Here is a 53,546-nt window from a genome sequence, read left to right on the forward strand (position 1 = left end):
CCCGACGCCCGGCCCTGCGCCGGGACCTGCCTCCGTGCCTGGGCCAGGCGTCGGGCCACGCCGTGCATCCCATGGACGCAGCGGACCTTCGGAGGGCGACGGTCCGGCCCCCTGCGCACCGGGCCCGCGCGAGCGGGCGAGGTAGTCCCCCAGCCCCACGCCCCGGGCCTCGCCGGCCTCAAAGCTGCCGAAGTCCTCCAGATAGGCCTCCACGCCGGCCCGGAAGTGCGCGGTGGCCTGTTGGGCGGCCTGCGAGCTGAACTTGCGCTGCAGCTCCAGGTAGGCCACGCCCCCCACCGTCACCACCACGGCCAGCCCGGTCAGCATCAGGGCGAGGGTGAGCTGGAGACGCAGGGACAAGGGGCGCAGCATGGCTTGGCAGATCTCGGAGGTGGCGGGCGCGGCGACTTGACTGGATGGGCAGGATCCGGCCGTCGGTCGGGCATTGTCACCGCCGCGGCGTGCGAATGGCAGGGCGCCCGGGCCGGCGCGGAGCCGGCCGGCTGATAGGCTTGCGCCCCATGAGCACACTGAGCCTGCACCGTCCGCAGCGCGCGGATCTCGAGGAACTGCTGGACTTCGAGCAAAGGGAGCGCGCCCATTTCGAGACCTGGGTCCACGCCCGCCCGGACGCTTTCTACAGCCGCGAAGGCGTCGAGGCGCACCTGGAGGAGGCTCAGGCCGCCGCGGATGCGGACCGGGCCCATGCCTTCCTGATCCGTCAGCAGGGCCGGCTGGTGGGGCGCATCAACCTGCATCGCGTGCAGCGCGAGCATCACGGCCGCGCCGAACTCGGCTACCGCCTGGGGGCGGGCGCCCAGGGGAAGGGCTGGGCCAGCGAGGCCGTGGGTCTGCTGCTGCCCATCGCCTTCGAGACCCTGGGCCTGTGGCGCCTGGAGGCGGTAGTTCGGCCGGGCAATCCGGCCTCGACCCGGGTCCTGGAGAAGAACGGCTTCCGGTGCTGGGGGCGCAGCAGCCTCAGCGTGAGCCTGCACGGCCGGTGGCAGGACCTGCTGCACTTCGAGCGCCTGAGCCCGGCGGCCCAGGCCCACGTCCGCAGCGAGATCGCCTGACTCCCTGCCGAGGCGCGGCGCGCCTCAAGCCTGGGGCAGCAGGGAAGGCTCCGCCGTGGTGCTCTGCGTTACGACGGCACCAGGCGTTCGCCTCGCCCCGCCGGGCGCTCCATGAATGCGTTCTGGCCGGGCTTCCTCCCTGCGATCTCTGCCTGCGAAACGTCCCTGCGCCTTCGCAAATGAGGGCCGCCACGCGGGCGATCGGGCCGGCTTCCTGTCACGTGTGTTCACGCCTTCTCACGACCTGACGCGCTCCAGGGGCTGCTTTCCGGGCTCTGGCCGACTAAAATCGCGCGTTCTGCAGCCTGTGCTGCAGGTTTGCCGGAGGCAAATCGCCTGGGTAGCTTGTCTGGGCAAGCTTGTCCAAGCCCTCCGCTCAAGCGACCCCTCAGGCTCAGCTCAAGAGGCGTCGCCCGAGCCGGGGCCGGCCGCACCAGGACAGCCTGGCGCGGCCATTGCCTTCCGAATGCGCATGCGCCTGGCGCCAGCGCCTTTTTTCAACGACAACCATCACGCCGGCAGCGTCAGGCTGCCGGAACGCCGTACCCATGTCCGCTGCCAAGACCCGATTGCTGCACATCGATGCACTGAAAGCCCTCGCGGCCCAGTTCATCGTTCTGCATCACCTCTCGGTCTACGGCCCCCTGGCCGAGGCCCTGCACAAGGCCTGGCCGGTGCTGGGCGGCTGGCTGTTCCACTATGGGCGCATGGCGGTGCAGGTCTTCTTGGTGGTGGGCGGGTACCTGAGCGCCCGGGCGCTGTCCCCTCAGGGCGGGCTGATGAAGGTCGCAGCGCTGGAGTCCCTGTGGCGGCGCTACCTGCGCCTGGCCCTGCCCTTCATGGCGGCGGTGGGCCTGACCCTGTCCTGCGCCTGGCTGGTCCAGCCCTGGCTGCCGGAATTCCTTCCGCAGCAGCTGACTCTGGCCACGCTGCTGAGCCATGCCACGCTGACCCACGGGCTGCTGGGGCACGAGTCCATCACCGTGGGCGCCTGGTACGTGGCCATCGACCTTCAGCTCTACGCCCTCATGCTGGGCCTGCTGTGGCTGGCCCGGCGCAGCCGCCTGCTGCCGCATGCCTGGCGCATGGTGCTGGGGCCGGTCCTGGTGCTGGCCCTGTGCGGTCTGTCCCTGATGGTCTTCAACCGCGAGGCTGAGCTCGACAACTGGGGCCTCTACTTCTTCGGCGCCTACGGCCTTGGTGCCCTGGTGCACTGGTTCTCGCTGAGCCGCTGGCCCCGCCTGGGCCTGCTGCTGCTGCTGTGGCTGACGGGCCTGGCCCTGTGGCTGGACTTCCGCGAGCGCCTGGTGCTGGCCCTGCTCACCGCCCTGCTGCTGGGCCTGTGGCAATGGCGGGTCGGGCCGCTGGCGGGCCGGCTGTGGCAGCGCGTGGCGGATGTGGTGGCCCACCTCGGCACCCACTCCTATTCCCTGTTCCTGGTGCACTTCCCCGTGCTGGTGCTGCTCAACGCCTGGTACGACCAGCAGAGCGAGCAACCCCTGCTGCTGACCTTCGCCCTGGTGCTGTCGGCCTGGGGTTTTGCGAACCTGGCTGCGCTGCCCTTCCACCGCTGGGTGGAGGCGCCCAGCAGCCGCCTGCGCTTCAACCCTCTGCGCTGGCTGGCACCGCAGGGCAGCTTCGGTCGCTGATCAGGGCCAGCCCTCGGCCCGCTGCATGTCGGCCAGGGTCTTGCCGGCTTCGTCCCTGAAGCGCTCGTCCAGCACCTCCAACTGCTGGATGCGGTCGACTCGGAAATTGCGGAAGCCCTCTCGCAGTTCGCACCAGGCCGCGAAGGTCCAGACCGGTCCCCAGAAGAAGCAGCCCAGCGGGCGCAGCACGCGCTCGCTGGCGGTGTTGCCGAGGTCCAGGTAGACGACGCGCAGCTTCTGGCGCTGCTCGGTGGCCAGGCGCAGTTGCTGCAGGCGCTCGCGCGTGCCCTCGTCCAGCCCGCCCAGCGGGGCCCAGAGCGCCAGGCTTTCCGCGGCAGCGCGCGCCGTGCCGGGCAGCACGGCCAGAATCTTGTAGATGGCCTCCTCGCCGTGGCGGGCCAGGGCGCTGTCCATCTGCGGCTGCGCCATGCGCAGCGCCGCGACCAGGGCTTGGGCTTCCTCCTTGCTGAACATCAGCGGCGGCAGGTCAAAACCCGCCCTCATGCGATAGCCCACGCCCGCTTCGCCATCGATAGGCACGCCCTGCTGCTGGAGCGCGGCCACGTCGCGGTAGATGGTGCGGGGCGACACCTCCAGGCGCTGGGCCAGGTAATCGGCGGTGGACAGGCGGCGTCCACGAATCAGCTGGACGATCTGGAACAGGCGGTCGGCTCGGCGCATCCGGGCATTGTCGGCGATAGGCCAGAATGCAGCTGCAGGAGACAGCGAGGAGATCGGCATGAGCCTGGAGCAGCTGAGCCCCGAGTGGCGGCAATGGGTGCAGGAGAACGTGGCGCGTGGCTGCACGGCCTCGTCCATGCTGCCCATGATGGTGCAGGGAGGGCTGCCGCGGGCCCTGGCGGAACGCGTGCTGAAGACGGTCCACGGTGCGGCGCTGCCCTTGGCGGACACCCATGACATGAGCCCGCAAGCCTCCCTGCTGGCCGAGCATGCCGGTGCTGCGGAGGCGGAGTCTGGCAGGGGTCAGGTCTTGCGTGCCCGGCCTCGTCCGCGCATGACCGGCAACCGCGTGCGCCTCAGCGACGGCTGCGAGCTGCGCATCGCGGCCCAGCTGGACCATCCCCAGGTGCTGCTGTACGAGGGCCTGCTGAGCCCGGCCGAGTGCGAGGCCATGATCGCCCTGGCGGAGACACGCCTGACGCGCTCCACCGTGGTGGACGAGCAGTTGGGTGAGGCCCGCCCGCATGAGCACCGCACCAGCGCCGGCGGCTTCTTCCAGCGCGGCGAGCACGCGCTGGTGGCACGCATCGAGGCTCGACTGGCCGAGCTGCTGGACTGGCCGGTGGAGAACGGCGAGGGCCTGCAGGTGCTTCGCTATGGCGTCGGGGGCGAGTACCGGGCTCATTTCGACTGGTTCAACCCCGCCCACCCCGGCAGCGAGCGTCATCTGCGCACCGGCGGCCAGCGGGTGGGCACTTGCATCCTGTATCTCTCCGAGGTGGAGGACGGTGGCGGCACGCGCTTTCCCAGCCTCGGCCTGGAGATACGCCCACGGCCCGGCGCAGTGCTGTACTTTGCCGACGTCGATGCCCGTGGCGTCGAGGACCCGAGCACCCTGCATGCCGGCGTGCCCGTGCTGGCCGGCGTCAAGTACATCGCCACCAAGTGGCTGAGGGAGCGGCGCTACGGCTGACATCGCGCCGGCCCCGTTCAGCGCGGGGCCAGGCCCATGTCGTCCAGGCGCAGCAGAATGTCCGTGCGGCGCTCCCGTGCCACCTCCCGCCAGTCCAGATCTTCCTGGGCGCCGATCAGCGCGTAGAGCAGGTTGAGGCTGGCGCCGGGCCAGCGTGCCTTGAGGCGGGCGTACAGGGCAAAGGCGTCCTGGGCCCGGAGTTCCTCGGCGCTGCTGATGCCCAGCGCGGCGAGCTGCTCAAGGCTGCGCGGGCCGAGTCCCCGCATCCGTGAGGCCGAAGCCTTGCCCATGCGGAGGCTCCCGCTCATCCGCCCATGGGCGTGCACAGCTCGACCAGGCAGCCGTCCGGGCAGCGCACATAGGCCACCACCTGGCCCCAGGGCTTGGCGGTGGGCGGCTTGAGGCCGCTGGCGCCTGCGGCCAGGGCCCGGGCATAGGCGGCAGGCACGTCCGCGCAGGCCAGGCCGACCTCCATGCCCAGGGGGCGCTCGCTGCGTGCCGCCTCGACGAAATCGGCGCCCAGGCTGTCGCGGGCGATGTCCAGCTGGGCGAAGGCCAGGGCCGTGGCGCCGGTTTCCAGCTCGCCGTAGGCGCCGGACTCGTGCAGAAATCGCGTCTGCAGGCCGAAGGCGGCCTCGAAGAAGCGCAGGGAGGCCGCGACATCGGCGACGTAGAGGATGGTGTAGGCGTAGTTCATGCGGCCATCATCGGCGCGCGCTGCTGCCAGCGTCATGGCAGGAACCCGCGGCGACGGCCGGCCAGGGCGCTCCGCTACAATGCCGCTCGTCATTGGGGAGTAGCTGCCGCGGTCCGTTCATCGGACACGCGGGCCTGCGTCAACACACTTGCCTGGGCCTGGCCCGGCATGGCGCTGGCAGTTCCCGCCCTGGCCGCCCTGGCCTGGGCCTTTACCTGGCAAGACCTTTGACCGCTCGTTCTCGGTATCCGGCCGGAGAGGGGCGGTCGAGGGTGTCCGCACCGGCCGGGGAGTCTTACATGGAAGCTTTTCTCGTCTCCACCGGCCTGGTGGCTCTCGCCGAAATCGGTGACAAGACCCAGTTACTGGCCTTTTTGCTGGCCGCGCGGTTCCGCAAGCCCCTGCCCATCATTGCGGGCATTCTGATCGCCACCCTGCTCAACCATGCCGGTGCCGGCGCGCTCGGCGCCTGGATCACCGCGCACGTGGCCCCCGACATCATGCGCTGGGTGCTGGGCCTGGGCTTCGTGGCCATGGGTGTCTGGACCCTGGTGCCGGACAAAATCGAGGAGGAGGAGGGCGGCCAGGGCCTGCGTCTGGGCGTGCTGGGCACCACCGTCGTGGCCTTCTTCCTCGCCGAGATGGGGGACAAGACTCAGATCGCCACCGTCGCACTTGCAGCACAGTTCCACAACCTGCTGGCCGTGGTGGCGGGCACGACGCTGGGCATGATGATCGCGAACGTGCCGGCCGTGCTGCTGGGGGATCGCATGGCGCACAGGATCCCAGTCCGTTTGGTCCATGGCCTGGCAGCCCTGATCTTCATCGTGCTGGGCGCGCTTGTACTGGGCGGCTTCGCGCAGTCCTGGGGGCTGTGACGTCCGTCACCACACAGTTGGGGGCTTGGCCTTGCCCTGCCGGGCGTGCATGCCGTACGCTGGGACCCTGGGGCGGGTATTTCCGCTGTCATCGGGACGCCCCAGGCCACGATTGAAGTGAAGAGGCGCGATCGCTTGAGCGCCATCTTGACCGAGGGAACACATCGGGATCCGCCCAGCAAGGGAGTGACGAGATGGATGAACGGTCAATGCAGTGGCGGGTCGCCCCGCGGCCCAGCCCTTCCCGGGATTCGTGCCTGATGCCGCCAGCGCAGCCCCACGGCAGCGCTCCGGGCACGTCAGCGTCCGGCCGCTGAAGCGCTGCACGGCCTTGCCCAGCGGCAGCCATGGACAAACCCCACGGTCCTGACATCCGGGCGGTCGAGGCCGCCCTGGATGCGGCCGACCGCCAGCAGGGCATCGAGGCCTTCCATGCGGCCATGGACCGCCGCGTGGCGCGCGGCGCCGCGGTGCTGCTGGTCGTGGTCATGCTGGCTGCCCTGTTCCAGCTGGCGGCCACGGCGCTGGAGCCGGGCTACAGCTGGCCGCAGCGCCTGTCCCGCATGGCCACCGGCGCAGGGGTGCTGGCGGTGGCCGCCACTGCAGCCCTGCTGGCCTGGCGCGGCCATGTACGGCGGGCGGCCGCGTTCTTCGCCATCGCAACAATGGTGACGCTGATGGGCATGGCGGCCCTGCATGGCAACGGCATCATGTCCTCGGGCCTGGGTTCGCTGACGGCACTGATCGTGGTCCTGGGCTTCATGGTGGGCCCGCAGGCGGCCAAGTGGGGCGCCCTGGCAGGGCTGGGCGGCCTGGCCCTGCTCTTCGCAGCCGAAGGCCTGGGCTGGATTCCCGGCTTGCATCCCGGCAATACGCCGCCGCATGCCAGCTACCTGGTCGTGCAGCTCTTCAGCTGTGGCCTGGCCGGCTGGCTGATGCTGCGCTACGGCACGCTGTACTGGGATCTGACCCGCTCCCTGGACAGCTCCCGCCTGCTGCTGGCCAATACCTTGCGCGCCCAGCAGCAGGCCGCCCAGGACCTGCTGTCCAGCGAGCGCCGCCTGCGCCAGCTGCTGGAGGCCTCGCACATGTCGGTGCAGATCTTCGACGGCGAGAGCGGTGCCCTGCGCTATGCCAACACCTACTGCCTACGCCGTTTCGGTGTCCAGAGCAAGGAGGCACTGACGCCCGAGCTGACCTTCCCTGGCGGCGACTACACCCCGGCCCACGCGCGAGCGCTGGTCCGGCGTACGCTCGCGGAGGGGAGCCAGACCCTGGAGTGGCAGTCCCGGCACCTCGACGGCAGCCCCATCTGGTGGGACGTCAAGCTGGACCGCTTCGAGCTCGACGGCGAGGCCTGCGTGGTGGCCTTCGCCCACGACATCACCGATCGCGTGAAGGCCGAACAGTCGCTGGAACTGCACCGCCAGCACCTGGAGGATCTGGTGCGCCAGCGTACCTCCGAGCTGCACAAGGAGCAGCAGCAGGTGCAGGAGATCCTCGAAGCCCTGCCCATCCTGCTGAGCATCCGCGATGCAGACGGGCGCTATCTGCAGGTCAACCGCAGCTTCGAGCAGGCCAGCGGCCGGCCCAGGGCGCAGATCATCGGCCAGACCGTGCAGTCCCTGTTCGGCCCCGAGCTGGCGACCGACGCACGCGAGAGCGATGCCCTGGTGCTGCAGCGCGGCCTGCGCCTGGACCGCGAGCGACAGACCCGCCTGGCCGATGGCCCGCACGATTTCCTCGTCACCACCGTGCCCCTGCGCGATGAGCAGGGCCGGCCCTATGCCGTGCTCAACCTCAGCACCGACATCACCTCCCTCAAGCAACTGCACCGCGAACTGGCCGCCGCGCGCGACGAGGCCGAACGCCTGGTGCGTGCCAAGAGCCAGTTCCTGGCGAATATGAGCCACGAGATCCGCACACCGCTCAACGCCGTGCTGGGCCTGGCCCAACTGGGCGAGCAGCGGGCGCTGGACCCGCGGGCCGCGGCCGACAGCTTCCGGCGCATCGTGCGCGCTGGCCGCCACCTGCTGGGCGTGATCAACGACGTGCTGGACTTCGCCAAGCTGGACAGCGGCAAGCTGGAGCTGGAGTCACGGCCCTGCGAGTTGGCTCAGCTGGTCAGCGATGCGATGGAGATGGTGGCCGAGCGTGCGCGCGCCAAGGGCCTGCGGCTGAGCTCCAGCATCGAGGGCCTGCCGGCCTGGGTGGAGATCGACGCGCTGCGGCTGACCCAGGTGCTGGTGAACTTGCTGGCCAATGCCGTCAAGTTCACCGAGCAGGGTGGCGTGAGCTTGAGCGTGCGCTCCGCACAGCTGGGGCGCTGCCTGGTCTTCGAGGTGGAAGACAGCGGCATCGGCATTGCCGAGGACAAGCTGGGCAGCATCTTCACGCCTTTCGAGCAGGCCGACAGCTCGGTGACGCGGCTCTATGGCGGCAGCGGTCTGGGGCTCAGCATCAGCCGGCGCCTGGCCCGGCTGATGGGTGGCGACATCCGGGTGCGCAGCACGCCGGGCCAGGGCTCCAGCTTCCTGCTGGAGCTGCCCCTGCTGGCGGCGCGGCCGCCTCTGGTGGAGCCGGCCGGAGCAGCCCAGCGTCCCGAAGCCCAGGCTCACAGCCTGGCCGGCCTGCGCATCCTCATCACCGACGACGTCGATATCAACCGCGAGATCCTGCACGACATGCTCAGCGGTGCGGGCGCGCATGTGATGTCCACCGACAGCGGCGAGCAGGCCGTTGCCCGCCTTCAGGAGGCGGGCATGGGGGCCTACGACCTCGCGCTGATGGATGTGCAGATGCCTGGCATGGACGGCTACCAGGCCACGCGCCACCTGCATGAGATCGATCCGGCCCTGCCGGTGCTGGCCCTGACCGCGCACGCGCTCAGCGAGGAGCGCCAGCGCAGCCAGGAGGCGGGCATGTGCGGCCACATCTGCAAGCCCATCGACCAGGCCGAGCTGTTGAGAACGCTGGCCCCCTTCCCGCGCCGCCAGCGCAGCGAGGAGGCCGCGCCCCCGCCCGCCGCCCGCGCACCGGCCCGCGCGCCCGCCGATGCCGTCTCGCCCTGGCCCCTGGTGCCCGAGGCGGACTTCGAGACCGCCGTGCTGCGCTGTGCCGGCCGCAACGACCTGCTGGCCAAGCTGCTTAGCAGCTTTGCGCGGCAGTACGAGCAGCACCTCAGCGCCCTGGAGGAGGCGCGCATCGCCGGCCCCGTAGCGGTTCGGAGCTATGCCCACCGTCTGCGCGGCGTGGCGGCCAACCTGGGCCTGGATGGTCTGGCTGCCACCGTCGGCGCCCTGGAGCATCAGGCCCTCCTGGCGGCGCCGGCTGAGCTGGCCATGTTGATCATGGCCACCAACCGCGCGCTGGCGGCGCATCTGCAGGCCATCAAGACCTGGGAAATCTCGCGCCTCAGCAGGGCGGCTTGATACCCCCCTACCGGCTGCGCCGGCCCCCCCAGGGGGCGCAGCCGAGGGCCCGGCGAAGCCGGATCCCCGGCCGCCGCTTGGGACACGGGCCTGGCGGCCGTGCAATGGGGGCGGGGGGGCTCGTCAGCTGGCGGTGGTCTGGCGGATGGCGTGTTCCCAGTCGGCCATGCGTTCGAGGGCGCGTTCGCGGGGCAGGGTGGGGTGGAAGATGCGCTCGGCCTGCCATTGCTGGCCCAGGGACTCGAGGCCGCTGTAGAGGCCGGCACTGAGGCCGGCGAGGTAGGCGGCGCCCAGGGCGGTGGTCTCGATGACGCGGGGCCGCACGACGGGGATGCCCAGGAGGTCGGCCTGGAACTGCATCAGCAGGTTGTTGACGCAGGCGCCGCCGTCCACCCGCAGCTCGCTCACTGGGGCAGAGCCGGCGGCCACGGCGTCGCGGCTCATGGCCTGCAGCAGGGCAGCACTCTGGAAGGCGATGGACTCCAGCGCTGCGCGGGCGATGTGCGCCATGGTGCTGCCCCGGCTGAGGCCCACGATGGCGCCGCGGGCGTCGGGCTGCCAGTAGGGAGCGCCCAGGCCGGTAAAGGCGGGCACGAACACCACGCCGCCGGCGTCGGGCACGCTGGCGGCCAGGCTCTCGACGTCGCCGCTGCTGGGGAAGGCATGCAGGCCGTCGCGCAACCACTGCACCACGGCGCCGCCGATGAAGACGCTGCCCTCCAGCGCGAACTCGGGGCTGGCGCTCGTCTGCGCGGCGCTGGTCGTGATCAGCCCGTTGGCTGAGGTCTGGAAGCGATCTCCCAGGTGCATGAGGGTGAAGCAGCCGGTGCCATAGGTGTTCTTGGCCATGCCGGCCTTGAAGCAGCCCTGGCCGAAGAGGGCCGCCTGCTGGTCGCCCGCCACGCCGCCGATGGGCAGGGGGGCGCCCAGCCACTGAGGGTCCAGGGTGCCGAAGTCGTGGGCGCTGGGATGGACCTGGGGCAACAGGGCGCGCGGAATGTTCAGCGCGGCCAGGATCTCGTCATCCCAGTCGTTGCGATGGACATCGAAGAGCATGGTGCGCGAGGCATTGCTGACGTCCGTTGCGTGGATGCGGCCGCTGCTGAGGCGCCACATCAGCCAGCTGTCCACCGTGCCGAATGCCAGCTCGCCGCGCTGGGCCAGCTCGCGGGCGCCGGGGATGTGGTCCAGCAGCCAGGCGAGCTTGGTCGCGGAGAAATAGGCGTCGATCACCAGGCCCGTGCGCTCGCGCACCAGCGGGGCCAGGCCCTGCTCGCGCAGCCGGGCGCACAGAGGCTCGGTGCGGCGGTCCTGCCAGACGATGGCATGGTGCAGCGGCGCGCCCGTGCCCCGGTGCCACAGCACGGTGGTCTCGCGCTGGTTGGTGATGCCCACGCTGGCGATCTGCTGCGGACGCAGGCCGGACTCGCGCAGGGCCTCGCGGGCGGTGGCCAGCTGGCTGGACCAGATCTCCTGCGGGTCGTGCTCCACCCAGCCCGGCTGTGGATAGATCTGACGAAATTCCTGCTGGGCCTTGGCCAGCTGGCGGCCCTCGCGGTCGAAGACGATGGCGCGGGAGCTGGAGGTGCCTTGGTCCAGTGCGATTAGGTAGCTCATGGGAAATCGGCAGGGTAGAGTGCCCCGCGAGGAGCGTGGCGATGGCTGATTTTGACGTACTGGTGGTGGGTGGTGGCATCAATGGCGTGGGCATCGCCCGGGATCTCGCCGGCCGCGGCTGGCGCGTGCTGCTGAGCGAGCGCGACGACCTGGCCTCGCATACTTCCTCGGCCTCCACCAAGCTGATCCACGGCGGCCTGCGCTACCTGGAGTACCGCGAGTTCGGCTTGGTCCGCAAATCCCTGCAGGAGCGCGAGCGCCTGCTGCGCGCGGCCCCGCACCTGATCCATCCCCTGCGCTTCGTGATGCCGCATCACCCACAGATGCGGCCGGCCTGGCTGCTGCGCCTGGGTCTCTTCCTGTACGACCACCTGGCCCACCGCGAGCTGCTGCCCGGCTCCGCGGGCCTGGACCTGCGCGGCCATCCCCTGGGCGAGCCGCTGCAGCCGAAGTTCGGGCGCGGATTCCTCTACTCGGATGGCTGGGTGGACGACGCGCGGCTCGTGGTCGCCAACGCCATTGACGCCCGCGAGCGCGGCGCCGAGATCCTCACCCGCAGCCCCTGCCTGGAGGCCCGGGTGGCGCAGGGCCTGTGGCAGGCGCGGCTTCAGACGCCCGCCGGCGAGCGCCGGCTCAGCGCCCGCCTGCTCGTGAATGCCACCGGCCCCTGGGCGGCGAGCTTCGTCGAGCAGGCTCTGCGCGACGGGACTGGCCAGGTGCCGCCGGCCCGGCGCCTGCGCCTGGTCAAGGGCAGCCACATCGTCGTGCCTCGGCTCTACGGGCACGACCACGCCTATCTGCTGCAGGGGGCGGACGGGCGCATCGTCTTCACCATTCCCTATCAGCAGGACTTCACCCTTATCGGGACCACGGACCTGGAGCTGGCCCCGCAGGACATCGCCGGCGGCCGCACGCCGGCCATCAGCGAGGCAGAGCAGGCCTATCTCTGCGAGCAGGTCAGCGCTTACTTCCGGCAGGCGATCCGGCCGTCCGACGTGCGCTGGAGCTTTGCAGGCGTGCGCCCTCTGCTGGACGACGACGCCGGCACCGCTGCCGCCGTGACGCGGGACTACGCGCTGGACCTGGACACCGGCACAGGCGCGCCGCTGCTTCATGTCTGGGGCGGCAAGCTGACCACCTACCGACGCCTGGCCGAGGAGTCGGCCGATCGCATCACCCACCAACTGGGCGGCGGGCGGGGTGCCTGGACGGCGCAGGCTGCGCTGCCGGGGGCCGATGTGTCGGCCTTTGCCCCCGGCGCCGCCGCGGGCCCCGCCGCGCTGCAGGCTCTTGTGCAGGCCGTGCAGGCGCGCCATCCGCGATTGCCTGCTCCCCTGCTGAGGCGCCTGTGCCAGGCCTATGGAGGCCGCGTGGACCGCGTCCTGGCAGAGGGCCGGCTCGGACTGGAGATCGCGCCGGGGCTCTTTGAATCCGAGCTGCGCCACCTGCAGCGCGAAGAGTGGGCCATGAGTGCCGAAGACGTGCTGTGGCGGCGCAGCAAGCTCGGCCTGCGCTGCTCGGCGGACGAGGTCGCGAGCGTGGAGCGCTGGCTGCGGGAGCAGGCCTGACTCCGCGGGTCGCAGCTGTTTCCCAATGGGGTCAGGTCTTGCCATGACCCACCTCACATGCCTTTGGAAAGCGGCCTCTGCGAACGTGTGACGCACGACATGTGAAGACCGTCATAGCCCCATTCCATCGGGGATTGCGGCCGTTCTTACCGCATCGCAGCTCGTCTGCTGCAGCAGCATTTCGGACCCTTGATGCAGCGCCCGATCGAAGACAGGAAGAAATCCGGCAGGGAATTCCCCACACTGCAGCCATACGTTCCCTCACCCGATCCGCGACACGCGGCCTCAGCTTTCCAAGGAGTCCATCATGAACATGCCGTCCCGCCTCTCCCTTGCCTTCGCAGCCCTCGCACTGGCCGGCGTGGCCCAAGCCCAAGAAACCACCGTGCTGGAGCCCGTCAGCCTGCAGAAGCAGATCTCGACGCCCATCACCCGCTCCGACATGAAGGTGCTGGCCGGCGTCTACCAGATGCAAGACGGCCGTCAGCTGCGCGTCGATGGTCACGGCCTGCGCATGCGCATCAGCCTGGGCAATGACGAGGCCGTGGCCATGACGCCGTCCGCCGACGGCGTCTGGCGCAGCACGAACGGCGAGCTGCACATGCAGTTCCACGGCGAGGACTGGGGCACACCGGACTCCGTCCTCCTGACCATGCCCAGCAAGAACTGGAGCCTGGCTTCCGTGAACGCGCGCTGAAGGGGGCGGCCTGGCTGTGCCATCATGGCCGGGCCATGCAGTCCGACGCCGTCATTCGCTTCGAAGGGCCCGAGGATCGCGCCCTGTACCGCCGACCCGCGGCCCAGCCGGGTGTCGAGTTCTACCGGGCGCGCATCCGGGACCACCGCTTCGAGGCCCATTCTCACGAGGCCTACGGCCTGGGCGTCATCACCGACGGCCTGGGCCGCTTCCGCTGGCGTGGGGGTGAGCACCTGGCCCCTCGGGCCAGCCTGATGCTGATGAATCCCGAGGACCTGCACACCGGCCAGTCGGCTGACGCAGGCTGCTGGGCCTATCACATGGTCTACCTCGAAGAGGACCTGCTGCCCGCCTATGGCGGTGACCGCAGCTGGCGCTTCGATGCGGCGGTCAGTGGCAGCCCGGATCAGGCGCGGGCCGTCGCGTGTTGCGTGCAGGCCCTCTGGCAGGCCCAGGAACCGCTGGCCGTGGACAGCCTGCTGCTGCAGCTGGTGGAGCTGATCCGGCCGCATGCCCGGGTGCAGGGCCGCCCGGCCGAGGCCGGCGGCCGCTTCGAACCGGTGCTCGATTTCATGCGCAGCCAGCTGGATCAGGTGATGAGCCTGGATCAGCTGGCGGCGGTGGCGGGCCTGAGCCCTTTCCATTTCCTGCGCAGCTTTCGCGCGCAGCACCACGCCACGCCCCAGCAGGTGCTGATGGCTCTGCGCAGCTTCGAGGCCAAGCGCCTGCTGGCCCAGGGCCAGACCCCGGCCGAGGTGGCTGCCGCCACCGGCTTCAGCGACCAGTCCCACCTGACCCGCAGCCTGCTGAGCCGCTATGGCGTGACGCCCGCGGCCTACCAGCGCCAGCTGGGCCTGCGCGGCCTGCGGCGGGGCCGCTGAGTCAGCGCCGCAGCCCCTGGCGCGCAGCCTCCACCACCGCCTGGGTGACGGGTTCAAGCAGGGCCCAGGCCTGGGCCGGAGCCTGCCAGTACAGGGGCACCTCCAGGGGCTCGGGGCTCAGCGCCTGCAGGCCGCCGTGGTCCAGCTCTGCCTGCACCAGCTTGCGCGGGCACATGCCCCAGCCCATGCCGCTGCGGCAGGCCGCAAGGTAGACGTCGTTGGAGGGCAGCCAGTGGTTGGGCAGGGGCGGGCCTTCTCCCGTGAGCTGGCGGACCCAGCGCGACTGCAGTTGGTCCCGTCGGTTGTAGCTGAGGCAGGGCGCGCGCATGAGGGCGCCAGGCTGCAGGCCGCCGGCGAAGTGCCGGGCGATGAAGGCGGGCGTCGCGACGGCCAGGTAGTCCATGCAGCCCAGGGCCAGGCTGCGGCAACCAGGCAGGGGCTCGGCCAGTGCGGTGACCGCGGCCAGCACATCGCCCTCGCGCAGTCGCTCGGCGGTGTGGTCCTGGTCGTCCAGGCTGAGGTCCAGCAGCCAGTCCTGGTCGGACAGCGCGATGGCGGCCGGGATGAACCAGGTGCTGAGGCTGTCGGCGTTGACGGCCAGGCGCAGGGCACCTGGGCGGCCCCGGCCCGTCTGCGGCAGGCTGGCCAGCAGCTCGCGCTCCAGCAGCGCCACCTGCTCGGCATGGCGGCACAGCTGAAGGCCGGCGGGCGTGGCACGGCAGGGGGTGTCGCGCACCACCAGGACCTCGCCCAGGCGCTGCTCCAGCAGCTTGACCCGCTGCGAGATGGCTGAGGGGCTCAGGTGCAGGCTGCGGGCGGCCTTCTCGAAGCTGCCCTCGCGGATGACGGCGGCGAGGGCGGCGATCAGGGGGTAGTCGAGCATGGCGGGCGGGGTGGTGACGCCGGGGTGAGGCGCGGCAGTGCGCGCAGAAACGCGATTCAGCGCCGCTGAAGGCGCTTCAGGAAGTCTAACTGGCCCGCCCTGGCGCCAGCCGGCATGCTACGCGGCATGAATGAGCTTGCCGTCTTTCTTCAGGGGCTGGTCCTGGTGGCCGGATTGATCGTTGCCATCGGTGCCCAGAACGCCTTCGTGCTGCGCCAGGGCCTGCTGCGCCGGCATGTGGGTCTCGTCGTGGTCTTCTGTGCGCTGGCCGATGCGCTGCTGATGGCGCTGGGCATCTGGGGACTGGGCGCGGTCGATGCCCGGCTGCCGGCAGTGAGCACGGTGCTGCGCTGGGCGGGCTTGGCCTTCCTGCTGGTCTATGGGCTGCGCTCGCTGATGCGGGTGGCGCGCCCAGCCGGCCTGCAGGCTGGCGCGGGCAGTTCCGCCTCTGCGGGGCGCACCCTGGCGCAGGCAGCAGCCTTCACCCTGCTCAATCCCCATGTCTACCTGGATACGGTGCTGCTGGTGGGCGCCATCGGCACGGCGCACTCAGCGGCCCAGCGGCCGGTCTTCTTCGCCGGCGCGGTGAGCTGCAGCCTGCTGTGGTTTGCCGGCCTGGGCTACGGTGCGCGCCTGCTGGCGCCGGTCTTTGAACGGCCCCTGGCCTGGCGCGTCCTGGATTTGCTGCTGGGACTGATGATGCTGGCCTTAGCCTGGGGCCTGTTCCGCAGCGGGGCCTGAGTCCGCCGCAGCAATCCTGTACAAGCCGCCGCCCGGCCCGGGTGGGCATGATGGCGGCATGCTGACAGGTGTTTCATTCGCGCTGGCGGCCGGGCTCATGTGGGGCCTGGTCTTCGTGGCTCCCCAGATGCTGCCGGACTACCCCGCGGCCCAGCTGATGGCGGGCCGCTACCTCGCCTTCGGGCTCATCGCCCTCCCGCTGGCCTGGCTGGACCGGCGCGCCCTGCGAGAGTTCGGCGCGGCGGACTGGTGGGCGGCGCTGAGTCTTAGCGCCATCGGCAACTTTCTCTACTACCTGTGCCTGGCGGCTGCCATCCAGCGGGCGGGCGGGCCGCTGCCGACCATGATCATCGGGACCTTGCCGGTGCTCATCGCCCTGGTGTCGAACCGCCGCAACCGCGCGCGGGACGGACGCCTGCCCTGGTCGCAGCTGGCCCTGCCGCTGTCGCTGATCGCGGCGGGCCTGGTCTGCGTCAACCAGGTGGAGTTGCAGGCCCTGGCCGGCCAGCCTGGCGATCGCAGGGGGGCCTATGTGCAGGGCGGGCTGCTGGCGCTGGGCGCCCTGTTGTGCTGGACCTGGTACCCCATCCGCAATGCCGACTGGCTGCGCGCCCACCCCGACCGCAGCCCACGCGCCTGGGCCACGGCCCAGGGCCTGGTCACGCTGCCGCTGTCCCTGCTGGTCTTCACGGCACTGGCGCTGCTGCAGGGCAGCGGGCTGGTCGATGTGGACCTGCCACTGGGGCCGCGGCCCCTGGCCTATGTTGGGCTGATGCTGGCCATCGGGCTGCTGGCGTCCTGGGCTGGCACCTTGTGCTGGAACGAGGCCAGCCAGCGCCTGCCCACCACGCTGGTCGGCCAGTTGATCGTCTTCGAGACCCTGGCGGCCCTTGCCTATGCCTTCCTGTGGCGCCGGGCATGGCCGGCACCGCTGACCGCCCTAGGCATCGGTTTGCTGGTGGCGGGTGTGCTGGGCGCACTGCGTGTGCGACCGCAGCCCGAGGCCAGGGGGGCCGCAGAAGCGGCCTGAGCCTGGCGCGGCTCAGAGCTTGGGAATGCGGATGCGGCTGACCATCAGGGAACCCGAGGCCGCAAAAAGCAGCACCAGGGGGTGGAAGTTGAAGCCGGCCAGTTGCAGCCGGCCGCCCCACATCTGGTCGCCCAGCGCGCCCTGGGCGGCGGCCACCCACAGCAGGATCACCAGCAGCAGGGAGGTGGGGATGGGGGTGCCCTCGAAGTACTTGACCTTGCCGGTGCCTTCCGAGAGCTTCTCGGCGGTGATGTTGAAGCGTGCCAGGCGTGAGACACCGCAGGCGACGAAGAAGACCAGGATGATGCGGTCATAGAGGCCCTGCATCCCGCAGCCGTAGGCGATAGCCGCCGGCGCCACACCGAAGGAGATCACGTCGGCCAGGGAGTCGAGCTCGCGCCCCATGGCCGAGCTCTTCTGGCGCCAGCGGGCGATGCGGCCATCCAGGATATCGAAAACCAGGGCGGCCGGGATCAGGGCGCAGGCATAGAACAGGTGCAGCACGTCCCGCGTCTGCAGATAGGTCATCACCGAGAACAGCGAGCCCATGCCGCAGAAGGCATTGGCCAGGGTGAACCAGTCTGCCAGATGGAACTCGCGGATCATGGAAAAGGGTTTGGGTCGGTTCATGGGGGCAAGAATACAGGAGCTCGGCCGGGCTGCCGGCACGGCGGCTTGTGCAGGTCGGGCCGGGGCTGGGCCGGACGGCGTCCCCCGTTTGAGCGGCCTGGGCCTCTGACTGAGGCCCCCCCTGGATGCGCGGGTGGGGCTTCCAGGGTGCCTTCGATGGTGTCAAATACAGGGCCATTGGCAGGCTGGCCATGCATGTCGGCGCGCGGGGCGCGTCCGCTGCACCTGGCGGCCCGCCTTGGCACGGACCCGGTCCGTGCCATCCCGGTTTTTCAATGAGTTCTCAGGACTGTAGAGGTTCGTTATGGACAAGCAGCGTTCGACCCCGGATCAGCAGGCAGCGCGGGACCCCCTGGCGGCCACCCGTGGGCTGTCCGCCGAGGCGCTGGCGCGCCGTCGCATGCTGCTCAAGACGGCCGGCACCGGCGGCGTCGCGACCCTGGCCGCCCTGAGCCCCATGAAGGCCATGGCCGGTGGCGTCACCCTGGCGGTATGCAGCAGCGCCACCACCGGCAAGGCCGTGATCTGCACCATCTCCGGCGTGCAGTCTGCCGCGCACTCTTTCCATGGCGAAACCTATCCCAACGCCTGGGGCTACAGCCCGGGCTGGTGGGGCCAGTCCACCTACGTCAACGGCAAGCTCGTGCCTGCCCGTACTTGGCCTTGCAACTACAACGTGACGGTCGGTTCGATTCTGATCCGTGCCAGCTCCAGCACGAAGAACCTGACGCTGTTCACGCTGATGAACAATTCGGCCTACTCCAACACCCCCGAGCGCCACTGGCTCTGTGCCTACCTCAACGCCCTGGCCTATGAGACCAACACGGGCTGGGACAAGGGCCGCACCGGCTGGGCCTTCCCGTACAGCTCGACCGACGTCATCAACTTCTACCTGAACAACGACCAGGCGGCCTACAGCTTCTTCGTGAGCTACCTGGAGAAGTGAGCCAGCGCCCCCCGCGTGGCTGATTCCAACGCCCCGACCCTGACCGCAGCGCCCGCCCTTCCCGGCGGGCGTTGGTCATTGCACCCCCTGGCCGAGTTCCACTGGCGCTGCTGGGGCGAGGACTGGGTGCTGTTCGACAAGGGCAGCGGCCAGACCCTGCAGCTCGACGCCTTGCTGGTGGCCGCCTTGACCGAGCTGGAGCAGTCCCCTGCCACGCTCGCCGAACTGCAGCAGCGCCTGCCCCTGCTGCTGGAGCGTGCGCTGCCGGCGGAGGTCTGGCCTGGCCTGTCCCAGGGCCTGGGTTTTCTGGTCGAGCAGGGCCTGCTGAGGCACTCCGCGCATGAAAATTGAGCAGCTGAGGCCCGCTGAACTGCGTGCGCGACTGGCGCAGGGCGATCTGGTCCTGCAGGCCGGCGTGTTCAGCTACCGCCTGCAGAGCCCGCTGCCCCTGATCGAGCAGGGCCTGCGCCAACTCTACGGCGGCTATCCCTGCCTGCCGCCCGAGGTGCAGGCCGATTTCTCCCTGCAGCTGGACCATGGCCGCGGCCTGCACCGCTGGTGGCACCGGCAGGTCCGCTTCAGCTCGGATGGCGAGCGGCCCTTCGAGCCCCTCCCCCAGTCGCATGCCTTCGCCCAGCTGGAGTGGGCGATGAATTGGTGCGTGAGCACCCGCGCCCACCAGTACCTGATGCTGCATGCGGCCGTGCTGGAGCGCGGCGGCCGGGCCCTGCTGCTGCCGGCGCCGCCGGGCTCGGGCAAGAGCACGCTGTGCGCAGCGCTCACGCACAGCGGCTGGCGGCTGCTGTCCGACGAGCTCTGCCTGCTGGGCCTGGCCGATGGCCGTGTGCACCCGGTCGCGCGGCCCGTGAGCCTCAAGAACAACTCGTTGGACGTGATCCGCCGCTATGCGCCACAGGCCGAGTTCGGCGCCGTCACCCGCGGCACGACCAAGGGTGATGTGGTCCACATGAAGGTGCCGCAGGACCAGCTCGACCGCATGGCGGAGCCTGCCACGCCCCGCCTGGTCGTCTTTCCGCGCTATGTGGCCGGCGAGCCCACCAGCCTCCGGCCCCTGGCCAAGGCGCCGGCCATGATCGAGTTGGGCAAGAACTCCTTCAACTACCTCATCCTGGGTCTGGAGGGCTTCGAGGCCCTCGGGGCCCTGCTGGACGGCTGTGACTGCCACGAGCTGCGCTACTCCGACCTGCACGACGCCATCCCGCGCCTGGCGGCTCTGCTGGATGGCCTGCCCTCGCCGGAGGCCCCGGCATGAAGGACCTGCTGCGCCTACTGCTGCAGGGCGAGCTGCCCACGGGCTACCAGGGTCGTGACTGGGAGCGCCTGCTCGGGCAGGCCCGCCAGGCGCGCCTGCTGGGCCGGCTGGCCTGCCGCATGGAGGACCAGGGCCTGATGCCCCGGTTGCCCGCCCCCGTGCGCACCGCCCTGCAGGCTAGCCTGCGGGTGCTGGACCGGCATGGCCATGAGGTCCGGCACGAGCTGCTGGCGGTGCGCGAGGCCCTTCAGCCGCTCGGGCAGCCCGTGCTGCTGCTCAAGGGTGCGGCCTATCTGCTCGCCGGGCTGCCGCCGGCCCGCGGGCGCATCTTCTCGGACATCGACCTCCTCGTTCCCGAGGCCCGGCTGGGCGCCGTGGAGTCCGCCCTGATGGCCCGGGGCTGGATCAGCGAGGAGCGTCAGGCCTACAACCAGCGCTACTACCGCCAATGGATGCACGAGATCCCGCCGCTGCGCCACGTGCAGCGGGGCTCGGTGCTGGACGTGCACCATGCGCTGGCGCCGCGCAGCTCCCGCTTCCACACGCCGGGAGCCGAGTTGATCGCAGCTTCGCAGCCCCTGGCCGCCAGCGGCTTTCGCCTGCTGCAGCCGACGGACCTGGTCCTGCATTCGGCCCTGCACCTGTGCCTGGATGGCGAGATGGACCATGCCTGGCGCGATCTGCTGGACCTGCATGACCTGCTTGGCCTGCTGCCTGCCGAGGGCGGTGCGGCGGCCCTGCTGGAGCGCGCCGCGCAGCTGCGCCTGCTGCAGGTCCTGGCCCAGGCGCTGGCGCCTCTGTGCACACTGCTGCCCGCGCATCGCCTGCTGCAGGACCTGGCCTCGGGCCTGGACAGGGCAGAGCCCGGCTGGCGGCAGCGGCCCGAGGCGCGCTGGATGGGCATCGCCCTGGGTCTGGAGGAGACCGCCAGCCCCGCCCGGCGCCGCCGTGCCTGCCTTCGCCTGTACTGGCGCGCCCATCTGCTGCGAATGCCGCTGCGCCTGCTGCTGCCGCATCTGCTGCGCAAGTCCTGGATGGGTCTGCGCGAGCGCTTCGCGAAGGCGCCCCAGCCCTGACGCGCAGGGCGGCCCACCCTGCGCCGGTGGGCGAACTCCGTAACGATACGGCTTGGCGGACCCGCCCGCTTGCCGCATGATGCGCCGCATTCGATCTCGCAGAAAGCAGCGATTCCATGAGCTTCTCCTCCCGCACCTCCCTGGTCCTTCTGGCCCTGGGCCTGTCCTGCACGGCTGTCGGCGCCGCCGAGCCCCTCACCACCGCGACCGGGCTGGTCTACGAAGAGCTGAAGGCCGGCAGCGGCGAGCAGCCCACGGCGGCCGACAAGGTCCGGGTGCACTACGTGGGCACCTTCGCCGACGGCCGGGAGTTCGACAGCTCCGTACGCCGCGGCCAGCCGGCCGAGTTCCCGCTGGGCAAGGTCATCAAGTGCTGGACCGAGGGCGTGCAGCGCATGAAGGTCGGCGGCAAGGCCCGCCTCACCTGCCCGGCGGCCATCGCCTATGGCGACAAGGGCGCCGGCGGCGGCTTCATCCCGCCCGGGGCTACCCTGCATTTCGAGGTCGAGCTGCTGGGCGTCAGCAAGCCCTGAGTCCGCGGCAGGGGCACCGCCCCGAGGAGCATGCATGAGCGATGAGATGGAGGGCCGCGCCGGCCAGGCGCTGGGAAAGATGCGCCCCCTGCGCACCTTGTGGCAGCTGCGGGCGGGCCTCGTGTGCGCCGTCGTCCTGACAGGACTGACCGTGCTGGGGCTGTCCCTGATCGGCGACCGCTGGTCCTGGACATGGCTGGCCGGCACCGCGCTGCCTGTCGCGCTGCCTGTCGCGCTGGCCAGCCTGGGCCTGGGCGCGGCCTACGGTGCCTTGCGCTACCAGGCCTATGGTGCGGCCCTGCATCCGGGTGAAGGTCTGGTGCTGCGCCACGGGGTGTGGTGGAGGACCGAGAGCTGGGTGCCCATTGCCCGGCTGCAGCATCTGGACCTGCAGCAGTCGCCGCTGGAGCGCCTGTGGGGCATGGCACGCCTGGAGCTGCACACGGCCGGCCAGCATGACCACAAGACCGCCGTGCACGGCCTGCCGCTGGCCGAGGCGCAGGCCCTGCGGTCCTCGCTGATGCCGCGGGTGCAGGGCCACCATGAGTGAGCCCCGGGACGAGCTGCAGGCCGGGGCCTGGCAGCGCCTGCATCCCTTCTCGGCCCTGTTCGTGGCCGCCCACCTGCTGCGCCATGTCGCCCTGCCGGTGCTGGCGGCAGTGGTCTTCGGCCGCGGCTCGGGCTGGGAGGTCTGGGCCGCCGTGCCCTTGGGGCTCACCGCCATCTGGGCCGTGCTGCAGGCCAGCCGCTACCGCTATGCCCTTCAGGGCGGGGAGCTGGTGATCCACGAGGGCGTGCTGGGCCGCAGCGTGCGCCATGTGCCGCTGGCCCGCATCCACAACACCAGCCGCACGCGCAAGCTGCCTCACCGGCTGTTGGGCGTGACGGAGCTGCACCTGGAGTCCGCCTCCGGCGGCAAGCCCGAGGCGGTGATGAAGGTGCTGGGCCAGGCTGCCGCCCTGCGCCTGGAGCAGGCCCTGCGGGGCACTCCGCAGGGCGGTTCCGCTGCCCAGGCCGCCGGGCCGGTGACCGTCGATCCGCCCATGCAGCTGCTGCACCGCCTGGGCAGTCTGGACATCCTCAAGCTGGGCCTCATCTCCAACCGCGGCATGGTGATCGTGGGCGCAGCCTTCGCGGCGCTGGCCCAAAAGCCGGAGCTGCACCGCCGCTTCTTCGGCTGGCTGTCCGCGCCGACGGCCTGGGTCCGGCAGGGTTTCATGCGCCTGGTCGAGTCCGGCCACTGGCTGTGGCTGGCCGCGGACATCGCCTTGCTGCTGCTGGCTTTCCTGGTTTTCGTGAGGACCTTGTCCGTGGTGCTCGCCTTCTTCCGCTACCAGGGCTTCCGCCTGGAGCAGGACGGCGAGAAGCTGCTGGTTCACCGCGGCCTCAGCACCCAGGTGACGGCCACCGCGCGACTGCCGCGCCTGCAGCGCTGGGAGCTGGTGGAGACCTGGTTGCACCGCCGTTTCGGCCGCTGCCGCCTGGCCGTCAGCGTGGCGGGGCACGACTCGCAGGACCATGAGCACGGCCTGGATCCCGGTGGTCGCTTCGACGAACTGGCGCCCATCGCCACGCCGCAGGAGGCCCGCGCCCTGCTGCGCCTGTGCCTGCCGGCCCTGCAGTGGGAGCAGCTGCAGTGGCAGCCCCCGCCGGCACAGGCCTTCTGGCGCCAGCTGTGGGGGCAGGGCCGATTCCTGATCATCGCGCTGCTGGCCCTGGTCGTCGTCGATATCGCGCTCGGCCAGCGGGTGCCGCTGCCCGGGCTCCTGGCCGCCGGCCTGGCGCTGTCGGCGGGGCTCTGGGCCTATTGCCATGCCTGGGTGCGCTTTGCCGCCTATGCCGAATGCGGCGAGCTTCTGCTCTACCGCCATGGCGTGCTGACCCGCCGCTGGGTGGTGGTGTCCGGATCGCGCCTGCAGCAACTGAGCCTCTACAGCTCAGCCCTGGACCGCAGCCTGGGCCTGTGCCACCTGCGCGCCGACAGCCAGGGCAGCGGCAAGGGCGGCCGCGCCCTGGACATCCCCTGCCTGCCCCTGGCCGAAGCGCAGCGGCTGCGGGCGCGGCTGTGGGGTCAGGTCTTGCGTCCGTATTGAGGCGCGGTCGGAGTCGCCGGGGTCTGCATTGACAATGCCGGCTTCCTGCTCCTGAGATCGCCCATGCAAGCCCTGCTCGACTCCTTCGCCACCCTGGCCCTGCCCACCGAGGCCGGGCGCGTCTTCCACGGCCGCGGCGGCCTGCATCCGGGCTGCGAGCAGTGGGCGCTGGACTGGTTCGAGCCGGTGTGGGTGCTGACCAGCTTCCAGGCTGTGTCAGAAGACGAGCTCGCGCGCGTGGGGCATGCGTTGGCGGCACGCTGGGCCGGCATCGCGCCGGGGCAGGCGCTGAACTGGGTCTTCCAGTGTCGCCAGGAGCACCAGGTCGAGACCCGGCTGATGGCCGGCAGCGTGCCCGAGCCGCATGTGGTGAGCGAGCAGGGCGCCCGCTACGCCGTGCATGTGCTCAAGGGCCAGAACCACGGTCTCTTCCTGGACATGGCCCAGGGCCGGCGCTGGGTGCGCGAGCGTGCTGCCTCGCAGCCGGGCCTGCGCGTGTTGAACCTTTTTGCCTACACCTGCGCCTTCTCTGTGGCCGCGCTGCAGGGCGGGGCGGCCGAGGTCATCAATGTGGACATGGCCTCCGGCGCCCTGGCCATCGGCCGGCGCAACCATGAGCTCAACGGCCTGGGCAAGTCGCCCACGGGCCGGGCCAGCTACCTCGCCCACGACATCTTCAACTCCTGGGCCAAGCTCAAGCGCAGCGGGCCCTATGGCCTGGTCATTCTGGACCCACCCAGCTTCCAGAAGGGCAGCTTTGTGGCCACCAAGGACTACGCCCGGCTGATGCGCCGCCTGCCCGAGCTGCTGGCGCCCGGCGGCGAGGCGCTGCTGTGCCTCAACACGCCCAAGCTGGACACGGCCTTCCTGAAGGACCAGATGGCGGAGCTGGCGCCCACGCTGCAGTTCATCGAGCGCCTGCCCAATCCGCCGGTTTTCGCCGACGCGGACCCGGAGCGCGCGCTCAAGGTGCTTGTTTATCGCGCGCCGTCGGCCTGAGCGGGCTCAGGCGAGGTCTCGCTCGACCTGGTCCGCGATCTGCGCCCATTCCTCCTCGCTGAACAGGCGCGAGCGGGTGTGGAAGGCCAGGCCGGTCGAGCCCTCAAGCGAAAAGGTGCCGCCCTGGCCCTCGATGACGTCCAGGATCAGCTGGGTGTGCTTCCAGTACTCGTACTGCAGCTTTCCGATGTAGAAGGGCACGCCGCCCACCTCGCCCAGGTGCACGTCCTGGGCGCCGATCGTGAGGTCGGTGGGCAGGTAGCAGTTGGTCGCGCTGTTGTCGCAGCAGCCACCGCTCTGGTGGAACATCAGCGCGGGGCCGTGCTCGGCCTGCAGGCGCCGGATGAGGGCGAGCGCAGCGTCAGTGGCCAAGACGCGAGGGACGAGGGTGTCAGCCATGGCGGACTCCTGGATTTCAGCAAGGACAAAGGGAGCGGATCGCTCCGCTCCCTGGCTCATGCGGTGAGCGAGCAGGTCCACTGCCTCAGAAGAAGCCCAGCTTGTTCTCGCTGTAGCTGACCAGCAAGTTCTTGGTCTGCTGGTAGTGATCCAGCATGTCCTTGTGGGTCTCGCGTCCGATGCCGGATTCCTTGTAGCCGCCGAAGGCCGCATGCGCCGGGTAGGCGTGGTAGCAGTTGGTCCAGACCCGCCCGGCCTTGATCGCGCGACCCATGCGGTAGGCCACGTTGCCGTTGCGGCTCCACACACCGGCGCCCAGGCCGTAGAGCGTGTCATTGGCCAGGGCCAGCGCCTCGGCCTCGGTCCTGAAGGTGGTCACGGCCAGCACCGGGCCGAAGATCTCCTCCTGGAAGATGCGCATCTTGTTGTTGCCCTTGAACACGGTGGGCTGGATGTAGTAGCCGCCGGCCAGCTCGCCGCCCAGCTGCGCGGGCGAGCCGCCGATCAGCAGCTCCGCACCCTCCTGGCGGCCCAGGTCGAGGTAGGAGGTGATCTTGGCCATCTGCTCCTTGGAGGCCTGCGCGCCGATCATGGTGTCGGTGTCCAGCGGGTTGCCCTGCTTGATGGCGGCGATGCGCTCCAGGCAGCGGCCCATGAACTTGTCGTAGATGGACTCGTGGATCAGCGCCCGCGAAGGGCAGGTGCAGACCTCGCCCTGGTTGAAGGCGAAGAGCACGAGGCCCTCGATGGCCTTGTCGAAGAAGGCGTCGTCCGCATCGGCCACGTCGGCGAAGAAGATGTTGGGCGACTTGCCGCCCAGCTCCAGCGTGGCGGGGATCAGGTTGTTGGCCGCGGCCTGGGCGATCACGCGACCCGTCGATGTCGAGCCGGTGAACGCGATCTTGGCGATGCGCTTGCTGGTGGCCAGGGGCAGGCCGGCCTCGCGGCCGAAACCGTTGACCACGTTCAGAACGCCCGCAGGCAGCAGGTCGGCGATCAGCTCCACGAGCACCAGGATGCTGGTGGGCGTCGATTCGGCCGGCTTGAGCACCACGCAGTTGCCCGCGCCCAGAGCCGGGGCCAGCTTCCAGGCGGCCATCAGGATGGGGAAGTTCCAGGGGATGATCTGGCCGACCACGCCCAGGGGTTCGTGGAAGTGGTAGGCCACGGTGTGCTCGTCGAGGTCGGACAGCGCGCCTTCCTGGGCCCGCACGCAGCCGGCGAAATAGCGGAAGTGGTCGGAGGCCAGGGGGATGTCGGCATTGAGCGTCTCACGGATGGGCTTGCCGTTGTCCACGGTCTCGGCGTAGGCCAGCAGCTCCAGGTTGGCGTCGATGCGGTCGGCGATCTGCAGCAGGATATTGGCGCGCGCTGCGGGCGCGGTCTTGCCCCAGGCGTCGGCGGCGGCATGGGCGGCGTCCAGGGCCAGCTCGATGTCCTCGGCGGTGGAGCGCGCGGCTTGCGTGTAGACCTGGCCCGTGATGGGCGTGACCACGTCGAAGTACTGGCCCTTGACGGGCTCCTGCCATTGGCCGCCGATGAAGTTCTGGTAGCGGGACTTGTACTGGACCTTGGCGCCAGGGGCGCCGGGCGGGGCGTAGATCATGTGTGTCTCCTGTGGGGCCCTCAGACGGGCTTTTCGGTTGGATGGGTGGTGCACGGACGGGCCGGCTCCGAGACCCGCATTGCAAGGGCGATGCCAGCACGCAGCCCTGCGCCCAACAATCCGGCGGGACACCGCAAGCGCTTGTTGCGGCGAGGCTTTTCCCGCCCTCAGGGACTACCCGTGGGGCGCGATCGACCCTGTCGGCTGTCACCCTTGTCCGGCCTGTGTCAGCGACAGCTGTCACTAATTGCGACAGTCACGCAGGCCGGCGCGCACCCAGGCCGCCACCCGGCGCCAGGCCTCCTAGACTTGGCGTCACAGACTGCGGGTCCACCCGCGCACGGAGACAAGCATGCGTTCCCACCCCCTCGTGCCGGCGCAGCAGCTGCGCCTGGCCCGGCAGCGGCTGACCGAGCAGGGTCTGACCCAGTCCCCGGGCGTCGATGCCCTGCTGGCGCGCTCCTGGCAGCGCAGCCTGGCGGCCGGCCTTTCGCCCATCGGTCGGCTGCACTGTCAGGACAACCTCGCAGGGCCGGCACTGCAGCGCAGCCGGGCGCTGAGCCATGAGCTGATCAGCCACTCCGAGCCGGTGATGGAGCACCTCTTCGAGCAGGTGCGGCACAGCCACAGCATGGTCATCCTGGCCGATCCACAGGGCGTGCTGATGCATACCCGTGGTGACCTGGATTTCCTCAGCAAGGCCGAGCGTGTGGCCCTCACCTGCGGTGCCAACTGGGCGGAGTCCCAACGCGGCACCAATGCCATCGGCACGGCCCTGGCCGAGGCGCAGGAGGTCGAGATCCACGGTGCCGAGCACTACCTGGAGCGCAACGGCTTCCTCACCTGCGCGGCCGCGCCCATCGTCTCGGCCCAAGGCCAGCTGATGGGCATCCTGGACATCTCCGGCGAGCAGCGCAGCCGCCATCCCCACACCCTGGGCCTCGTGGGCACGGCGGCCCGCATGATCGAAAACAGCCTGGTGATGGCCAGCTGCCGCCACCAACTGGTGCTGCAATTCCATGCGCGCGCCGAAGGTATCGGCTCGGTGGCCCAGGGCCTGCTGGCTTTCTCGGAGGATGGATGGCTGGTCGGCGCCAACCGCAAGGGCCTGGCACTGCTGGGCCTCAGCGCCGCGGACCTGCAGCGCAGTGCCTGGTCCCAGCTCTTCGAGCGCGGGCTTCAGGCCTGGCTGGGCAGTCAGCGCCAGTCCGGCGGCCGTCCCCTGCTGCTGCGCACGCAGCGGGGCGATGCCTTCTATGCACAGCTGCAAGGCCGCGGCCCGGCGGTGCTGACGCTGGCGGGCACGCCTGGCGCTAAGCCCGCCGAGCCCGAGGCTTTGCCGCAGGACGCGCTGCAGCGCCTGGACAGCGGCGATCCCCGCTGGCGCGCCGCCGCCGAAAAGGCCCGCCGCGTGCTGGGCAAGGACATCCCGCTGCTGATCCTGGGCGAGTCCGGCGTGGGTAAGGAGCTCTTCGCCAAGGCCCTGCATGACATCAGCCCGCGGCGGGGCAAGCCCTTCGTCGCGCTGAACTGCGCGGCGCTGCCGGAGTCCCTGATCGAGGCCGAGCTCTTCGGCTACGCGCCCGGCGCCTTCACCGGCGCGCGCAGCCAGGGCGCGCCGGGGCGCCTGCGCGAGGCTCAGGGCGGCACCCTGTTCCTGGACGAGATGGGCGACATGCCCCTGGCCCTGCAGACCCGCCTGCTGCGCGTGCTGCAGGAGCGCGAGGTCCAGCCCCTGGGCGGCGGCGCGCCGGTGGCGCTGGACGTGCAGCTGCTGTGCGCCACCCACCAGTCCCTGGCTCAGGCGGTGAGCGAGGGGCGTTTCCGGGCGGATCTCTACTACCGCATCAACGGCCTGGCCCTGCAGCTGCCGCCCTTGCGCGAGCGCAGCGACCTCGAGGCGCTGCTCGACCGCCTGCTGCAATCCGTGGCGCCAGATCAGGGCCTGACCCTGGAGCCGGCCTTGCGCGAGGCCTTCCGCGCCTACGACTGGCCCGGCAACCTGCGCCAGCTGCACCAGGTGCTGCGCACCGCGGTGGCCCTGCTGTCGCCCCAGGAGAGCCGCATCGGCTGGGCCCATCTGCCGGATGACCTCCTGCCCCAGCTCCAGCAGCGCCAGCACCTGCCTGGCGGGCGCCCGGCCCAGAACCTGCGCGAGCTCTCCCAGCAGGCCATCGCCCAGGCCCTGGAGAACACGCGCGGCAATGTCTCGGCGGCGGCCCGCCAGCTGGGGATCGCGCGGCAGACGCTGTATCGCCGGCTGCATGCCCGCTGAGGAGCTTCCGGTATGATGTCGCCCTTTTGCGCTAGTGCAATTTGATAGGCCTAGCAATAAGGGAAAACCCGTGAAAACGACAAGCGCTGTATGTGCCCTGCTGGGCCTCGTTTTGACTGCCTGCGGCGGTGGTGGTGGTGGTGGTGGTGGGACAGGCCCCGCGCCCAGCAACGGGATGCAGCTGAGCTTCGCGCCAGCCTCGCTGGCCACCACCGTCTACCAGGGCGAACCGGAAGTGTTCGAGGTCAAGGCTCAGGCGGGCGGCGTCCTGCCTGCCGCAGGGACGAGGGTCAATGCCGCCGTGATTGATGCCGCGGGTGTCTTTGAATACTCGGACATCCTGCGGACCGGGGACACGACCTTCACGGGAAAATTCGTACTTTCCCGGCGCCTGAGCGCCGGCACCCATTCGGGTGCGGTGGAGGTCCGTGTCTGCGAGGATGATCCGCTCACCTGCGCCAAGCCCGTCTCCGGCTCCCCGTGGCGGCTGCGCTACCAGTTCAACGTTCGTTCGCAAACGGACGCGCGCGAGCTGGCCAAGCTGCCGGATGTATCCAACTATGCCGGCAGCCCCAGCCACAACGCCCTGACCAGCGCCACCCTGGACCCTTCGAAGATCACGCGCCGTTGGAGTCATGAGCGGCCCGTGTCGGACCGTCTGCCTGCCCTGGGTGGCGGCCGCATGTTCGTCATCACCGACGGCGGCATGAAGCTGGCAGCCTACAGTGAGCGCGACGGCTCGGCGGTGTGGGGCCGGAACCTTGACGAAGTGGCGATCAGTGCGCCTACTTTCGCTGACGACCGACTCTACGTGATCACCAGGAAGCTGCAGTCCAATGCCAGGCGGATGACCTTGCGCAGCTTTGACGCTGAGACCGGCGCCCCGCTCGCTTCGCTCGAATTGGGGCCCGAGAGTGACTTTCCTGCCAACCCCGTGGTGAAGGATGGCAAGGTGTACCTGTGCAAGATCGACGAGATGTTCTACCAGTACGCGCTCATCCGTGCCGACGGACGCACCCTGGCACAAGAATGGTCCAGGACGTTTGACGGGCGCAACGTAAACAGCGAGCTCTGCACGCCGGCCGTCGACAGCCGCTATGCCTATGTGCCTCGCCAGAATGCGCTGCAGGTCATTGACGTGGGCAGCGGGCAGCTGGCGTTCTCGATTCCGGCTCCTGCAGGCATTCCGTCCATCAGCAGCAAGGAGGCGCCGGTCCTGGGGCCCAATGGGCGTGTCTATGTCAATGCAGGCAAGGGCCTGATCGCCTTCGACACTGACAAGCGTTCGGTCGCCTGGCACCTGGAAACCCGTCCGGGCCAGTACCCGGTGGCTCGAGGGGACGCGGTCTACCTGGCCCACGAGCAAGGATTCGTGGCGCTTTCCGCTGAAAACGGCAAGCTCCTGTGGTATTGGACCAATATGATCGGCATGACCAACGACCTGTCGGACAACTTCCTGATCTTCGGCAACCATGCCCTGATCTCGAACTCCGACTATACCCAGGCCGTGGATCTCGGCACACGCCAGGTGGTGTGGTCGGACCAGGGCGGCGGCTCCCTGGCCCTGTCACCGAATGGCGCGCTGTATGCCCGGCGCCAAAGCTTCAAAGAGGGCTTCAGGGTCTTCAACCTGAACTGAGTCGAGGGGGCGGGGGCCTCAGGCCTGCCGCTTTGTCGGAGCTGCGGTGGCGCCTTGGCTGGTCCCGCCGGAAGGCGCCACCATGAACCGGTTGCGCCCCGCGTTCTTGGCCTCGTACAGCGCGGTGTCGGCCCGGCGCACGACGTCCTCGTACAGGGCGTCGCCCTCGTGGATCTCGGCCACGCCGATGCTCACGGTCACGTAGCCCACGCCCTTGAAGGTCTGCTCGCGCGTCTTCTGGCAGAGCTTGGCGGCCAGGGCCGCCGCGCCTTCCAGGGTCGTGCCGGGAAGCAGGGCGAGGAACTCTTCGCCGCCGAAGCGGCCCACGAAGTCGCTGGCCCGCAGCGAGCTCTTGATCAGCGCGGCGAACTCCATCAGCACCGCGTCGCCGGTGGCATGGCCGTGGGCATCGTTGATCAGCTTGAAGTGGTCGATGTCCATCAGCAGCACGCCATAGGGCTGGCGGTGCCGCACGTAGCGCGTGAACTCCTCGGTGAGCCGGGCGTTGAGGTGGCCGCGGTTGTGCAGGCCCGTCAGCGCATCGGTCAGGGCCACCCGCTCTAGCTCGGCATTGGCCTGGCGCAGCTCGGTGGTGCGTTGCTCGACCCGCGCCTCCAGCTCCTGCGCATTGCGCTCCAGCTCCTCGCGCTGGTGGGCCAGGCGCTTGTCGCGCCAGTGCAGGGCCTCCAGGAGGTCGTCCATCTCGCGGGTGGTGCTCAGGTCTTCGCGGTTCGGGGCGGGTACCGCCTGGCGGCCCCGCAGCAGGGTGGCCAGCTGCTCGACCGGGCGGCTCAGGCCCACGGCCACCAGATAGGCCATCAGCATGATGGCCAGGGCGCCGCCCCCCCACAGCAGCCACAAGCCCTGCGCCAGCTGCTGCGACGTGGCCAGGAGCTGGGACGTGGGCTGGCGCACCAGCACGGTCCAGCCCACGTCCTGGCCGTGCTCGGCCGCGGGCACGGGGGCTGCCACGAGGAAGTAGTGCTCGTCGCGGATGTAGTCGTCCGCCACCGGCTCACGCTCCAGCCGCTGCAGTAGCTCATGCGCGGAGGCGTCGAACTCCGCCTCCGGGTAGATCAACTGCCCGTCCCTGCGGGCGATCATCACCTCCATGCCCTGCGGCAGTACGCCGGACGCCTCCATGTCCTGCAGCAGGTGGGAGAACCAGCGCCAGTGCACATGCGAGCCGACCACGCCCAGATGGCGGCCCCGCGCATCGCGCAGGGGCACGGCGAAGTCCAGCATGCGTGGCGGCTCACTGGAGTCCAGGTGGCTCAGGTGGTGAGCCAGCAGCAGGGCGTCATGCAGGTCGCCGATGAAGGGGCTGACGCGGGCGCCCTGGAACCAGGGGCGCTGGGAGACGTCCACGCCCTCTAGCACGCCGTCGCTGGAGACCAGCACCCGCCCCTGCGGGTCGGCGAAGCCGATCCAGGCGTAGTCGCGGAAGCTGCCCTTGAGCTGGCTGAGCAGGGCGCGCAGCGGTCGGGCATCGCTGGGCGCGGCCAGGGTGACGGGGAGGGTGGCGATGAAGTCCAGCTCCCGCTGGCGCTGGCGCAACTGCTCCGAGAGCTGGGCGGCCACCGTGCGCGCACTGTTCTGCAGGCTCCCGGTGCGCTCCTTCATCACATGGCGCGCGAAGACGATGCCGATGTAGGACTGCATGCTCAGCGCGACGATCACGGCCAGCAGGCCGAAGGTCAGCGCCATGCGCAACCGCAGGCTGCGCCAGGCGAAGAAGAGCCACATCCCCTCAGAACCCTTGCTTGGTCTGCATCCCCTACAGTCGGACCTTCCCTGGAATCCTCAGCAGGAGTGCCCATGAAGACACGCGCCGCCGTAGCCTGGAAAGCCGGCCAACCCCTCAGCATCGAAACCCTGGATCTTGCCGGACCCAGGGCTGGTGAGATCTTGATTGAGGTCAAGGCTACAGGGATCTGCCACACGGACTACTACACGCTGTCCGGCGCCGACCCGGAAGGCATCTTCCCCGCCGTGCTGGGCCACGAGGGCGCCGGCGTGGTGGTGGACGTCGGCCCGGGTGTCACCACGGTGCGCAAGGACGACCACGTCATCCCGCTCTACACGCCCGAATGCCGGCAGTGCAAGTTCTGCCTCTCGCGCAAGACCAACCTTTGCCAGCTGATCCGCGGCACCCAGGGCAAGGGCCTGATGCCGGACGCCAGCTCGCGCTTCTCGCTGGACGGCAAACCGGTCTTCCACTACATGGGCACCAGCACCTTCAGCAACTACATCGTGGTGCCCGAGATCGCCGTGGCCAAGGTGAGGCCGGACGCGCCCTTCGACAAGATCTGCTACATCGGCTGCGGTGTCACCACCGGCGTGGGCGCGGTGATCTTCACGGCCAAGATGGAGGCGGGCGCCAATGTGGCGGTGTTCGGCCTGGGTGGCATCGGGCTGAACGTGATCCAGGCGGCGAAGATGGTCGGCGCGGACAAGATCATCGGCATCGACATCAACCCCGCCCGCGAGGCCATGGCCCGCCAGTTCGGCATGACCCACTTCATCAACCCCAGTCAGGTCGAGAACGTGGTCGATGCCGTCGTGCAGCTGACCGACGGTGGCGTCGATTACAGCTTCGAGTGCGTGGGCAACACCCAGCTGATGCGCCAGGCCCTGGAGTGCACACACAAGGGCTGGGGGCGCAGCATCATCATCGGCGTGGCCGAGGCGGGGGCCGAGATCAGCACGCGGCCCTTCCAACTGGTCACCGGGCGCAAATGGGAAGGCTCGGCCTTCGGCGGCGCACGGGGCCGCACCGACGTGCCCAAGATCGTCGATTGGTACATGGAAGGCAAGCTGCGCATCGACGAGCTCATCACCCACCGCCTCAAGCTGGAGGACATCAACGAGGGCTTCGAGCTGATGAAGCGCGGCGAGTCCATCCGATCCGTAGTGCTGTACTGAGGTCGGCATGAACGAGGCCCCCCGGCTCCTCTCCGAGCACGCCTGCTTCGGCGGTGTGCAGCGCTTCTACGAGCATGCGTCCGAGGCCACTGGCACGCCCATGCGCGTGGGCGTCTACCTGCCGCCCCAGGCCGGGCAGGGGCCTTGCCCGGCCCTGGTCTACCTGGCCGGCCTGACCTGCACCGAGGAAACCTTCGCGATCAAGGCCGGCGCTCAGCGTGAGGCCGCGCGGCTGGGCCTGATCCTCGTCTCCCCCGACACCAGCCCGCGCGGCACCGCCATCGCCGGGGCCGACGCCGACTGGGACTTCGGCCACGGCGCCGGCTTCTACCTCGACGCCACGCAGTCGCCCTGGTCGCCCCATTTCCGCATGGAGCGCTACATCACCGGGGAGCTGCACGAACTGCTGTGCACGCAGCTGCCGCTGCGCCCCGATGCCATCGGCCTCATGGGTCATTCCATGGGCGGGCATGGCGCGCTGACGCTGGCGCTTCGGCATCCGGGCCTGTACCGCTCGGTCTCGGCCTTGGCCCCCATCGTGGCGCCCAGCCAGGTGCCCTGGGGCCGCAAGGCCTTCACCGGCTATCTGGGCCCGGACGAAGCGGCCTGGGCGGCCCACGATGCATGCGCCCTGATCGCCGCCGGTCACCGCTTGCCGCCGCTGCTGGTCGATCAGGGCTTGTCCGACAAGTTCATGGCGGAGCAGCTGCAGCCCGAGCGCCTGGAGGCTGCCTGCCGTGCGGCTGGGCAAGACCTGACCCTGCGCCGACACGCGGGCTATGACCACGGCTACTACTTCGTGGCCAGCTTCATGGCTGATCATCTGCAGCACCATGCCGCACAGCTCCTGAGGGGCTGAGGGCGGGGCGCCGGCAAATCAGGGCTTCAGCCCCGGCACGGGCAAGACCTGACCCTGCGACTGGCGCGGCGGCGGCAGGTTCAGCATGCGGGCCAGCGTGGGAGCGATGTCGGCCACCACCACGGGCTGGCGCACCTCGCCATGGCCCCACCATGCCGGGCCCCAGGCCAGGATGGGCACGTGGGTGTCGTAGCGGTAGGGCGAGCCGTGGGTGGTGCCGGTAGTCTTGCTGCTGATCATCCAGCCCGGCTTGACGATGATCTGCAGCGGCGCGGCGGCGTCCGGGTGCCAGGACAGGCGCATGCGGCTCAGGATCTCGGGCGCAGGGCCGGTGCTGCTCAGCTGCGCGCGGGTGAGGGCGGCGGCGATGCCGGGCACCTGCTCGGCGGCGCGGGCCGCGAGGGCGTAGACCGCCTCTCGATCCAGCCCCCGGGACTGGATGCGCGTCTCGTCGAACAGCATGCCCGTTCCGGACCAGTGCGTGACCCAGGGACCTTCGCCGAGCTCGCGGGCCAGGCCCTCATCGACGGTGTTCATGAGCGTCTTCAGCGACACGCGGCCGGCATCACGCCCTTGAGAGCGGGCCCACTCCGGCGTGTCCAGGAAGCCGTGGTCGGCCGTCAGGACCACCATGTAGCGGTCCCGGCCGACGCGCTCGTCCAGCGTCCGGAAGAAGGCCTGCAGGTAGCGGTCCAGGTGCAGGAAATGGTCGTGCGAGAGGCGAGACTCCGGTCCGAAGGCATGGTTGACGTAGTCGTGACTGGACAGGCTGATGCTCAGCAGGTCCGTGACCTCGTCCGCGCCCATCTGCTCCCCCTCGATGGCGGCGCGGGCGAAGTCCAGGGTCAGCTCGTCGGCGAAGGGCGAGGGCAGCAGATTGGCCCAGAAGGCCGGCCCCGGCGCGCTCATGCCGGCGCCCACCACGGCGGGCAGGCGGTTGCCGTTGCCGCCGCTGGACTGCCAGGGCTGGCCGTCCGGCACCGAGCGGTTGTAGGCGTGCGGGTCCTTCAGCAGCGGCTCCCAGCTGCGGCCGAAGTAGCGGTCGGCGGGATGGGCCTCGTTGAAGGCGCGTGCCCAGGCGGGCAGCTCGGGCAGGTAGTAGTCGCTGCTCGTGAAGCCCCCGCTGCTCTGCATGTAGAGGTAGGCCGTGCCCTTGTGGCCGCTGGGCAGGATGGCGCCACGGTCCTTGCCCGAGATGCCAATCATGCGGGCCTCGGGGTGCAGGGTGCGCAGCACGTCGCCCACGGTCTCGACGCGGTAGTTGCGCGGGCTGGTCCCTGCCAGGGCTGGCGTGGGATGGCCGAGGTAGTGGTGGGCGGGGTCGTCGGTGTTGTAGCGCTCCTCGCGCGTCTGCGGGTCCACCCACTCGTTGCCGATGATGCTGCTGCGTTGCGGATAGGCCCCGCTGAGCATCACCGAGTGGCCGGCCGCCGTCACCGTGTAGCCGTGACCATGGTGGGCCTCGGAGAACCACAGGCCGCGGTCCAGGAAGCGCCGGAAGCCGTCCTCCGCCAGCTGGTCGCGGTAGGCCAGCACCTGGCGCATGGGCAGGCCGTCCACGGCCATGAAGACCACCAGGCGCGGCGGGGCGGCGGGCACGGGCCTGGGCAGCGTGGAACAGGCCTGGAGCACGAGGAGGGCGCAGGCCGCCGAGAGGCGGGCGAGTGTGCGAACGGAGGGGCGGGGGCAGCGGAGGGACATGAGCCGGGCGAAAAATCGGGCGCGCAAGGGACGGGAAGTATCTCCCAAGGCCAGCCCGGGGGGGGCGCCGCGCAGCCGGCATTCAGGAGGCCGGCCGCTCGTCCTTGGCGGCCTGCAGGGCCAGCGGCAGGTAGGCGGCCAGTTGCTTGTCCAGCAGATCCTCGGGACCGCGGAGCTTCAGGTGCCGTCGCCCCTTGCCCTGGCCTTCGAGATGGCCGAAGGCATCGGCGATGCGAGCGCCACTGCCGAACTCGACGCTCACATGCGCCTTGTAGACGAACACACCACCGAACGTGACCCCTTCGGCGCTGAACAGGATGCCGCCGTACTTCAGCGCCTCCTCCACGCCGGGAAAGCGCTGCGCGACCAGAGCACGGACGGCCTGGACGAGCTGGTGCCTGGCCTCGCTGACAAGGCGGATGTCCTCCAGAAAGGTCTGTAGGGAGGCAGCGGGCATGGAGTGGGTCGGGGGAAAGTTCTGAGCGGGACCGCCCAGCATGGCATAGGGCTGCTGCCAGCGCTGTGTCAGCTGGGCGGTCCTCGCAAAGGGCGGCTCAGGGCTGCCTCAGTAGTCCGGGAAGCACTGCTTGCGGGGGTTCTGCCAGCTGCACACCCAGCTCCACTTCACCTGGGCTTGCTCGACCATGCCAACGCCGAAGGAGAAGGCGGGCGAGCTGAGGCTCAGGTCCAGCACCGTGCCGGTCTCGGTGGTGGTCATGGGCTCGCCGCCGAACCTGGGCCGGACCTGCACACCCTGACCCAGCTTCAGGGTCAGCTGGCTGTTGCCGACCAGGTAGGGCAGGTTGTTCTGGATGTACTGGCCCAGGGCGAAGCTGCTGCCATTGGGCAGGGTGATGACCTTGTCAACCGGCACCAGCTTGTTCAGGCCGCTGAGGAAGTTGGCGTTGCGGTCGAACAGCAGGTCGTTCTTGAGGCCGCCCAGCGAACCCTGGATGCCGGCCACGACGCCCGAGTCCATGCGCGAGGCGATCTGGCCGATGATGAAGTCGCCGATGAAGGGGAGCATCCAGCTGAGGTTGGAGTCGCAGTCCGTGCTGGACGAGACATCAGCCGTGGCACCGGTCTTGTCGTCCAGCAGGCGGCCGTCCACGCTGCCGTACTGGGCCGTGATGCTGAAGTTGCGCAGGCTCAGGGTGTTGACGCAGTCGTAGCTGATGATGCCCAGCTTGCGGCCGGTGAAGCGCGTCGAGGCCGTGTAGCTCCAGCCGCTCAGCTGGATCAGGGTGATGCCCGAGCTCTGCGGCGTGATGGTGACGGTGGGGGCGCCCGAGAGCGTGCCCCTGAGGAAGCTGCCGCCGCTGCTGGCGGCCTTGTTGGCCACAGCAGTGTTCAGGCCGCTCTCGACCTGCATGGGCACGCGCCTCATGGCCGTGGCCATTTCGACCAGGGGGCCGCTGCCGTAGCTGTTCTCGGCGTAGCTGACGCTGGCGCCGTTGTAGCGGGCCGTGGCAATGTACTGGCTGCTCTGGATGGCGGGGACGATGTCGGCTTGCGCAAGCGCCATGCTCAGGCTGAGTCCGACGAAGAGTAGAGATTGCTTCATGGTGTACGGGGTTCGTGGGTTGTGGGGACTGCAGGGCTGGACGCAGGCCAGGGGCCCCGTGTGCGATGGCGTCGGGCGAACATGGTCGTCGTCTGGCTGGAGGGGAGTGTAGGAGTGTAGGAGTGAAGTTATTGCGGCAGTGTGTGACCCTGTGTCGAACAGGTGTGCCGCTGTCCTTATGGGCAGGGAGTCGAGGGCCAGGCCTTGCCTGCCGGTCGCAAACCCCGATGGCATCGGGGCGACATGCGCACGGCCGTACTTCCGTCGGCGCATCGCATGCGCTAGCCTGGCGACGCAGGCATGTGCCTGCTCACTGTGACGTCACATGGGTATATCGATCCGATCGAGCACTTCCCTTCAACGGCTGGCAGCACTCCCCCTCGCTGCGGCCCTGGCAAGCCTCTCGGCCTGCTACGTCGTGCCCCTGGAGGCACGGCATGCGCACCCTGCGCCGGCGCCCGCCCAGGTCAGCGTTGCGCCACCGGCCCCCGTGACCTTCCCGGTCCGGCTCTACCCCACCAATGACCTGGCCGCGCGCTACGGCATGGTCAGCGCCACGGTGACGAACGACCTGCATGGCAAGGGCGTCTTCAGCACCCACATCAACGGCGAGGCCTTCTCCGGCGAGGCGACGCGCAAGACGGATTTGCACCGAAACGGTGTTGCCAACGGCGCGGGGAATCGCGGCGCCTACATTTCCTGCACCTACAGCATGAACAGCAGCACGCAGGGGACGGGGCAATGCCGCCTCTCCGACGGCGCCGAGTTCTCCATGCACATGGGCAACTGAGGCCGATCGCCTTCAGCGGCAGCCCCGGCCTCTTCCGGCGCGACTCCCACCCGGCGCGGCCCTGCCCGTCGGGTGGCCCTGGCCACGGCGCCCGATCGCTAGCGCGCGACCCGCGGCGTGCCGCGCTGCTGCGTGCAGGGCACACCGCCGTGCTTGGCGTTCATCCAGGTGCCCGGACTGTCATGCCCTCGCGTGCTGCCTGAGGACCGTGCGGCCCTGGCTCACTCGATCACGCCGCAGGCCACGCGGGCACCGCCGCCGCCCAGGGGCATGGGGTGGTCCGAATGGTTGTCGCCGCCGGCATGGACCATCAGGGCGCGCTGGCGCACGTCCGCCAGCTTCAGTCGCGGCGCCAGGACCGGGTTGGCGGCCGTGCCGTCGGCCGCCACATGCAGCGGGGGCAGATCGCCCAGATGGCCGTCGCCCCAGGGTTCGCCATGCTTCTTGCTGCCCTGGGGATCCAGGTGGCCACCCGCGGCGAGGGCGGGAACCATCGCGCCTTCCTTCTCGGCCGCATCGCAAGAGGGCTTTTCGTGGACGTGGAAGCCATGCAGTCCAGCGGGCAGGCCCTTCAGCGCAGGATGGAAGGCGAGGCCGTAGGGCGTCTCGACGATGCGCACGGTCCCCAGGGCCGCGCCGGCGCCCTGCTTCTCGGCCATGTGCAGGGGCACCGTCAACTCGGCGCCGCTGGCGGCCGTGGCCGAGAGGAGCCAGGCGGCTGCGATCAATGTGTTCTTCATGGGCTGTCTTCCTCCAGATGCTGGCCAGCGATTGAATGCTGGCGATGGTCCGCGCTGCTGGCGCGGGGTGCTTGGCTTGAAACCGGCCCGATTGTGGCCGCACCGCTTCGGATCCATCAAGCGCCCGCTGTGGCGCCCTGCTTCGCGTGGCCGTGCAGGCCCTTGTCACTCGGCGAACGAGATCCAGGCCTCCTGGCCCGAAACCGTGTAGCTGCGCCGCGCGCCGGTGGATGCCTGGCAGACCACCGTCGGCCATTGCAGCGTGAAGTCGGGGAAGTAGTGGGGCAGCGTGAAGTAGGCGGACTGCTCGAGGTCCACAACCACGGTGCGGCGTTCGTAGCGCTGCGCCATCCAGGAGAAGACGCAGTACCGGGAGCAGGCCGAGAAGGCGAAGCAGCAGCCCCAGGCATGGCCGGGGAAGGCGCGGCCATCGATGTGCAGTCGATGAAAGGAATCCCCGTGCGGGGGCTCGCCGGCATAGAGGCTCTGGAGGCGGTGGCGGCCGTCGGGCGAGACAAGCAGGTAGTCGCCCATGCCCGCCCAACGGGACCGGCCGTCGGCCGCGAACTGGATGACATCGGTGCTCATGGGCGGTGCCCAGGCCTGGGTCAGGCGCCCGGCACGGCGCGCGAGGCGCGAGCATTGGGCGTCAGGCTTGCCATCGTGCGGAAGAACAGGTGAAGGTGCAGCGTCATCGTGGCGAGGCCGGCGTAGCGCAGCAGGGAAGGGCTTGAGCATTTCATGACGCAACGAGGGATGACCCCGGCGGGGGCGGCCGATGCCGGCTCATCCGCCGGAGGGGCGGGTGTCCATTACGTCCGCACAGCCTGCAGCGCGCGCTTCTCCTTGGCCTGGATCAGGCGCTGGACGATGGTGCAGACCGAACGCGCCTGCTGCTCGTCGATGGGCTTGGTGCCCGCCCGCCAGGCTTTGATGACAAGTGCGCTCAAGTGGATGTTCTCGCAGAGGTCTTGGATGCAGCGGTGGGGGCCACCCTGCGGCGTGCGATTGTGCAGCGTCCGGCAAGGACTGGCCGCCCGGGGGCGTGATGTTTTTACTCCCACCGATGGGGGGCTGGTCTTGACTGGTCACCCTGGCGCAGGACGCGGCGCACCCGCTCGCAGCGCCTGGCGTTGGCTAGGTCCCGGCGACACTTCCGCAAGGCGGTGCCTTCGCTGGGCGTGCACCGCAGCGCCTCGCGGGCACGAGGCAAGCGCTACCCCTGGCGCAGGCTTCAGACGGTAGCCGGCTCCGCGCGAAGCGCCAGCTGCGTCCAGACGGCGCCCGCGAAGTCCGCCAGGCCGAACACCACCAGGATGGGGCTGGCGAGCCCCAGGGCGGCGAAGGCGGCGAAAGCCGCCAGGACCAGGGCCCGCGTATAGACCGAGGCCTGGAAGAAGGCCCGGGCCTCGCACTTGGCGGCATAGACGTAGTACACGCCGATATTGAAGGCCAGGACGCCGACGACCCGTATCCAGACCTCCTGCGTCGGCGGCAGGCCGAACAGCGAGAGAAGGAGATTGGGGGCGAGGATCAGACACAGGCCCAGGACGATCACGTAGAGACCGAAGGCTTTGACGCTGAAGGCGGGCTTGGACATGCGGACTCCGGATGGTAGGCGGTAGGGCGGATTCTTGCAGCTTGCCGACACAGGGCGTCCGGCGGGCGCGGGCCTCGATGGACCCAGGCGGGCTCAGGTGGCCGCGCCGTGGCCCGGCTGATAGATGACCCTGAAGCATTCACACGCCACCGGCATTCCCTCCTCGAAGCGGCGCCCCGCCCGCTCGCACTCCCGGTTGAAGTAGGCGCGGTGGCCTTGCTGCCAGTAGGCCAGGGTGCCGTCGCCCTCGCCCTCGGTGGCAGCGAACTCGGCGCCGACCTCGCGAAAGGGCAGCACCTCCACGCTGAGGGTCTCGATGACGCACAGCGGCTTTCCGGCCCAGTTCGTGACGATGCTGAGGTCGCCGGGCCTGGGCAGGCGCTTGCCTTCGGCCTCGAAGGACCAGACGGAGCCAGCGGTGGCGCGCTTGCGTCCCTGGAGCACCAGGGCGGCGAGTTCGTCGGCCAGGGGCTGACTGTCGCCGAAGAAGAAGGCTTCGTAGAAGCGTTCGTCCAGGCGTTTGCCGTCGGCGTCGGCGGCGGCACTGCGAAAGGCGGACCAGAAGTCGTGGAGCTGTGCAGTGAGGGTCATGGCGGCGCCCTGTGGGCTGGGGGGGGCTGGCCGCATCAGCGCCGGGCGAGCGCGTATCGCGACTGCCAGGCGATGAACAGCGGCGCCCCCACGATCTCCAGGACGGTGAAACCAACGAAGGGCAGCGGCGGCAGGCCCAGGAAGACCATGGACAGCAGGCGCCCGATGCCGCCGGCAAAGATCATCAGCCACAGGGCGCGGAACAGGGTCGTCTCCTCCTCGATCCTGGGAATGAGCCAGTAGACCGCCAGGCCCAGTACCAACCACAGGCCCCCGAAGAAGCGCAGATTGCTGTCCAGCAGCGCATTCGCCGGCAGCCCGGCCGAGGCGTAGACAGGATCGCTCAGGCCGAACAGGGTGACGATGCCCGTGCCCACGGGGACCGCCCCCAGCACGGCCATCGACACTTGCAGCGAGCGTTTGCTCATGGGATCTCCTGTGAGGTGCGGATGCGTCGGGTGCCCGGGCCTGCGCGCTCAGGCCGCCTGGAGCCGTCCTTCCAGAGCCAGCCGGGCCTGCGGCCACTCCGGCCGGATCAGACTGTAGAGCACCGAGTTGCGGATGTAGCCGTCCCGCATGACCATGTGGTTGCGCACGATGCCCTCCTCGCGCGCGCCGATGCGCACGATGGCTTGGCGCGACTTCGTGTTCCGCTCGTCCGTCAGCAGCTCGACCCGGTTGCAGCCCCAGGACTCGAAGGCATGGCGCAGCATGAGGTACTTGGCCTCGGTGTTGATGTGGGTGCGCTGGCTGGAGGCCGCGAGGAAGGTGAAGCCGATCTCGACGCGGCGGTGTGCGGCCTCGAAGCAGCGGAAGCGCGTGCTCCCCAGCACTCGGCCGGATGCGGCGTCCAGCGTGGCGAAGGCAAGCTCCCGCCCCGCTGCATGGGCCGTCTGCGCGTCGTCCAGGAACTGCGCCAGGTCGCGGGGGTGCGGGACAAAGGTGACGGGGAGCTCCCAGAGTCGGCCGTCCTCGATAGCCCGGGCCAGCCCCGGCAGATGGGCCTCGGACAGCGGCTCCAGCCGCACGCGACGCCCCTCCAGGGCGGTCTGCTCCATCTTCACTTCAGTCTCCCGTTCATGCCTGTTCGATGGCCGTGGCGATCATCGATAACGTGTAAAGCCAACGTCCCCATTGTGCCGCCAGGCAGGCAAGGCCTGGCACCATCCACTTGCCCAGGCGGCGAGCAGCGCCCTGGCGACGCGCCTGCGGGCACGCTAGCGGGCCTTGCTCCCCTGGCCTTCGGGCGGGCGTGCGGCAAGGCGCCGGTGCGGGAAGGCCAGGGTGATGAGAGTCGGGAAGATGAAGCCCTTGAGGTAGCTGAGCGGGTGCCGTCCCCGGGTGAACTCGACGGGAAGCTCGCCGAAGTGCGCCCAGTACTGGGTGGCCACCAGGCCGCCGATGCTGATCCACATGCCCCATAGCGCCCGGGGCCTGCCCCACACGACGAGCAGAAGGCTCGACGCGATGGCGACGCGCAGCACCCACTGGATCACGTCGAAGAGGGTGGGGGGATGGCTGTCCAGGTCCAGCAGGGCCTCGCCCAGCATGACGCTGTGATGGAAGACCAGCAGCCCGGCCAGCACCAGAATGAGCAGGCGCCTGGTCATCAAGGCCGGTCCCGAGGAGAAGAGAGATGTGAGCGTCATCGGCCGCCTGCCTTTGCGTCGGTTGCCGGTCAAGGGGACGGGCGCCGGGATGTCGGCGCCCGTGCCCTGGCCTGGCGCCGGCCGCCAGGCTGAGGGTCCGCGGATGATAGGGGCCAGTGATTCGGCGGGCCCCGTGCCGGAAGTCGGGCGGCGTCAGGCCCGAGGGCCCGGCCTGGGGTCCGCCTCGGGTCTCTTTGCGGCCACGGCACTGCCGAGCTACTGGAGCGCGAGGCGTTGCGAGCGCCAGGCTGAGAGCAGGGCGCGGACCTCGTCGTCGGGGCGCGCGGGCAGCTTCCAGTACTCGGAACAGTCGCTGCGCCGGGCCAGCAGGCGGTGATTGACGAGCTCGCGCCGCAGCGTCACGTGATCACCGAAGGCATTGGCGGCACGCAGGATGGCGTTGACCTCGCGCTCTGTGTAGCGGCGCTTGCCGTCAAAGTGCGTCCAGAGCATCCACATGGCCATGCGCTGGACAGTGAACTTGGTGGGCCAGCGCAGCAGCCTGCCTTGCGCGTCGAACTGCGAAAGTGTGCGGCGAGCGTTGGCTGACAAGGAGGCCGCAGCCTCGGGCGCAGCCGAAGCAGCCGAAGCAGCCGGGGTGTCGGGGCGGGCGCCGATGGGCGAGGCGGACCTCGCCTTCAGTGCTTGGAGGTTGCGGTAGCCCGCGGCGCGGGCGATCAGGTTCTGCAGTTCGACGTGCCCCGGCATCGCCTCACGGCCAGCCAGGGAACGGGCCAGGCTGCGGGTGAAGGCGGACAGGTCAGGGACGAGCAGTGGCGTGGATTGACGGACCATGAGAAGCAGCTCCTTGTGCAGGCTTCTGCTCGGGAACGCATCGCGTCAATGAGCGATGCCGGGGGTCGCCGGCTTGCCGGAGTCCCAAGCAGCGGCCGCGAAGCGCGGACATGGCTGTGACGAGGAATCCAGGATCTTGGCAGGTTTAGCTCACGGGAAATCCCGTGCGGCGACGCCTGGGTGAACTGCCGACCCGGGGCCGAGTGTAGCGCCAGCACGGGCGCCGGCCTGCTGGCGCGGTTCGCATGGCGGCTCAGTCCGCCAGCGCGCCGCGCCCGAAAGGCAAGCGCGGGGGGAAGAACCAGGCGTAGAACAGGGAACTCAGGACGATGATGCCGACCCGACCCTGCGCAGCGCCATGCGGGGCTCAGCGGATCCGCCGACGGGCGCTCAGGCCCAGCCCCGCCAGCGCGAGGGCGGCCAGGGCCAGACTGCCGGGTTCCGGCACGCGGCCGGGGCTGCGATCCAGCACCAGGTTGTCGAAGGCCACGGCATAGGCGGTATGGCCCCTGAATTCCACGCTCAGCAGGTTGTCGAAGCCCGACAGCAGCTTGGTGGCCCAGGCATCGCCGGTGTTCAGCACGGCCATGACCGTGCCACCGCCCAGCACAGAGCCGATCAACTCCAGGGTGCCTGCGGGGCCGCCCGTCTCCCAGTTGCCGACGTCGATGCTCTTGAGCGTGAACGGCGCGCCGCCGGTCAGCTTGATGGAGGTGCCACTGAAGCAGGTCGAGTCATAGGCGCAGAAGACGAAGGTCGCGCTGCCGTTGGAGTTGGACGCATCCTTGCCGAAGATGCCGTCGTTGAAGGTGCCGGGGTTCATGTTGGTCAGCGTGTAGCCGCTTTCTGTATAGGGCGTCACGGGGATGATCTGATCGGCGTCGGCGGTCACGCCTTCGAAGCTCAGGACCACCGGGGCGGCGCTGGCGAGGGTCGGTACTGCGCTGAGCGCGACGAGGGCTACGGAGCTGAGGGCTGCAGTGAACTTGCGCATGAGATACCTCTGATGTTGTGATGGCGGGCCGTTTGGAGCCCGGGGGAATCCTGCAAGGTTCGCGCCAGGACCAGGGTTCGCATGGCCCATCAATCACTTGGCATTTCCACTGCTGTCCTTGAGGCCTGACGTGTCAAGGCGGCCGACGGCAAGGGTGAAAGCGGATGATCCGAAGCTGCACCGCAGGGGCGTTTGACTTGAACCGGGAGTGCGCGATGCGCCCGTTCTCCCTGCGTGCTGCAGGGCGGTGATGGAGTCAGGCGCCAACGTGCAGAATGCGCTGACCGATACCGCCATGACAAGGAGGAGACGCCATGTTCAAGGACGACACCGACTGCACGATCGCGCCCTACTTCGAGATCCACGAGGACAAGGTCCCGGCCTTCAAGGCCTTGAGCAGGCAGCTGGTGGAGATCACCCGTCAGGAGCCTGGATGCCGGCACTACGCCTTCTCCTTCAGCGGCCAGGCCGCCCATTGCCGGGAGGGCTATGTCAACGCTGAGGCGCTGCTCGCCCATCTTGAGAACGTCGGCGGTCTGCTGGGCCAGTTGCTGCAGGTGGCCGAGCTTGTGCGGCTCGAGGTGCACGCTCCGGCGCATGACGTCGAGAAGCTGCGCGGGCCGATGTCGGCGCTGAAGCCGCAGTTCTTCATCCTGGAGCCGGGCATCCGGCGCGCGGCGATGGGCTGAGTGGCGGCCCAGGCAGGCCGGCAGGACTTCATCAGCGCTTGCCCGCCGGGCTGTCCGGGAGTGGGCCGTACTTGCGCCGCCATGCCTGCAGGGACAGCGGTTCTCCGCCGGTGACGTCGCTGACGAGCATGTCACCGCTGCCCAGGTGGACCAGGAACACGTTCCACAGCGACAGGTGATCGCCCTCGTCCGCATAGACCGACACCGACCAGTAGCACCGCCCCCCGGTCCGGACCTGGCCATCCATGGGCATGCCGAAGGCCGTGGGTCGTCGGTGCCAGCCCGTCCAGGCCTGGAAGTCAGGCAGCTGCTCGACGAGACGGGTGGCCTTCAGGTAGTCCTGCGATCCAACCGCCTGGGCATCGCAGGCCGGTGCCGCAGGCGCCGTGCCGGCCCATGCGATGGACAGTGCGACGACGCCCAGACGCAGGGACTGGCGGCCGGCGTTCAGCAGGCTCGGCCAAGGTGTGTGCAGAGGTTCCATGGTGAGGGCGTCGTGAATCGCGGCGAGTCCCGCAGCGAGGGGGCTGTGTTGCCGAAACTATATTTCGTCGGCAGGCCACCGGCGGTGCGATGGCGCTGGCGAGCTCGGCGAGTGACTCAGCCCGGACTCAGCGCCTCATCCAGCACCTCCACCCAATGCCGCACCGGCTGCGTCGTCCCCGACTGCAGATGCTGGATGCAGCCGATATTGCCCGACACCGTGCAGTCCGCCTGCAGCGGCGCCAGGGCGGCGAGCTTGCGGTCGCGCAGCTGATGAGCGAGCTGGGGCTGCAGCAGGGAGTAGGTGCCGGCGGAGCCGCAGCACAGATGGCTTTCGGTGCGCGAGACCTGGATGTCGAAGCCAAGCGCGCGCATCAGGGCCTCCACGCCGCCCTTGAGCTGCTGGCCGTGCTGCAGCGTGCAGGGCGGGTGGTAAGCCAGGCGCGGGCGCTGGGGTGACGCCGCCTGGGCGCGCTCGAGGGCCTGCTGCAGGGCGCTGACTTCGGGGGTCAGCAGTTCGCTGACGTCCTTGCACAGGGCGCTGATGCGTGCGGCGCGCTCGGCATAGGCCGGGTCGTGGACCAGCAGGCGGCCGTAGTCCTTGACCATCACGCCGCAGCCGGAGGCGTTCATCACCAGGGCCTCGACCGGGCCTGCGCCGGCGAGGCCTTCGACCAGCGGCCACCAGGCGTCAATATTGCGGCGCATGTCGTCCAGGCCGCCGGCCTCGTCATGCAGATGGGCGCGGATGGCGCCGCAGCAGCCGGCGTCATCGGCCACCAGGGTCTGGATGCCGATGGCGTCCAGCACGCGGGCGGTGGCGGCGTTGATGTTGGGCATCAGCGCGGGCTGCACGCAGCCCATCAGCATCAGCATCCTGCGGGGCTGCGTGCGGGTGGGCCACTGATGGGCGCGCGGGCCGGCCTTGGGCGGCAGCTTCTCGCGCAGGGCCGCGGGCACGAGCGGGCGCAGGGCCTGGCCCAGCTTCGCGGCCGCCGGGAAGACGGGCGAGGTCAGGCCCTCGCGCAGCAGCCAGTGCGCGGCGCGCTCGGTGGCGGGCCGGGGCACCTTGCGGTCCACGATCTCGCGGCCGATCTCCAGCAGCTGCCCGTACTGAACGCCCGAGGGGCAGGTGCTCTCGCAGTTGCGGCAGGTGAGGCAGCGGTCCAGGTGCGCCTGCGTGGCGCGGGTGGGCTCGGCGCCCTCCAGCACCTGCTTGATCAGGTAGATGCGGCCGCGCGGGCCGTCCAGCTCGTCGCCCAGCAGCTGGTAGGTGGGGCAGGTGGCGGTGCAGAAGCCGCAATGAACGCAGCGCCGCAGGATGGCCTCGGCCGCCTCGCCGGCGGCGGTGTTGAGGAACTCGGGGGCGAGGCGGGTCTGCATGGCAAGAGGGGGTCAGAAATCGGGGTAGAGCCGGCCGCGGTTGAAGATGCCGGCCGGGTCGAAGGCGGTCTTGAGCTCGCGATGGATGCGGGCCAGCGGTGCGCTCAGGGGGCTGAACACGCCGTCGGACTTGTCCAGCGCGCGGAACAGCGTGGCGTGGCCGCCGGCCTGCGCGGCCAGCTCGCGCAGCTGCGCCGCGGGCAGGGGGGTGGTCACCCAGCGCTGGGCGCCGCCCCACTCGATCATCTGCTCGCCGGGGATGCGCAGGCTGGGCGCCGTCTGCGGGAGCGAGAGCCGCCACAGCTTGGCACCCCCCTGCACCGCGCGGTGGGCGCCGACGAAGAACTCGTCACTGTGGTCCCGCAGCCCGCGCCAGAAGCCGGCGGCCAGGTCCTCGGGGATCAGTTCACCGCCCAGCTCGCGCCGGGCCGCGGCCACGGCACGCTCGGCACCGGCCAGCTCCAGCACCAGGGCACCGTCCCAGGCCGCGCTGGCACGCAGGGGCAGGGGCAGGCCGGACCAGCGGTTCATCTGCTGCAGGGCCTCGGCCTCGGGCATGTCGAAGCGCAGGGTGCAGCGCGCCACCGGCAGGGGCAGCACCTTCAGCGAGACCTCGGCGATCACGCCCAGCACGCCCAGGCCGCCGCACATGAGGCGGGGCAGGTCGTAGCCGGCCACGTTCTTCATCACGGTGCCGCCGAAGCTGAGCAGCTCGCCGCGGCCATTGATCATGGTGAGGCCCAGCACATGGTCACGCAGCGAGCCCTGGGTGGCGCGCGAGGGGCCGGAGAGGCCCGCGGCCACCATGCCGCCCACGGTGCCGCGGCCCTCGAAGCGCGGCGGCTCGAAGGCCAGGTGCTGGCCCTGCCCGGCCAGCAGGGTCTCCAGCTCGGACAGCGGCGTTGCAGCCTTGGCCGTCACCACCAGCTCGCTGGGCTCGTAGGCGCTGATGCCGCTCAGGCCCGGCAGTTCCGTCAGGTCCAGCCACTCGCCCCGAGGCTCGCCGCCATAGAAATGCTTGCTGCCCTGGCCCTGGATCTGCAAGACCTGACCCCCTGCCGCGGCCTCGCGGATGCGGGCCTGCAGCCGGCCCAGGTCGGCCGGCGCGGTGCGGGGGGAGGGCATGGCGGATGCGGTCATTCAGAACCTCGGCAGATCAGGGAAGGCCAGCAGGCCTTTACGGACATGCATCTTGCCGTATTCCGCACAGCGCGCATGGCTGGGGATGAGCTTGCCGGGGTTGAGCAGGCCTTGCGGGTCGAAGGCGGCCTTGAAGTCGCGCATCTGCTGCAGCTCCTCGGGGCTGAACTGCACGCACATGGACGAGAGCTTCTCGATGCCCACCCCATGCTCGCCCGTGATCGTGCCGCCCAGGGCCACGCTGGTCTCCAGGATCTCGGCGCCGAAGCGCTCGCAGCGCTCCAGCTGGTCCGGGTCGTTGGCATCGAAGAGGATCAGCGGGTGCAGATTGCCGTCGCCCGCGTGGAAGACGTTGGCGCAGCGCAGGCCGTACTCCTTCTCCATCTCGGCGATGGCCAGCAGGATGTCGGCCAGGCGCTTGCGCGGGATGGTGGAGTCCATGCACATGTAGTCCGGGCTCAGGCGACCGGAGGCCGGGAAGGCGTTCTTGCGGCCGCTCCAGAAGCGCAGGCGCTGGGCTTCATCGGCGCTCACCGAGATCTGCGTGGCGCCGCTCTCGCGCAGCACGGCGCTCATGCGTTCGATCTCCTCCTCGACTTCGTCCGGCGTGCCGTCGCTCTCGCACAGCAGGATGGCCTCGGCCGTGAGGTCGTAGCCGGCGTGGACGAAGTCCTCCACGGCGGCGGTCATGGGCTTGTCCATCATCTCCAGGCCAGCGGGGATGATGCCGGCGGCGATGATGTCTGCCACCGCCTGGCCGGCCCTGCGGATGTCGTCGAAGCTGGCCATGATGCAGCGCGCCAGGATGGGGCGGGGCAGCAGGCGCACTGTCACCTCGGTCACCACGGCCAGCATGCCCTCGCTGCCGACCACGGTGGCCAGCAGGTCAAGACCTGGCACGTCCAGGGCCTCGGAACCGAACTCGACGGCCTCGCCGCGCACCGTGTAGCCCTTGACCCGCAACACGTTGTGCAGCGTCAGGCCGTATTTGAGGCAGTGCACGCCGCCCGAGTTCTCGGCGACGTTGCCGCCGATGGTGCAGGCGATCTGGCTGCTGGGGTCCGGCGCGTAGTAGAGGCCCAGGGGCGCGGCTGCCTCTGAGATGGCGAGGTTGCGGACGCCGCACTGCACGCGGGCGGTGCGGGCGAGGGGGTCGATGTCCAGGATCTGGTTCAGCCGCGCGAGCGAGAGCACCAGGCCGTCCGGATGCGGCAGCGCGCCGCCCGAGAGGCCGGTGCCGGCGCCGCGCGCCACCACGGGGATCTCCAGCGCCAGGCAGCAGCGCAGCACGGCGGCCACCTGCGCCTCGGTCTCGGGCAGGGCCACGGCGAGGGGGCGGGCTCGGTAGGCGGAGAGACCGTCGCACTCGTAGGGCGTGGTCTCTTCGGCCTGCCACAGGATGGCATGGGCAGGCAGCAGACCGCGCAGGGCCTGCACCAGGCGGTGCTGGCGTTGGGCGCGCTCGGCGGGAGAGAGCGTGGCGGCGTCGTTCGCGTTCATGGCTGGGGTTTCGTGCAGGGGCGGGGCTCAGGGCAGCACTTTAGCCCCGCCCGGGGGCCGCAGCGGCGGCTTACCTCACCATCCAGGTGAAGGGCGGCACATAGGCCTGCAGCGTGACCAGGATCCCCACCAGGCAGGCCAGGGCGATGCTGTGGAAGAAGACGTAGCGCAGGATGTCGCCCTCGTGGTTGAACCAGCGGGTGGCGGTGGAGGCCACGACGATGGACTGCGCGTCGATCATCTTGCCCATCACGCCGCCCGAGCTGTTGGCCGCGCCCATCAGATTGGGATTGAGGCCCAGCTGCTCGGCCGCCACCTTCTGCATGCCGCCGAAGAGCACGTTGGACGCCGTGTCCGAGCCCGTCAGCGCCACGCCCAGCCAGCCCATCAGTGTGCCGAAGAAGGGGTAGAGCACGCCGGTGCCGGCAAAGGCCAGGCCCAGCGTCGTGTCCAGGCCGCTGTAGCGTGTCAGCGTGCCCAGGGCCAGCATCAGCACGATGGTCAACAGCGAGGTGCGCACCAGCCAGACCGTCTTGAAGAAGGTGCGCACCAGGGCCGGGATGCCGTAGCCCATGACCAGGCCGCCGACGATCGCGGCGACGAGGATGCCCGTGCCGGTGGACGACAGCAGGTTGAACACGTATTCGGCCGCCTCGTTGTGCGGGGTCGGCACCACGGGGGCGACCTTCTGCACCAGCTTGTGCAGGCCCTCGATGGCGAACTTGGGCGCGAAGATCCCGTTCAGCGCGTTCTTGGTGGCCGGCAGGCCCCAGGCGAAGACGAAGACGGTCAGGATCACCCAGGGCGTCCAGGACTTGATCACGGTGCTGCGCGGATGCACCTGCGGCTTCTGCGGCGGCAGCGCGGTGCCGCCGTCCTTCTCATGGCCCTTCAGCGAGACGGAGGTCCACACGGTCTTCGGCTGCCAGACGCGCAGGAAGCCCACCAGGCAGCTCATGGAGACCATGGCCGCGATCACGTCCACCAGCTCCGGGCCGATGAAGTTGCTCACCAGGTACTGCGGGATGGCGAAGGAGAGGCCGGTCACCAGGATGGCGGGCCAGATCTCCATCATGGCCTTGCGCCCGGCGAAGGCCCAGATCAGCCAGAAGGGCACCAGCAGCGAGAAGAACGGCAGCTGGCGGCCGATCATGCCGGAGACGGCCATCAGGTCGTAGCCATGCACCTTGGCCAGCGTGATCACCGGCGTGCCCAGGGCCCCGTAGGCCACGGGCGCGGTGTTGGCGATCAGCGAAAGGCCCGAGGCGGCCAGCGGCGAGAACCCGAGGCCGATCAGGATGGCCGCCGTCACCGCCACCGGCGTGCCGAAGCCGGCCGCGCCCTCGAAGAAGGCGCCGAAGGCGAAGGCGATCAGCAGCAGCTGCAGGCGCCTGTCCTGCGTGATGCCAGCGATGGAGTCCTGCAGCACCTTGAAGCTGCCGTTTTGCTCGGTCAGCTGGTGCAGGAAGATGATGTTCAGCACGATCCAGCCGATGGGCAGCAGGCCGGTGAGCCCGCCCAGCAGCGCGGCCCGCGTGGCCATGCCCACCGGCATGCCGAAGGCCACGATGGCGATCAGCATCGCGCTCGCCAGGCCGGCCGCCGCGGCCACATGGGCCTTGAGGTGGAACACGCCCAGGCCCAGCAGCATGACCACCACCGGGATGGCGGCCACCAGCGTGCTGAGCAGCATGTTGTCAAAGGGGTTGTAGACCTGTTGCCAGACCATGGTTGTCTCCAGTCGCTCTTGTGGTGGGCTCGGGGGAAGGAGCCGCTGGGGAGCGATGGTGCGGTGCCAGGATCAGGCGCGGCGTGAATCCTCGCGGGCGCGGCTTTGAGGAAATTTCAAAGCGGGGACGGACACAGGGTAGATCCGGAGGCCGTCATCGCGGAGGCGTCAAGCTGTTGTCAGCGGCCCTCGGCTGATTCCCGCAGTGACCGGATGACACGGGCCGCCTGCTGGCCTTGCCAGGCGTTCTGCACGGTGCTGATGGCGAACAGGACGAACAGGGCCAGCAGGCCGCCAGTCATGAGACGGACGCCGGGCTGCTCCGCCGTCGAGAACATCATCCATCCGAAGACCAGGATGACTCCGGCGTGGAAGAGGCCGCGGCCCAGGGAGCGGTGCCTGGGCAGCACGTCCTCGCCCGTGGTGTGGTTGTGCCATCCCACGAGCGACTGGAAGTTGCCGGACTCCCGGAGCACGAAGCTGACCCGGTCGCCCGCCTTCAGGCTCGGGGTGCCGGCCGCGTTGAGGCCGTACACCTTGCGGCCCTGTGCCTCGAAGGAGAAGTCCGAGGTGGTGTCGCGGCTGCGTCCGATGGTCGGCCGCTGCACATCGAACACACGCTCCAGCGTCAGGGTCTCGACGTGCATGCTCAACGGTCTCCCTCTTGCAGCCGCCGCAGCCAGGCGGCCATTCCGCCCAGCATACCCAGCCCGAGGAGGATCAGGTGCAGCTCGGGCAGCGCGATGAGGCGAAAGAGCGCGTTGGACTCGCTGAACGGCGCCAGCGGGCGGATGTCGGTGTGCATGATGCTGTCCAGCATCACGTGGCTCCAGGCACCGAGCAGGGCGCCGAGCAGGAGCGAGCGCCGGTACGGCGGCGGCAGCGGCTGCCCCAGCCGCCAGCGCCGCCACAGCCCGGACAGCGCGGCCGTCGCGAGGCCGGCGAGCGTTGCGCCGACATAGGTATGGAAGAAGGCATGGACCTGGGGCTGTCCGCGCAGGAGGTTCCAGACGGACTCCACGTCGATCAGCACGTTGGCGGCGCAGAAGGCGAGGAAGCTCAGATGGCGGGGCGCAGCGCCGTGCAGGGCGGCACCCAGGCCGAAATGAAAGGGCGTGACCGGCATGCCGCGATGCTAGCCCAGCGCCTTGAACAGCCAGTCCGCAAACGCCGCGCACTCCCAGCGCTCCATCGCCCCCGGCTTCCAGCACAGATAGTGGTGGAAGGGCGAGGGCACGGCGCGGGGCGAGAGGCGCAGCAGCCGGCCGCTGTCCAGCCAGGTCAGGCCCAGCTTCATGCGCATCAGCGCCACGCCGAAGCCGGCCGCCGCGGCGTCTAGCACCAGGCCGACGTCGTTGAACTGCGCGCCGGCGCGGGGCTCGTCCAGGTGGATGCCGTGGGCCTCGAACCAGGTGCTCCAGGGGTCCAGCGGGCTGCGGATGAGGCGGGCGCGCCGGATGTCCTGGGCGGTATCGAAGCCCTCGAAGGGGCCGAACTCATGCAGGTACTCGGGGCTGCAGACAGGCGTGAGCTCGTCGCTGAGGATGCGTCGGTATTCCAGGCCGGGGTAGTCGCCGGTGCCGTAGCGGATTTCCAGGTCGGCGTCTTCGGCCTTGGTGTTGGCCAGCGGGATGGCCACCTGCATCACCAGTTCGACCTCGGGATAGGCGTGGCGGAACAGGGCCAGGCGCGGCAGCAGGATCTGGCGCGAGAAGGTGGGCGTCACCGCCAGGCGCAGGCGGGCGGACTGCAGATGGGCGCCCTCGGGCCGCGGGATCTGCTGAAGCGCCTTGAGCCCCTGGCGCACCGAGGGGAGGTAGCGCTGGCCTTCATCGGAAGGGCTGAAGTCCCGGCCGAAGAGCTTGAAGCCCAGCTGCGACTCCAGCTGGCGGATGCGGTGGCTGACGGCGCTGGGCGTCACGCTGAGCTCCTCGGCCGCCAGGCTCACGCTGCGCAGCCGGGCCACGGCCTCGAAGGCCAGCAGGCTCTGGATGGGCGGGATGCGGGGGGCGGCCATTCGCGCAACAGGGCAAAGGGCCTGAGCTTGGGCTTGGGTCGGCTGCGAACCGTCGCGGGAAGCCTGGGCCAGTGCGCTCAGCGCGCGCTGCCGCGCTTGCGGGCCGGGGCCTTGCGGGTGGAGACCTTC

General features: G+C 69.8%; 56 protein-coding genes, 1 pseudogene and 1 riboswitch (1 of these 58 running past the window's edge). Of the genes and pseudogenes, 24 read left to right on the forward strand and 33 right to left on the reverse strand.

Translation table 11 applies throughout. The annotated features are described in order from the left end of the window. A pseudogene (locus H5407_RS18790) lies at positions 1 to 360 on the reverse strand (hypothetical protein); the annotation flags it as partial. A gap of 161 nt (positions 361 to 521) precedes the next feature. Between H5407_RS18790 and H5407_RS18795 the strand changes: the two are divergent. Further along, the gene (locus H5407_RS18795) at positions 522 to 1,073 is read left to right on the forward strand and encodes a GNAT family N-acetyltransferase (protein ID WP_183106027.1); all 552 of its coding nucleotides are present in this window, start codon (positions 522 to 524) and stop codon (positions 1,071 to 1,073) included. 548 nt (positions 1,074 to 1,621) lie between these two features. After that, the gene (locus H5407_RS18800) at positions 1,622 to 2,722 is read left to right on the forward strand and encodes an acyltransferase (RefSeq protein WP_183106028.1); all 1,101 of its coding nucleotides are present in this window, start codon (positions 1,622 to 1,624) and stop codon (positions 2,720 to 2,722) included. On the opposite strand, the gene H5407_RS18805 is transcribed toward H5407_RS18800, so the two are convergent. Then, on the reverse strand, positions 2,723 to 3,403 hold the full coding sequence (locus H5407_RS18805; RefSeq protein WP_183106029.1) for a YafY family protein: 681 nt from the start codon (positions 3,401 to 3,403) through the stop codon (positions 2,723 to 2,725). Between the two features lie 58 nt (positions 3,404 to 3,461). On the opposite strand from H5407_RS18805, the gene H5407_RS18810 reads away from it, so the two are divergent. Next, positions 3,462 to 4,376 carry a 2OG-Fe(II) oxygenase gene (locus H5407_RS18810; RefSeq protein WP_183106030.1) on the forward strand — a complete coding sequence of 305 codons (915 nt, stop codon included), beginning with the start codon at positions 3,462 to 3,464 and terminating at the stop codon, positions 4,374 to 4,376. Positions 4,377 to 4,393: 17 nt separating this feature from the next. Here the strand turns inward: H5407_RS18810 and H5407_RS18815 are convergent, their stop codons facing one another. Both H5407_RS18815 and H5407_RS18820 read right to left on the reverse strand, forming a co-directional pair. Further along, positions 4,394 to 4,666 carry a TfoX/Sxy family DNA transformation protein gene (locus tag H5407_RS18815; RefSeq protein ID WP_220800680.1) on the reverse strand — a complete coding sequence of 91 codons (273 nt, stop codon included), beginning with the start codon at positions 4,664 to 4,666 and terminating at the stop codon, positions 4,394 to 4,396. A 14-nt stretch (positions 4,667 to 4,680) separates the two neighbouring features. Then, complete coding sequence (locus H5407_RS18820) at positions 4,681 to 5,073, reverse strand: VOC family protein (RefSeq protein WP_183106032.1); 393 nt, start codon at positions 5,071 to 5,073, stop codon at positions 4,681 to 4,683. A gap of 82 nt (positions 5,074 to 5,155) precedes the next feature. After that, positions 5,156 to 5,302, forward strand: a riboswitch (yybP-ykoY riboswitch). Positions 5,303 to 5,372: 70 nt separating this feature from the next. Here H5407_RS18820 and H5407_RS18825 point away from each other — a divergent pair. Both H5407_RS18825 and H5407_RS18830 read left to right on the forward strand, forming a co-directional pair. Beyond that, entirely contained in the window at positions 5,373 to 5,951 is a 579-nt protein-coding gene (locus H5407_RS18825) for a TMEM165/GDT1 family protein (protein ID WP_183106033.1), read from the forward strand. Between the two features lie 347 nt (positions 5,952 to 6,298). Next, positions 6,299 to 9,382 carry an ATP-binding protein gene (locus H5407_RS18830; protein WP_183106034.1) on the forward strand — a complete coding sequence of 1,028 codons (3,084 nt, stop codon included), beginning with the start codon at positions 6,299 to 6,301 and terminating at the stop codon, positions 9,380 to 9,382. A gap of 123 nt (positions 9,383 to 9,505) precedes the next feature. Here the strand turns inward: H5407_RS18830 and glpK are convergent, their stop codons facing one another. Further along, on the reverse strand, positions 9,506 to 10,999 hold the full coding sequence (gene glpK, locus H5407_RS18835; protein ID WP_183106035.1) for a glycerol kinase GlpK: 1,494 nt from the start codon (positions 10,997 to 10,999) through the stop codon (positions 9,506 to 9,508). Positions 11,000 to 11,040: 41 nt separating this feature from the next. Here glpK and glpD point away from each other — a divergent pair, with 41 nt between their 5' ends. The 3 genes from glpD to H5407_RS18850 all read left to right on the forward strand — a co-directional run bounded on the left by glpD (position 11,041) and on the right by H5407_RS18850 (position 14,145). After that, positions 11,041 to 12,567: a glycerol-3-phosphate dehydrogenase gene (gene glpD / locus H5407_RS18840; protein WP_183106036.1), complete on the forward strand. Its 1,527-nt coding sequence runs from the start codon at positions 11,041 to 11,043 to the stop codon at positions 12,565 to 12,567. A gap of 307 nt (positions 12,568 to 12,874) precedes the next feature. Then, the gene (locus tag H5407_RS18845; RefSeq protein ID WP_183106037.1) at positions 12,875 to 13,264 is read left to right on the forward strand and encodes a hypothetical protein; all 390 of its coding nucleotides are present in this window, start codon (positions 12,875 to 12,877) and stop codon (positions 13,262 to 13,264) included. 35 nt (positions 13,265 to 13,299) lie between these two features. Continuing rightward, positions 13,300 to 14,145 (forward strand): AraC family transcriptional regulator, encoded by an 846-nt coding sequence (locus H5407_RS18850; RefSeq protein WP_183106038.1) that lies wholly within the window; start codon positions 13,300 to 13,302, stop codon positions 14,143 to 14,145. Position 14,146: 1 nt separating this feature from the next. Here the strand turns inward: H5407_RS18850 and H5407_RS18855 are convergent, their stop codons facing one another. Then, entirely contained in the window at positions 14,147 to 15,028 is an 882-nt protein-coding gene (locus tag H5407_RS18855) for a LysR family transcriptional regulator ArgP (protein ID WP_183106039.1), read from the reverse strand. 126 nt (positions 15,029 to 15,154) lie between these two features. Between H5407_RS18855 and H5407_RS18860 the strand changes: the two genes are divergently transcribed. Together H5407_RS18860 and H5407_RS18865 are read left to right on the forward strand one after the other, a co-directional pair. Beyond that, on the forward strand, positions 15,155 to 15,769 hold the full coding sequence (locus H5407_RS18860) for a LysE/ArgO family amino acid transporter (protein WP_183106040.1): 615 nt from the start codon (positions 15,155 to 15,157) through the stop codon (positions 15,767 to 15,769). A 58-nt stretch (positions 15,770 to 15,827) separates the two neighbouring features. Beyond that, the gene (locus H5407_RS18865) at positions 15,828 to 16,799 is read left to right on the forward strand and encodes a DMT family transporter (RefSeq protein ID WP_183106041.1); all 972 of its coding nucleotides are present in this window, start codon (positions 15,828 to 15,830) and stop codon (positions 16,797 to 16,799) included. Positions 16,800 to 16,811: 12 nt separating this feature from the next. Here the strand turns inward: H5407_RS18865 and pssA are convergent, their stop codons facing one another. Further along, positions 16,812 to 17,429, reverse strand: coding sequence for a CDP-diacylglycerol--serine O-phosphatidyltransferase (gene pssA / locus H5407_RS18870; protein WP_183106042.1), 618 nt, complete (start codon positions 17,427 to 17,429; stop codon positions 16,812 to 16,814). A 304-nt stretch (positions 17,430 to 17,733) separates the two neighbouring features. Here pssA and H5407_RS18875 point away from each other — a divergent pair, with 304 nt between their 5' ends. From H5407_RS18875 to H5407_RS18910, 8 genes are all read left to right on the forward strand, one after another. Next, positions 17,734 to 18,375: a hypothetical protein gene (locus H5407_RS18875; RefSeq protein ID WP_183106043.1), complete on the forward strand. Its 642-nt coding sequence runs from the start codon at positions 17,734 to 17,736 to the stop codon at positions 18,373 to 18,375. Between the two features lie 15 nt (positions 18,376 to 18,390). Next, the gene (locus H5407_RS18880) at positions 18,391 to 18,726 is read left to right on the forward strand and encodes an HPr-rel-A system PqqD family peptide chaperone (RefSeq protein WP_183106044.1); all 336 of its coding nucleotides are present in this window, start codon (positions 18,391 to 18,393) and stop codon (positions 18,724 to 18,726) included. Continuing rightward, on the forward strand, positions 18,716 to 19,648 hold the full coding sequence (locus tag H5407_RS18885; protein ID WP_183106045.1) for an HprK-related kinase A: 933 nt from the start codon (positions 18,716 to 18,718) through the stop codon (positions 19,646 to 19,648). Before H5407_RS18880 ends, H5407_RS18885 begins: the two co-directional genes overlap by 11 nt. Next, positions 19,645 to 20,724: a nucleotidyltransferase family protein gene (locus H5407_RS18890; protein ID WP_183106046.1), complete on the forward strand. Its 1,080-nt coding sequence runs from the start codon at positions 19,645 to 19,647 to the stop codon at positions 20,722 to 20,724. The genes H5407_RS18885 and H5407_RS18890 overlap by 4 nt, the downstream gene beginning before the upstream one ends. Positions 20,725 to 20,840: 116 nt before the next feature. Beyond that, positions 20,841 to 21,257 carry an FKBP-type peptidyl-prolyl cis-trans isomerase gene (locus H5407_RS18895; protein ID WP_183106047.1) on the forward strand — a complete coding sequence of 139 codons (417 nt, stop codon included), beginning with the start codon at positions 20,841 to 20,843 and terminating at the stop codon, positions 21,255 to 21,257. Between the two features lie 34 nt (positions 21,258 to 21,291). Further along, on the forward strand, positions 21,292 to 21,807 hold the full coding sequence (locus tag H5407_RS18900; protein ID WP_183106048.1) for a PH domain-containing protein: 516 nt from the start codon (positions 21,292 to 21,294) through the stop codon (positions 21,805 to 21,807). Then, positions 21,800 to 23,350, forward strand: coding sequence for a PH domain-containing protein (locus H5407_RS18905; RefSeq protein ID WP_183106049.1), 1,551 nt, complete (start codon positions 21,800 to 21,802; stop codon positions 23,348 to 23,350). Before H5407_RS18900 ends, H5407_RS18905 begins: the two co-directional genes overlap by 8 nt. 63 nt (positions 23,351 to 23,413) lie before the next feature. Beyond that, positions 23,414 to 24,349: a class I SAM-dependent methyltransferase gene (locus H5407_RS18910; RefSeq protein ID WP_183106050.1), complete on the forward strand. Its 936-nt coding sequence runs from the start codon at positions 23,414 to 23,416 to the stop codon at positions 24,347 to 24,349. 6 nt (positions 24,350 to 24,355) lie between these two features. On the opposite strand, the gene H5407_RS18915 is transcribed toward H5407_RS18910, so the two are convergent. Together H5407_RS18915 and adh are read right to left on the reverse strand one after the other, a co-directional pair. Next, positions 24,356 to 24,748 (reverse strand): DUF779 domain-containing protein, encoded by a 393-nt coding sequence (locus tag H5407_RS18915; RefSeq protein WP_183106051.1) that lies wholly within the window; start codon positions 24,746 to 24,748, stop codon positions 24,356 to 24,358. Positions 24,749 to 24,833: 85 nt separating this feature from the next. Further along, entirely contained in the window at positions 24,834 to 26,354 is a 1,521-nt protein-coding gene (gene adh / locus H5407_RS18920; protein ID WP_183106052.1) for an aldehyde dehydrogenase, read from the reverse strand. Between the two features lie 352 nt (positions 26,355 to 26,706). On the opposite strand from adh, the gene H5407_RS18925 reads away from it, so the two are divergent. Beyond that, positions 26,707 to 28,629, forward strand: coding sequence for a sigma-54-dependent Fis family transcriptional regulator (locus H5407_RS18925; RefSeq protein ID WP_183106053.1), 1,923 nt, complete (start codon positions 26,707 to 26,709; stop codon positions 28,627 to 28,629). Between the two features lie 175 nt (positions 28,630 to 28,804). Further along, positions 28,805 to 30,268 carry a PQQ-binding-like beta-propeller repeat protein gene (locus tag H5407_RS18930; protein ID WP_183106054.1) on the forward strand — a complete coding sequence of 488 codons (1,464 nt, stop codon included), beginning with the start codon at positions 28,805 to 28,807 and terminating at the stop codon, positions 30,266 to 30,268. An 18-nt stretch (positions 30,269 to 30,286) separates the two neighbouring features. Here the strand turns inward: H5407_RS18930 and H5407_RS18935 are convergent, their stop codons facing one another. Further along, on the reverse strand, positions 30,287 to 32,014 hold the full coding sequence (locus tag H5407_RS18935) for a sensor domain-containing diguanylate cyclase (RefSeq protein ID WP_183106055.1): 1,728 nt from the start codon (positions 32,012 to 32,014) through the stop codon (positions 30,287 to 30,289). 72 nt (positions 32,015 to 32,086) lie between these two features. Between H5407_RS18935 and H5407_RS18940 the strand changes: the two genes are divergently transcribed. Beyond that, entirely contained in the window at positions 32,087 to 33,193 is a 1,107-nt protein-coding gene (locus H5407_RS18940) for an S-(hydroxymethyl)glutathione dehydrogenase/class III alcohol dehydrogenase (RefSeq protein ID WP_183106056.1), read from the forward strand. Positions 33,194 to 33,200: 7 nt separating this feature from the next. After that, entirely contained in the window at positions 33,201 to 34,052 is an 852-nt protein-coding gene (fghA, locus tag H5407_RS18945) for an S-formylglutathione hydrolase (RefSeq protein ID WP_183106057.1), read from the forward strand. An 18-nt stretch (positions 34,053 to 34,070) separates the two neighbouring features. Here the strand turns inward: fghA and H5407_RS18950 are convergent, their stop codons facing one another. The 3 genes from H5407_RS18950 to H5407_RS18960 all read right to left on the reverse strand — a co-directional run bounded on the left by H5407_RS18950 (position 34,071) and on the right by H5407_RS18960 (position 37,317). After that, positions 34,071 to 35,753 (reverse strand): alkaline phosphatase family protein, encoded by a 1,683-nt coding sequence (locus H5407_RS18950; RefSeq protein ID WP_183106058.1) that lies wholly within the window; start codon positions 35,751 to 35,753, stop codon positions 34,071 to 34,073. 82 nt (positions 35,754 to 35,835) lie between these two features. Then, positions 35,836 to 36,210, reverse strand: coding sequence for a DUF1801 domain-containing protein (locus H5407_RS18955; RefSeq protein ID WP_183106059.1), 375 nt, complete (start codon positions 36,208 to 36,210; stop codon positions 35,836 to 35,838). A gap of 108 nt (positions 36,211 to 36,318) precedes the next feature. Beyond that, positions 36,319 to 37,317: a hypothetical protein gene (locus H5407_RS18960; RefSeq protein WP_183106060.1), complete on the reverse strand. Its 999-nt coding sequence runs from the start codon at positions 37,315 to 37,317 to the stop codon at positions 36,319 to 36,321. A 325-nt stretch (positions 37,318 to 37,642) separates the two neighbouring features. Here H5407_RS18960 and H5407_RS18965 point away from each other — a divergent pair, with 325 nt between their 5' ends. Continuing rightward, complete coding sequence (locus tag H5407_RS18965; protein ID WP_183106061.1) at positions 37,643 to 38,107, forward strand: hypothetical protein; 465 nt, start codon at positions 37,643 to 37,645, stop codon at positions 38,105 to 38,107. A 221-nt stretch (positions 38,108 to 38,328) separates the two neighbouring features. Here the strand turns inward: H5407_RS18965 and sodC are convergent, their stop codons facing one another. The 11 genes from sodC to H5407_RS19015 form a co-directional block, all read right to left on the reverse strand. After that, on the reverse strand, positions 38,329 to 38,847 hold the full coding sequence (gene sodC, locus H5407_RS18970; RefSeq protein WP_183106062.1) for a superoxide dismutase family protein: 519 nt from the start codon (positions 38,845 to 38,847) through the stop codon (positions 38,329 to 38,331). 165 nt (positions 38,848 to 39,012) lie between these two features. Beyond that, positions 39,013 to 39,435 carry a hypothetical protein gene (locus H5407_RS18975; protein WP_183106063.1) on the reverse strand — a complete coding sequence of 141 codons (423 nt, stop codon included), beginning with the start codon at positions 39,433 to 39,435 and terminating at the stop codon, positions 39,013 to 39,015. Between the two features lie 20 nt (positions 39,436 to 39,455). Further along, a complete protein-coding gene (locus H5407_RS24440) occupies positions 39,456 to 39,590 on the reverse strand; it encodes a hypothetical protein (protein ID WP_255501328.1) in 135 nt (44 codons plus the stop codon). Positions 39,591 to 39,659: 69 nt separating this feature from the next. Then, positions 39,660 to 39,797 carry a hypothetical protein gene (locus tag H5407_RS18980; protein ID WP_183106064.1) on the reverse strand — a complete coding sequence of 46 codons (138 nt, stop codon included), beginning with the start codon at positions 39,795 to 39,797 and terminating at the stop codon, positions 39,660 to 39,662. A gap of 284 nt (positions 39,798 to 40,081) precedes the next feature. Beyond that, complete coding sequence (locus H5407_RS18985) at positions 40,082 to 40,447, reverse strand: hypothetical protein (protein WP_183106065.1); 366 nt, start codon at positions 40,445 to 40,447, stop codon at positions 40,082 to 40,084. A gap of 93 nt (positions 40,448 to 40,540) precedes the next feature. Continuing rightward, entirely contained in the window at positions 40,541 to 41,038 is a 498-nt protein-coding gene (locus H5407_RS18990) for an ASCH domain-containing protein (RefSeq protein ID WP_183106066.1), read from the reverse strand. 35 nt (positions 41,039 to 41,073) lie between these two features. After that, positions 41,074 to 41,466, reverse strand: a complete 393-nt coding sequence (locus H5407_RS18995; RefSeq protein ID WP_183106067.1) for a DUF4345 domain-containing protein — start codon at positions 41,464 to 41,466, stop codon at positions 41,074 to 41,076. A gap of 48 nt (positions 41,467 to 41,514) precedes the next feature. Beyond that, positions 41,515 to 42,096: a GNAT family N-acetyltransferase gene (locus tag H5407_RS19000; RefSeq protein ID WP_183106068.1), complete on the reverse strand. Its 582-nt coding sequence runs from the start codon at positions 42,094 to 42,096 to the stop codon at positions 41,515 to 41,517. Between the two features lie 159 nt (positions 42,097 to 42,255). Next, positions 42,256 to 42,687, reverse strand: coding sequence for a hypothetical protein (locus H5407_RS19005; protein ID WP_183106069.1), 432 nt, complete (start codon positions 42,685 to 42,687; stop codon positions 42,256 to 42,258). A 216-nt stretch (positions 42,688 to 42,903) separates the two neighbouring features. Then, positions 42,904 to 43,482: a DUF2087 domain-containing protein gene (locus H5407_RS19010; RefSeq protein WP_183106070.1), complete on the reverse strand. Its 579-nt coding sequence runs from the start codon at positions 43,480 to 43,482 to the stop codon at positions 42,904 to 42,906. Between the two features lie 367 nt (positions 43,483 to 43,849). Continuing rightward, positions 43,850 to 44,476 carry a PEP-CTERM sorting domain-containing protein gene (locus H5407_RS19015; protein WP_183106071.1) on the reverse strand — a complete coding sequence of 209 codons (627 nt, stop codon included), beginning with the start codon at positions 44,474 to 44,476 and terminating at the stop codon, positions 43,850 to 43,852. Positions 44,477 to 44,790: 314 nt separating this feature from the next. Between H5407_RS19015 and H5407_RS19020 the strand changes: the two genes are divergently transcribed. Next, positions 44,791 to 45,165, forward strand: a complete 375-nt coding sequence (locus H5407_RS19020; RefSeq protein ID WP_183106072.1) for a putative quinol monooxygenase — start codon at positions 44,791 to 44,793, stop codon at positions 45,163 to 45,165. A 31-nt stretch (positions 45,166 to 45,196) separates the two neighbouring features. Here the strand turns inward: H5407_RS19020 and H5407_RS19025 are convergent, their stop codons facing one another. From H5407_RS19025 to H5407_RS19065, 9 genes are all read right to left on the reverse strand, one after another. Continuing rightward, the gene (locus H5407_RS19025; RefSeq protein ID WP_183106073.1) at positions 45,197 to 45,649 is read right to left on the reverse strand and encodes a hypothetical protein; all 453 of its coding nucleotides are present in this window, start codon (positions 45,647 to 45,649) and stop codon (positions 45,197 to 45,199) included. 116 nt (positions 45,650 to 45,765) lie between these two features. Beyond that, a complete protein-coding gene (gene glcF / locus H5407_RS19030) occupies positions 45,766 to 47,031 on the reverse strand; it encodes a glycolate oxidase subunit GlcF (protein WP_183106074.1) in 1,266 nt (421 codons plus the stop codon). 12 nt (positions 47,032 to 47,043) lie between these two features. Then, positions 47,044 to 48,156: a glycolate oxidase subunit GlcE gene (gene glcE, locus H5407_RS19035; RefSeq protein ID WP_183106093.1), complete on the reverse strand. Its 1,113-nt coding sequence runs from the start codon at positions 48,154 to 48,156 to the stop codon at positions 47,044 to 47,046. Positions 48,157 to 48,171: 15 nt separating this feature from the next. Then, complete coding sequence (locus H5407_RS19040; RefSeq protein ID WP_183106075.1) at positions 48,172 to 49,671, reverse strand: FAD-linked oxidase C-terminal domain-containing protein; 1,500 nt, start codon at positions 49,669 to 49,671, stop codon at positions 48,172 to 48,174. A gap of 70 nt (positions 49,672 to 49,741) precedes the next feature. Beyond that, positions 49,742 to 51,400 carry an L-lactate permease gene (locus H5407_RS19045; protein WP_183106076.1) on the reverse strand — a complete coding sequence of 553 codons (1,659 nt, stop codon included), beginning with the start codon at positions 51,398 to 51,400 and terminating at the stop codon, positions 49,742 to 49,744. Between the two features lie 179 nt (positions 51,401 to 51,579). Further along, positions 51,580 to 52,047, reverse strand: coding sequence for a hypothetical protein (locus tag H5407_RS19050; RefSeq protein WP_183106077.1), 468 nt, complete (start codon positions 52,045 to 52,047; stop codon positions 51,580 to 51,582). Positions 52,048 to 52,049: 2 nt separating this feature from the next. Further along, positions 52,050 to 52,526: a metal-dependent hydrolase gene (locus H5407_RS19055; protein ID WP_183106078.1), complete on the reverse strand. Its 477-nt coding sequence runs from the start codon at positions 52,524 to 52,526 to the stop codon at positions 52,050 to 52,052. Between the two features lie 9 nt (positions 52,527 to 52,535). Then, positions 52,536 to 53,417 (reverse strand): LysR substrate-binding domain-containing protein, encoded by an 882-nt coding sequence (locus H5407_RS19060; RefSeq protein WP_183106079.1) that lies wholly within the window; start codon positions 53,415 to 53,417, stop codon positions 52,536 to 52,538. 77 nt (positions 53,418 to 53,494) lie between these two features. After that, on the reverse strand, positions 53,495 to 53,546 hold the 3' end of the coding sequence (locus tag H5407_RS19065) for a PhaM family polyhydroxyalkanoate granule multifunctional regulatory protein (protein WP_183106080.1). 671 nt of this gene lie beyond the right edge of the window; only the last 52 of its 723 coding nucleotides appear in the window; its start codon lies beyond the right edge, outside the window; it ends in the stop codon at positions 53,495 to 53,497.

The sequence above is a fragment of the Mitsuaria sp. WAJ17 genome, assembly GCF_014174515.1.
Taxonomy (GTDB): domain Bacteria; phylum Pseudomonadota; class Gammaproteobacteria; order Burkholderiales; family Burkholderiaceae_C; genus Roseateles_B.

Excerpts from the sequence above, each read along its gene's own strand:
- H5407_RS18935 (WP_183106055.1), bottom strand. The coding sequence starts at position 32,014 with ATGTGGCTCTTCTTCGCCTGGCGCAGCCTGCGGTTGCGCATGGCGCTG.
- H5407_RS18845 (WP_183106037.1), top strand. The coding sequence starts at position 12,875 with ATGAACATGCCGTCCCGCCTCTCCCTTGCCTTCGCAGCCCTCGCACTG.
- H5407_RS18915 (WP_183106051.1), bottom strand. The coding sequence starts at position 24,748 with ATGGCTGACACCCTCGTCCCTCGCGTCTTGGCCACTGACGCTGCGCTC.
- H5407_RS18810 (WP_183106030.1), top strand. The coding sequence starts at position 3,462 with ATGAGCCTGGAGCAGCTGAGCCCCGAGTGGCGGCAATGGGTGCAGGAG.
- H5407_RS24440 (WP_255501328.1), bottom strand. The coding sequence starts at position 39,590 with ATGAAATGCTCAAGCCCTTCCCTGCTGCGCTACGCCGGCCTCGCCACG.
- H5407_RS18925 (WP_183106053.1), top strand. The coding sequence starts at position 26,707 with ATGCGTTCCCACCCCCTCGTGCCGGCGCAGCAGCTGCGCCTGGCCCGG.
- glpK (WP_183106035.1), bottom strand. The coding sequence starts at position 10,999 with ATGAGCTACCTAATCGCACTGGACCAAGGCACCTCCAGCTCCCGCGCC.
- H5407_RS19005 (WP_183106069.1), bottom strand. The coding sequence starts at position 42,687 with ATGACGCTCACATCTCTCTTCTCCTCGGGACCGGCCTTGATGACCAGG.
- H5407_RS18905 (WP_183106049.1), top strand. The coding sequence starts at position 21,800 with ATGAGTGAGCCCCGGGACGAGCTGCAGGCCGGGGCCTGGCAGCGCCTG.
- adh (WP_183106052.1), bottom strand. The coding sequence starts at position 26,354 with ATGATCTACGCCCCGCCCGGCGCCCCTGGCGCCAAGGTCCAGTACAAG.
- sodC (WP_183106062.1), bottom strand. The coding sequence starts at position 38,847 with ATGAAGAACACATTGATCGCAGCCGCCTGGCTCCTCTCGGCCACGGCC.
- H5407_RS18960 (WP_183106060.1), bottom strand. The coding sequence starts at position 37,317 with ATGAAGCAATCTCTACTCTTCGTCGGACTCAGCCTGAGCATGGCGCTT.
- H5407_RS18900 (WP_183106048.1), top strand. The coding sequence starts at position 21,292 with ATGAGCGATGAGATGGAGGGCCGCGCCGGCCAGGCGCTGGGAAAGATG.
- H5407_RS18885 (WP_183106045.1), top strand. The coding sequence starts at position 18,716 with ATGAAAATTGAGCAGCTGAGGCCCGCTGAACTGCGTGCGCGACTGGCG.
- H5407_RS19020 (WP_183106072.1), top strand. The coding sequence starts at position 44,791 with ATGTTCAAGGACGACACCGACTGCACGATCGCGCCCTACTTCGAGATC.
- H5407_RS19015 (WP_183106071.1), bottom strand. The coding sequence starts at position 44,476 with ATGCGCAAGTTCACTGCAGCCCTCAGCTCCGTAGCCCTCGTCGCGCTC.
- H5407_RS18995 (WP_183106067.1), bottom strand. The coding sequence starts at position 41,466 with ATGAGCAAACGCTCGCTGCAAGTGTCGATGGCCGTGCTGGGGGCGGTC.
- H5407_RS18965 (WP_183106061.1), top strand. The coding sequence starts at position 37,643 with ATGGGTATATCGATCCGATCGAGCACTTCCCTTCAACGGCTGGCAGCA.
- pssA (WP_183106042.1), bottom strand. The coding sequence starts at position 17,429 with ATGAACCGACCCAAACCCTTTTCCATGATCCGCGAGTTCCATCTGGCA.
- H5407_RS18985 (WP_183106065.1), bottom strand. The coding sequence starts at position 40,447 with ATGTCCAAGCCCGCCTTCAGCGTCAAAGCCTTCGGTCTCTACGTGATC.
- H5407_RS18875 (WP_183106043.1), top strand. The coding sequence starts at position 17,734 with ATGGACAAGCAGCGTTCGACCCCGGATCAGCAGGCAGCGCGGGACCCC.
- H5407_RS18805 (WP_183106029.1), bottom strand. The coding sequence starts at position 3,403 with ATGCGCCGAGCCGACCGCCTGTTCCAGATCGTCCAGCTGATTCGTGGA.
- H5407_RS19060 (WP_183106079.1), bottom strand. The coding sequence starts at position 53,417 with ATGGCCGCCCCCCGCATCCCGCCCATCCAGAGCCTGCTGGCCTTCGAG.
- H5407_RS18990 (WP_183106066.1), bottom strand. The coding sequence starts at position 41,038 with ATGACCCTCACTGCACAGCTCCACGACTTCTGGTCCGCCTTTCGCAGT.
- H5407_RS19055 (WP_183106078.1), bottom strand. The coding sequence starts at position 52,526 with ATGCCGGTCACGCCCTTTCATTTCGGCCTGGGTGCCGCCCTGCACGGC.
- H5407_RS18855 (WP_183106039.1), bottom strand. The coding sequence starts at position 15,028 with ATGCTCGACTACCCCCTGATCGCCGCCCTCGCCGCCGTCATCCGCGAG.
- glcF (WP_183106074.1), bottom strand. The coding sequence starts at position 47,031 with ATGCAGACCCGCCTCGCCCCCGAGTTCCTCAACACCGCCGCCGGCGAG.
- H5407_RS18865 (WP_183106041.1), top strand. The coding sequence starts at position 15,828 with ATGCTGACAGGTGTTTCATTCGCGCTGGCGGCCGGGCTCATGTGGGGC.
- H5407_RS18930 (WP_183106054.1), top strand. The coding sequence starts at position 28,805 with ATGCAGCTGAGCTTCGCGCCAGCCTCGCTGGCCACCACCGTCTACCAG.
- H5407_RS19025 (WP_183106073.1), bottom strand. The coding sequence starts at position 45,649 with ATGGAACCTCTGCACACACCTTGGCCGAGCCTGCTGAACGCCGGCCGC.
- H5407_RS19010 (WP_183106070.1), bottom strand. The coding sequence starts at position 43,482 with ATGGTCCGTCAATCCACGCCACTGCTCGTCCCTGACCTGTCCGCCTTC.
- H5407_RS19045 (WP_183106076.1), bottom strand. The coding sequence starts at position 51,400 with ATGGTCTGGCAACAGGTCTACAACCCCTTTGACAACATGCTGCTCAGC.
- H5407_RS18890 (WP_183106046.1), top strand. The coding sequence starts at position 19,645 with ATGAAGGACCTGCTGCGCCTACTGCTGCAGGGCGAGCTGCCCACGGGC.
- H5407_RS18830 (WP_183106034.1), top strand. The coding sequence starts at position 6,299 with ATGGACAAACCCCACGGTCCTGACATCCGGGCGGTCGAGGCCGCCCTG.
- H5407_RS19050 (WP_183106077.1), bottom strand. The coding sequence starts at position 52,047 with ATGCACGTCGAGACCCTGACGCTGGAGCGTGTGTTCGATGTGCAGCGG.
- H5407_RS18975 (WP_183106063.1), bottom strand. The coding sequence starts at position 39,435 with ATGAGCACCGATGTCATCCAGTTCGCGGCCGACGGCCGGTCCCGTTGG.
- H5407_RS18795 (WP_183106027.1), top strand. The coding sequence starts at position 522 with ATGAGCACACTGAGCCTGCACCGTCCGCAGCGCGCGGATCTCGAGGAA.
- H5407_RS18940 (WP_183106056.1), top strand. The coding sequence starts at position 32,087 with ATGAAGACACGCGCCGCCGTAGCCTGGAAAGCCGGCCAACCCCTCAGC.
- H5407_RS19040 (WP_183106075.1), bottom strand. The coding sequence starts at position 49,671 with ATGAACGCGAACGACGCCGCCACGCTCTCTCCCGCCGAGCGCGCCCAA.
- H5407_RS18910 (WP_183106050.1), top strand. The coding sequence starts at position 23,414 with ATGCAAGCCCTGCTCGACTCCTTCGCCACCCTGGCCCTGCCCACCGAG.
- H5407_RS18955 (WP_183106059.1), bottom strand. The coding sequence starts at position 36,210 with ATGCCCGCTGCCTCCCTACAGACCTTTCTGGAGGACATCCGCCTTGTC.
- fghA (WP_183106057.1), top strand. The coding sequence starts at position 33,201 with ATGAACGAGGCCCCCCGGCTCCTCTCCGAGCACGCCTGCTTCGGCGGT.
- H5407_RS18825 (WP_183106033.1), top strand. The coding sequence starts at position 5,373 with ATGGAAGCTTTTCTCGTCTCCACCGGCCTGGTGGCTCTCGCCGAAATC.
- H5407_RS18950 (WP_183106058.1), bottom strand. The coding sequence starts at position 35,753 with ATGTCCCTCCGCTGCCCCCGCCCCTCCGTTCGCACACTCGCCCGCCTC.
- H5407_RS18850 (WP_183106038.1), top strand. The coding sequence starts at position 13,300 with ATGCAGTCCGACGCCGTCATTCGCTTCGAAGGGCCCGAGGATCGCGCC.
- H5407_RS19000 (WP_183106068.1), bottom strand. The coding sequence starts at position 42,096 with ATGGAGCAGACCGCCCTGGAGGGGCGTCGCGTGCGGCTGGAGCCGCTG.
- H5407_RS18800 (WP_183106028.1), top strand. The coding sequence starts at position 1,622 with ATGTCCGCTGCCAAGACCCGATTGCTGCACATCGATGCACTGAAAGCC.
- H5407_RS18815 (WP_220800680.1), bottom strand. The coding sequence starts at position 4,666 with ATGGGCAAGGCTTCGGCCTCACGGATGCGGGGACTCGGCCCGCGCAGC.
- H5407_RS18860 (WP_183106040.1), top strand. The coding sequence starts at position 15,155 with ATGAATGAGCTTGCCGTCTTTCTTCAGGGGCTGGTCCTGGTGGCCGGA.
- glpD (WP_183106036.1), top strand. The coding sequence starts at position 11,041 with ATGGCTGATTTTGACGTACTGGTGGTGGGTGGTGGCATCAATGGCGTG.
- glcE (WP_183106093.1), bottom strand. The coding sequence starts at position 48,156 with ATGCCCTCCCCCCGCACCGCGCCGGCCGACCTGGGCCGGCTGCAGGCC.
- H5407_RS18895 (WP_183106047.1), top strand. The coding sequence starts at position 20,841 with ATGAGCTTCTCCTCCCGCACCTCCCTGGTCCTTCTGGCCCTGGGCCTG.
- H5407_RS18820 (WP_183106032.1), bottom strand. The coding sequence starts at position 5,073 with ATGAACTACGCCTACACCATCCTCTACGTCGCCGATGTCGCGGCCTCC.